Consider the following 57,671-nt stretch of genomic DNA (forward strand, 5'->3'; position numbering starts at 1 on the left):
CGGAACCGTGCTCGGCGCCGGGCGTCTGCAGCAGGGAGCACTGATCGTGCTGCCCGCCGCCCTGCCCGGCTACCTCGGCGGGCTCAAGCAGGGCTGGGCGTTCAGCTGGCGCTCCCTCATGGCGGCCGAGATCATCACGACCGGCGGCACCATGGGATTCGGGCTCGGCACGCTACTGGACCAGAGCAGGCAGCTCGCCGACATCTCGGGCGTCTTCGTGGCGATACTCTCGATCCTCGCGATCGGCATCGTCGTCGAGCTCCTCGTGTTCGCCCCGCTCGAGCGTCGGCTGGCGCGCTCCCGCGGTCTGACACGCGGCGGCGAGCGGTGAGCCATCACACCGAGCGCTACGAATCGGGTCTCGATACGCTCGCTGGCGCTCGCTACGGGACCGGCGGGAAGGGGGCCGGCGGCGCCGCACCGACCGGCGGGGAGGTCGGCAGTGTCGCCCTGATCGGCGGCGGACCGGGCGACGCCGGTCTCATCACCGTGCGCGGACTCGAACTGCTGCACGCCGCCGACGTGGTCGTCGCCGACCGGCTCGGCCCGCGATCGCTGCTGGACGAGCTCGCCGACGACGTTCTCGTGATCGACGTGGGAAAGCATCCCGGGCATCACCCGGTGCCGCAGCACGAGATCGACCGCATCATCGTCGAGCACGCACTCGCCGGCCGAGCCGTCGTCCGGCTGAAGGGCGGCGACCCGTTCGTGTTCGGCAGGGGCCCGGAGGAGGTCGCCGCGTGCCGTGCGGCAGGCGTGTCCGTCGAGGTCGTGCCAGGAGTTTCCAGCGCGATCGCGGTGCCGGCCGCCGTCGGCATCCCGGTGACCGCACGCGGCATCGCGAACGGCTTCACCGTGCTCGCCGGCCACGAGGACATCGCCGACATCCCGGGCGGATCGAACCACACCGTCGTGCTGCTGATGGGCGTCGGCGGGCTCGCCGCGAGCGCCGCCGCCCTGATGCGCGCGGGCCGATCGGCCGAGACCCCGGTCGCCGTGATCGAGGACGGCTTCGGGCCCAGGCAGCGCGTGACGACCGGCACGCTCGGCACCATCGCCGCGATCGCGGCCGTCGCAGACATCCGCCCGCCCGCCGTCACCGTGGTGGGCGACGTCGTGAACCTGTACGAGAGGAACCAACAATGATCCGCTCTCTTCGCGTTGCGATCGTCGGCGCCGGACCGGCCGGCATCTATGCCGGCGACATCCTGAGCCGCACCGGACTGGATGTGTCGATCGACCTGTTCGAGACGCTGCCCGCGCCGTACGGCCTGATCCGCTACGGCGTCGCACCCGATCACCCGCGCATCAAGGGCATCGTGAACTCGCTGCACGAGATGCTCGACGGCGGCAGCATCCGGCTGCTCGGCAACGTCACGTTCGGACGTGACCTCACGCTCGCCGACGCGCGGCGCCTGTACGACGCGGTCATCGTCGCGACCGGCGCGTCCCGCGACGCCGCGCTCGACATCCCGGGCATCGATCTTCCCGGTTCGTTCGGTGCAGCCGACGTCGTCAGCTGGTACGACGGGCACCCGGATGTCCCGCGCGACTGGCCGCTGAACGCGCGGGAGATCGCCGTGATCGGCAACGGCAATGTGGCGCTCGACGTGGCACGCGTGCTCGCGAAGCTGCCGCAGGACATGCTGCGCACCGACATCCCGGCGAACGTGCACGCCGGCCTCGCCGCCTCCCCGGTGACGGACGTGCACGTGTTCGGCCGACGTGGCCCCGCGCACGTGCGATTCACTCCGATAGAGTTGCGTGAGCTGGGTGAGGTCCCCGGTGTCGACACCATCGTGTACGAGGAGGACTTCGCCGACGCCTCAGGCATCGACGAGGTGGTCGCGGCCGCCGGCACCAACCAGGTCAAGGTGATGACGCGCACGATGCGCGGATGGCTGGATCGCCCGCGAACGGATGCCTCGCGCAGGCTGCACCTGCACTTCTGGCACCGCCCGGTGCAGGTGCTGGGCACGGATGCCGTCGAGGGCGTGCGATTCGAGCGCACCGCTCTGCGCGACGGCGCTGTCGTCGGAACCGGCGAGTTCCGCGACCACACCGCGCAGGCGCTCTACCGCGCCGTTGGATACGTCGGCTCGCCCGTTCCCGACGTGCCGTTCGACGACGAGCGCGGCGTCGTGCGCAACGAGGAGGGACGGGTGCTCGACGACCACGACTCCCCCATCCCCGGTCTCTACGCGACGGGCTGGATCAAGCGAGGACCGGTCGGCCTGATCGGTCACACCAAGGGCGATGCGATGGAGACGATCGAGCACCTGGTGAGCGATCTCGACGGTCTGCCGCGGGCGGCGGACCCCGATCCCGACGCTGTGCTCGCGCTGCTGCAGGAGCGCGGCATCCAGTACACGACCTGGCAGGGCTGGCTGGCCCTCGATGCCCACGAGCGTGCACTGGGCGCCGCCGACACATCACCGGTCGAGCGTGAGCGCGTCAAGGTCGTTCCGCGCGAGGAGCAGGTCGCCGTCTCGAACGCCGCAGTGTCGGTAGGGTGAGCCAGCGCTGCCCGGCCTTCCGGGCCATGCGGCCTCCCACGAGCATGGGTTACGGTGATCCCCGATGACAACGCAGGAGCAGACCGCGATCGGAACGCGCGGCAGGTGGCGTCCGCTCACGTGGATCATCCCTCTCGTCGTCGTGGGCGCCGTGGTCGTGGTGCTTCTTGCACGGTGGTTCATCGCCCTTCCGGCCGTCGCGGACTTCATCCGCACCTACCCCGGGCAGAGCGAGTTGCCGTCCTGGGCACCTGTCGGCTTTCCGCTCTGGCTGGCGATCCTGCACTTTCTGAGCGGCGCTTTCCTGCTCTTCATCGTCCTCTCCGGCTGGACCGTGCGCCGCACCCGGCGCTCGGGCGTGCGACCGCGCGAGTTCTGGATCCGCGACAACGACCGCCTGGTGCGCACACCGAACCCACCTGTGCGCATCACGCTGACGTCGTGGTGGCACCTCACCGTCGACTCGCTCTGGGTACTCACCGGCCTGCTTTTCGTCGTGCTGCTGTTCACCTCGGGCCAGTGGGTGCGCATCGTGCCGACCAGGTGGGATGTGGTCCCGAACGCGGTCTCGGCCGCCCTGCAGTACGTCTCGTTCAATTGGCCGCACACCGATGGCTGGGTGAACTACAACGCGCTGCAACTGCTGACGTACTTCGTCACCGTGTTCCTCGCAGCGCCGCTCGCCGTACTCACGGGCATCCGTCTCGCCCCGGGCCTCTCCGTTCGGTGGCGGCGATTCGACAAGCGATTCCCGCTACCGGTGGCCCGCGTCATCCACTTCGCGACGATGATCTGGTTCGTGGCGTTCACCGTGGTGCACGTCGCGCTCGTGCTGCTCACCGATCCGCTGCGCAACCTCAATCATCTATACGGTCTGAGGGATGACGAGACGTGGGTCGGCCTCGTCGTGTTCGTCGTCTCGCTCATCGTGATCGCCGTCGCGTGGGCGGTGCTGCGGCCGCCGCGGCTGGATGCCGTCGCCGAGCTCACCGGCAGCGTCAAGCGACGCTGAACGATCGACCGGGCCCGCCACTCAGCGCGCAGTCCACCCGCCGTCGATGGCGAGTGTCTGGCCCGTGATCAGCGAGGCGGCGGACGAGGCGAGGAACACCGCGGCACCCGACACCTCGCGGGGAGCACCGATGCGGTGCAGCGCGGCGATGCGTTCCACCGTGTCCGCACGGAACGCCGGGTCGGAGAGCGCCGCTTGAGTCCCGTCGGTCTCGATGAAGGTGGGGGCGAGCGCGTTCACCCGGATGCCGTATTCACCCCACTCGACCGCCTGGCATCTGGTGAGGTGCACGACGGCCGCCTTCGCGATGCAGTACGAGGACTCGCCGGGGAGCGCCACGAGCCCCGCCTGCGATGCGATGTTCACAATCGCGCCGCCGCCGGCATTCCGCATGTGCCGGGCCGCGTGCTGCGAAAGGAAGTAGGTCGACTTCGTGTTGAGCGCCCACACCCGGTCGAAGTCCTCCTCGGTCACGTCGATGGCCGGAGCAACGATGCCGCCACCTGCGTTGTTCACGAGCGTGTGAAGCGGGCCGAACTCCTCCACCGTGCGGTCGATGGCCGCGCGGGCAGCGTCGAGGTCGGTGACATCCATCCGCACCGGAAGGGCGCGGCGACCGAGAGCCTCGATCTCGGATGCCAGCCCGGCGTCGTCCGCCGTCTCGCGTAGTCCGATGGCGACGTCGGCGCCCGCCCTGGCGAACTCGACGGCGATGGCACGGCCGAGCCCACGCCGGGCACCGGTCACGAGAACTGTGGTGCCGGAGAGGTCGAATGGCGAGGTGTCGATCGAGGTGTCGGTCATGTCAGCAACGCTAGGCGCTCAGTACTCGCGCCGGGGCGCTGTCGAGGTAGGCCAGCACGTCCTCGACCGCATCACCGTAGAACGCCCGGTAGTTGTCGGTGGAGACGTAGCCGATGTGCGGAAGCAGCAGGGTGTTGGGCGCCGACCGCAGTGGGTGGTCGACCGGCAGCGGTTCCCTGTCGTACACGTCGAGCGCGGCGCCGGCGATGCCGCCGTTGCGCAGTGCATCCAGCAGCGCCGCCTCGTCGACGATGGGTCCACGTGACGTGTTGATCAGGTAGGCATCATCACGCATCATGGCGAGCTCGGCAGCGCCCACGAGGCCGCGCGTCTCCGGGGTGAGCGGCAGGTGAATGGTGAGGATGTCCGGCACGGCGAACAGCTCGTCCCGCCTCACCGCGGTCACGCCGTGTTCCGCGGCACGTTCGGCCGTGAGGGTGCGGCTCCACGCGATCACGTGCATGCCGATCGCCTGCGCGAGTCGCGCGACGGGGACGCCGAGTCGCCCGAGCCCGAGCACTCCCAGCGTGCGGCCGGCGAGTCCCGGACCGATGATGTGCTGCCAACCACCGGAGCGGACGGCGGCGTCCTCCTCTACGAAGTGCCGCGTCAGGGCGATCATCATGCCGATCGTGAGCTCAGCGACGCTGTTGCCCGCCGACCCGGTGCCGCAGACGACGACACCCGCTCGCGCCGCGGCATCCAGATCGATCGACGCGTTTCGCATGCCGGTCGTGACGAGCAGCCGCAACGATGGCAGGCGCTCGAGCACGTCCGCGGGGAACGGCGTGCGCTCCCGCATGGCGACGATCACCTCGCTGAAACGGATACGCTCGAGCAGTTCGGCGCCCTCGAGGTGCCGCTCCACCACGTCGATGTCGAACACGGCGGAGACCGGCGCCCAATCGGCGGACCGCAGCGCGACGCCCTGGTAGTCGTCGAGGATCGTCAGGACGCGTCGCGTGCCTTCCGACCGAACCTCATCGACCACGTGAAGCGTCTCGTTACTTCGAGCCGGACGACGAGCCCGAGCTCGATCCGGAGAGCGCCTGCTGTGCGGCGAGCGCGTCTGCCAGGTCCTTCTGCAGTCGGGCATCCTGAGCGCCGTACGTCGTCCAGTCGCCCGCCTTGAGCGCGGCCTCACGGTCGGTGAGCGCCTGCTTGGCGTCGGTCAGCGCGGCCTGCAGCTTCTGCTCCTCCGACGAGTTCTGGGCGGACGTGCCGCCGGAGCTGGGCGGACTCGTCGTGCTGCTGCCGCCGGAGCCGGTGTCGCTCGTGGATCCGGTGCCGGTATCGCCGGCCGTCGCACCGGAGTCTCCACCGAACAGCACGTCGAGGGCGCCGTCGAGGGTGTCCTCGAACGCGATCTTGTCACCGAACGAGACCAGCACCTTCTGCAGCAGCGGGTAGCTCGTCGAGCCGCTGGACTGCACGTACACCGGTTCCACGTACAGTAGGCCGCCGCCGACGGGCAACGTCAGCAGATTGCCGTTGATCACCTTCGTCGAGCCCTGTCTCAGCAGGTTCAGAGCGGTGGAGACGCCGGGATCGGAGTCGAAGTTGTTCTGCACCTGGCCGGGGCCGGGGATCGTGTCCTGCGATGGCAGACGCAGTAGTCGGAGGGTTCCGTAGTCGGATGCCTTCGTGCCCGCCTTGTTTCCGGCGTTGGAGTCGACCGCCAGGTATCCCTTGAGGATGCTGCGGTTCGATGCGCTCGTCGACTGCGGAATGTAGGTGGTGTAGAGCGAGAACTGCGGCGACTTCTGGCCGGGCATCTGCATCGTCAGGTAGTACGGCGGTTGCAGCGACGTGGCATCCGAGCTCGACGGATCGTCGGGAACCTGCCAGGCGTCGGTGCGCGAGAAGAACGAGCCAGGGTCTGTCACGTGGTACTGAGCGAGGATCTCGCGCTGCACCTTGAACAGGTCTGCCGGGTAGCGCACGTGGCTCATCAGCGCGCCGCTCATGTCGCTGATCGGCTTCACCGTGCCGGGGAAGACCTTCTCCCACGTCTTCAGCACGGGGTCGGAGGCATCCCACGCGTACAGCGTCACCTTGCCGGAGTACGCGTCGACGGTCGCCTTCACTGAGTTGCGGATGTAGTTGACGTTGTCCATGCCGAACCCGGTGGTCGACGAGTTCTGCGAGTCGGAGATGGCGTCGCCGTACGACACCTCCTGCGAGTACGGGTACTGGTCGCTGGTGGTGTAGCCGTCGATGATCCACACGATGCGGCCGTTCACCACCGAGGGGTACGGGTCGCTGTCCAGCGTGAGGTAAGGCGCCACCTGACGCACTCGCGAGAGCGGGTCACGGTTGTAGAGGATCTGCGAGTCGCTGTTCACAGCATCCGACAGCACGATCTGCTCGTCCTGGAACTTGATCGCATAGGCGAGGCGAGTGAAGAGGTTGTCGAGCTTCGGACCGCCGTTGCCGGAGTAGGTCGTGTAGGTCGCCTGCTGGCTGCCCGAGCCGGCCGGGTAGTCCAGCTCGACGGGCTTCGATCCCTTCGGCGCGCCCACGATCGAGTACCGGGGCGAGTCCTCGCCGAAGTACACCCGCGGCTGGTACTCGCCGAGCGCCCCGGAGGTCGGGATGCCCGACTCGAAGAAGTCCGGCTGCCCGTCGGCCTGGCGCTTGTTGCCGTACGCGGCGACGAGGCCGTAACCGTGCGTGTACACGAACGTCTCGTTGTACTTTCCGGAGTCGCCGAGGCCGGACTGGTGCAGCTCGCGCACCGCTACCACGCTGTCCTGCTCTTTGCCGTCGATCGTGTAGCGGTCGACGTCGAGGTCCTGGCCGAACCCGTAGTACTGCCGGAACTGCTGCAGCTGAGCGAACGCGCCGGAGACCACGGACGGATCGAGGATGCGGATGCTCGCGGTGGTGTCGGCATCCTTGCGTAGCGCGCCCTGCTTGGCATCCGTCTTCGCGTCGTATGTGCTCACCTTCACGTTGTCGACGCCGAACGCCTGCTGCGTGGACTCGATCGATCTGGCGATGTACGTCGACTCGATCGTCTTCTCGCTCGGGGCGACGATGAGCTTCTGCACACCCCAGGGGTAGATGACGCCGACGATGATGGCCGACACGATGAGAAGCGCCGTGCCGACCAGCGGGTAGCGCCACCTGCCGATGAACGCGGTGAGCACGAACAGCAGCGCCACCAGAACGGCGATGCCAGCGAGGATGGCGCGCCCCGGAATGGTGGCCGTCACGTCGGTGTACGCGGCACCGTTGACCCGGCCGTCGACGGAGGAGTCGGTGAGCGAGGCGTACCTGTCCAGCCAGATGCTCACGGCCTGCAGCAGCAGGTAGAAGGCGGCGATCACGGCGATCTGCACCCTGGCCGCGCGGGAGATGCGTACCTCGCGGCCGTTCACCCGCACCGAGCCGTACAGGTAGCAGGTGGCGATCGTGGCCAGCAGCGCGATGATCGTGACGGCCGACATGTACGCGAGCACGCTGCGGTAGAACGGCAGAGCGAACATGTAGAACGACACGTCGAGGTGGAACTGCGGGTCGGTCTTGCCTGCGGGCACGCCGTTCAGCCAGAGCGCGGCCGTCTGCCACCTGCTCGAGGCTGCTGCTCCGGCGAAGATGCCGAAGATGATCGGAATGCCGTACGTCGCCACGCGGCGGAGCGGCTCGACGACCTGCTGGTAGCGCCCCACACCCGAGTCGAGCTTCGCGTACACCGGACGCAGCCGGTAGGCGAGGAACATGCACAGCCAGAGCGGGATCGCCATGGCGAAGAAGCCGATGAGGAACATCGCCCACCCTGCGAACCACTGCGTGGTGAGCACCTCGAGGTAGCCGAGCTGCTGGAACCACAGCACGTCGGTGTAGAGGCTCGTGAAGATGAAGAACGCGATGACGAGCACGGCCACGATGCCGAGCGTGATCCAGATCGTTGCTCGGCGACGTCGACCGGGGCGGCCTACTGCTGCGGATGTCACGAATGATCCTCTTGGTGGGGGCGCGCGAACCACGCGGTTCGCTGTCGGGCGTCAGGATGCGCGTGCCGTGTCCCTGCCCGCACGCCCTGAAACACCCATCCTAGGGCGGGCATGCCGCCGACCGGTCGGATGCCGCCTGGGAACGCGCTGGGCGAGAAGTAGGAGTACGCCGACCGGTCGCAGGCGGCAGCGGCGCGCGCTACGACGCCTTGCAGGTGGGAAGCCCGGCGGTGCTCGAGCCGGTGCGCACGGCATCCAGCACGTTGAGCGAGTCCTTCAGCGTCTTGACCGCGTAGACGTGAAGGCCCGCCGGGATGTGCCCGGTCACCTCGTCGCAGTTGGACGCGGGAGCGAGGAACACGGTCGCCCCGGCGGAACGGGCTCCGAACATCTTCTGCCTGATGCCGCCGATCGGGCCGATGTTGCCCTCGTTGTCGATCGTGCCCGTCCCTGCGACGCGGGCGCCGCCGTTCAGCGAGCCGGGCGTGAGCTTGTCCATGATGCCGAGCGCGAACATCTGGCCGGCGCTCGGTCCGCCGACATTGTTGAGCTGAATCGTCACGTCGAACGGGAACGTGTAGTCCATGCTCGCCCCGATCCCGATGACGACGGAGCCGGCGGTCTTCTCCGGCGTCACGGTGACGTCCTGCTTCTTGCCGCCTCGCACGATCGAGATCGTCGCGGGTGCGCCCGCCCCGTTCTTCGCCAGTTGGTCGCGCAGCGACTGAACACCCCTCACGGTGACGCCGTCGACGGCGGTGATCACGTCGCCGACCTCGATGATGCCCTTCGCCGGACCGTTCGCCACCTGCTTCACGACGATGCGCTGCGCGAAGTGGTAGCCGAGCTCGTTCAGAGCCGCGGCGACGGCATCCTTCTGCGAATCCGTCATCAGCTGGGCGTTCTCGGCGTTCTGCTGCTGCACGTTCTGTCCGGGCGGGAACGCGATGCTGAGCGGAATCACCGCACGAGACGGTGAGAGCCACGCCTGGATGACCTCGCCCCAGTTGGGCAGCTGGCCTGGCGCTCCGATCTCGGAGACGGTGAGCAGGTCGAGCGACCCCTTCGTCGGATACGTCTTGTGCCCGTTCACCACGATGAGCGGCTTCTTCTCGTCCGCGTTCGACGGCGTCTGTCCGACCGGATGGTCGTAGCCGAGCGTGTTGAACACGGGGCCGGGCGCCTCGATCACGTACGGCGCGGGCGAGAGCGCCATTACGAGCAGCAGCACGAACGCCACGACCACCAGTGCTGCGCCGATGCGGCGGGAACGGGGAACGCGAGCGTCGTCGGATGCGTCGCCGGCATCCGCTCCGTCACTCGTGCTCTCCGTTTGCGCGTGCTGGGCCTGCGCGTCATCGGAGAAGAGCGACACGGAAGGCTCCTGTTCGCGACGGGCGGACGGCGGACCAGCCCAGCGTAGGCGATTTCCCACCTGCGGCTGCTGTGCAGCGGTCTAGCGTTGTTTCAGACAGTGATTCGCAACAAACGGCGACGGGAAGAGGCATCGCATGTCCGATGACGACCGGAACGACCCCGACGACGAGCTGCGCGACATGCTGCGGCAGTTCCTGTCGGGAAACGCGTCGTTCGATCCCAGCCAGCTCGCCGGCGCGGCGGGCCTGCCAGGCGATGCCGCGAGCATCCAGGCACTGATGAGCCAGCTGCAGGGCGCGCTGCGCTCGTCCTCGGACGGCATCGACTGGAACATCGCACTCGAGCAGGGCACGACGATCGCGTCGAAGGATGCCGTCGAGGCGACGCCTGCTGAGCGCGCGTCGCTCGACCAGGCGTTCACCGTCGCGGCTCTGTGGCTCGACGAGGTGACCAGCATCTCCGAGCTGATGACCACGCCCGTTCTGATGAGCCGTCGGCAGTGGGTGAAAGACACCATGCCGGTCTGGACGCAGCTCGCCGAGCCGGTGGCGACGAGCATCTCGGATGCCCTGACGAACGTCATGCAGGAGCAGGCGCCGGAAGAGATGCGCGGCATACTGCAGAACGCCGGCCACATCGTGCGGGCCGTCGGCGGCACGCTGTTCGCCGTGCAGCTCGGGCAGGTCGTCGGGCAGCTGTCGGCGGAGGTCGTGTCCGGTGGTGACGTCGGCATCCCGCTGCTGGGTGACGGAACGGCGGCGCTTCTGCCGCAGAACGTCGCCGCGTTCGGCAAGGGCCTCGACATTCCGGACGACCAGGTGGCGATCTACCTGGCGGTGCGCGAGCTGGCGCACGCGAGGCTCTTCCGGCACGCCAAGTGGCTGCGTCTGCGGCTGATCACGGCGATCACGGAGTTCGCGCGTGGCGTCACGATCGACGCCGACCGCATGCAGGAGCTCGCCGAAGGCTTCGACCCTTCGAATCCGGAGGAGTTGCGTGAGGCGATGGTGAGCGGCGCGCTGATCCCGCCGCGCACGGAGGCGCAGGAGGCCGCGCTCGCCCGGCTCGAGACATTGCTCGCCCTCATCGAGGGCTGGGTCGACGTGGTCACTGCGCGTGCGACGTCGCGCCTTCCGAAGTCGGACGCCGTCGCTGAGACGGTGCGGCGCCGGCGCGCCGCGGGCGGTCCGGCCGAGTCCGCGTTCGCGACGCTGGTCGGCCTCGAGTTGCGTCCGCGTCGGCTCCGCGAGGCTGCCGCAATGTGGGCGCAGGTGACGGAGGCTGCGGGCGACGACGAGCGGGACCGCCTGTGGTCGCACCCCGACCTGCTGCCGACCTCGGACGACATCGACGACCCGAGCACTCTCGTCGCCCGGCTGACGGCATCCGCATCGGGTGCCGAGCCGGAGTACGACGAGCTTGACGAGGCGATCGCGGCGCTGCTGAACGGCGTCGACCTGGGAGAAGCACCGGCCGGCGGCGAAGGAGACGCACCGCGAGACGATCGCGAGTCCGGCCACGACGACGGGGACGGCGGCCCGAAGCCGGTGTGACGCGGCTCGGTCTGCTTCAGCCGAGTAGATGCCGCAGATAGCGCCCGGGATCGTCGAGGTACGAACGCCAGTGTCGTACGAGTTCCAGATCGTCCCAGGCGGTCTCCCGCATCCCCCACGGGCCTAGTTCCAGGATCCGCGCCCCGGGAAGGGCCGCAAGCACAGGCGAGTGCGTGGCGCAGATGACCTGACCGCGTTGGTCGACGATGCGCTGCAACGTCGCGACGAGTGCAAGCGTCGAACCGAACGACAACGCGGCCTCCGGCTCGTCCAGGCAATAGAACCCCGGCGAATCGAACCGGGTCTCGAGTATGGCGAGGAACGACTCGCCGTGGCTCATCTCATGGAACACCGGCTCCGGGCCGTATCGGGAGCTCGACGGATGCCGTTCGAGGTAGGTGTAGAACGAGTGCATCGTTTCGGCACGCAGGAAGAATCCCCACCGTTCGGCCCCTACGCCGCGTTGAAGCTGCAACCAGTCCGACAGCGGTGATTCCGTCGCGCGCGTGCTGTGCTGTGCGTAGACCGAACCGCCCTCGGGAGAGAAGCCGAAGGCGAGAGCGATGCCCTCGACGATCGTCGACTTGCCCGAGCCGTTCTCGCCGACCAGGAACGTGACGCCCGGCGCCGGCCGCAGACCTTCGTCGAGCAATTGAGCGACCGCCGGAACGGTTCGCGGCCAGAGCCCGACGCGGTCTGCGGCGTCCGACCTACGCGTGACAGCGACCACCGGAGACTGCGAATACCGGTCGAACGCGCGCACAGTGACAGTCTGGCATCCACCTGCGACGGGCCCATGGCATGCCTCCGCGCAGCCTGTGGAGAATGCCCGCTGCTCGGCCTCGCCCGCGGGCATGATGGCGCACATGATCCTTCGGCTCGATCCCGCGGTGCCGCTCGTGTGGCGCGACCCGCACACGCTGCAGCTCGGCGTGGATCGCGTCGTGTGCATCTTCGCGAACGTCGCGCCGGAGACGGAGCGGATGCTCGCGGCACTGCGCACCGGCGCCCCGCGTTCGGCGCTCGAGGTGGAGGCCTCCAGCGGCCCTCGGGCAGATGCCGCCGCGCAGGTGGACGCGCTGCTCGCCTCCGTCGCCGGTGCGCTCGAGACGCCGGAGCCGCCGCCGTCGCCGACCATCGCCCTCGACGGCGCGGGGCCGACCGCCGAGCGGCTGCTGCGGCTGCTGCGGGAGGCCGGGCACCGGGTCACGCCCGCGGATCGATCCGGTGAAGTGCCGGACGGAGTGGCCGCCGCGATCATCGTCGGGTCGTACGTGATCCCGCCATGGCGGCACGGCCCATGGCTGCGGCGGGACGTCCCGCACCTGCCTGTCGTGTTCGGCGACGACGGCGCGCAGGTGGGTCCCTTCGTCGACTCGCTGTACGCATCTCCCCCGCTCGCGGATGATGACGCTGACCAGGGTCCATGTCTGCGTTGCCTCTCCCTGGAGCGTCGCGATCTCGACCCTGCTTGGCCCGCGATCGCTGTGCAGCTCGACGCTCACGCGCCGGCTCCCGAGCCGACACTTCTGTCAGCGCAGGTGGCCTCCCTCGCTGCACGGTGGGTGGATGCCCGGGTGCGCGCGGGCGACCGCTCTCACGCGGGCACGAGCATCCACGTGCGCGGTGACGGCAGCGTCAGTGAGCGGACCCACTCGGCGCACCCGCTGTGCGGCTGCCGAGCTCTGCCAGAAAACGTGACGGCTCTCGTGGCCCGGCAGCGTTCGCGGCCCAGCTCAGCGTCAGTCGGCGTCTCGCGCGCGTGATGCCCACGTAGAGCAGGCGACGCTCCTCGTCGATCGCCTCCTGGGTGCGGGCGTAGCCGATGGGCACCAGACCGTCGCCGAGGCCGACGAGATGCACGGCGTCCCACTCCAGTCCCTTCGCGGCGTGCAGCGTGCACAGGGTCACGGCGGCGATGGCCGGCTCGTGCTGCGCGGCCTGCCTGGCGAGCAGGTCGTCGGTGAACTGCCGGAATGTGGTGCCGGGCGGCGCGTCGTCGACGAGGCCCATCAGCGCGTTGAGCGATTCCCAGCGGTCGCGCACGCTGCCGGCGGCCGGCGGCGCTTCGAGCGTCCAGCCCAGGGAGCGCAGCACGTCGCTCACCGATTGGAAGAGCGGGTCGTCCGAGACCGTCAACGACGCGGCCCGCAGCGTCATCACGGCCTGCCGCACTTCGGGGAGGTCGAAGAACCGCGCGGAGCCGCGCATCTGGTACGCCACACCCGCGTCGTTCAGTGCCGCCTCGAGCGGGGCCGCTTGCGCGTTCACGCGGTACAGCACCGCCAGGTTCTGCGGCTTCGCGCCGTCACGGATGCTCGCGCTCAGCTCGGCAGCGACCGCCGCGGCTTCCTCGGCATCGGTCGCGTACCCGGCGATCGTCGGCGTTGGCGATTCTTCCCCGCCCATCGCGTGCAACGTCAGCGCCCCGGGCCGGCCCCGCATGAGTCGGTTCGCGGTCTCCACGATCGCGGAGCTCGACCGGTAGTTCTGCTCGAGCCGCACCACGGTGGCATCCGCGTACCGGCGGGAGAAGTCGAGCAGGAATGAGCTGGATGCCCCGGCGAACGAGTAGATGGTCTGGCTCGCATCGCCGACCACGCAGAGATCGGAGCGGTCGCCGAGCCACAGGTCGAGCAGACGCTGCTGGAGCGGCGAGACATCCTGGTACTCGTCCACCACGAAGAAGCGGTACTGCTCGCGCACGTGCATCGCCACGGACGGCTCGGTCTCGATCATGCCGGCGCACGCAAGCAGCACGTCTTCGAAGTCGAGCTGCCTGCGCTCATCCTTCAGCGCTTCGTACGCGCGCTGCAGGTCGACGGCCTGTTCCGCGCTGAGGGACCCAGGAGCAGGCCGGTTCGCTCGCGCGTAGTCGTCAATGCTCAGTTCGCTGACCTTGCGCCACTCGATCTCGGCAGCGACATCACGCAATGTAGCGGTGTCGACGCGCAGCCGGATCCGCTCGGCAGCCTGCCCGAGCAGTCTCGCCTTGCCGTCGAGCACGCGCGGCAACCCGCCGCCGACCATGATCGGCCAGAAGTAGTTCAGCTGGCTCAGCGCCGACGCGTGGAACGTGCGGGCGGCGACACCGGACGCGCCGAGCGCACGGAGCCTGGTGCGCAACTCGGATGCCGCCCTGCTCGTGAAGGTGAGCGCCATCACACGGTTCGGCGCGTACACGCCGGTCGCGACGCCATACGCGATGCGGTGCGTGATCGCCCGCGTCTTCCCGGTGCCGGCGCCGGCGAGCACGCACACCGGGCCGAGCAACGCCTCGGCCGCGACGCGCTGTGCGTCGTCGAGTCCGTCGAGGAGCGCCTGCGGTGAGTCCGGTTCGTGACGCGACGGGTCAGGCTGGGTGAAACCGGTCACGCAGCCTCCGCGGGCGGCTGGTCCAGCGGTCCTCCGTACCAGTCACGCACGATCGCGTGGGCGATCGACGAACCACCGGGCAGAAGGATGTCGTCCCGCTGCCGCCAGATATCGTCGCGGCTGAACCAGCGCAGCGCCAGGATCTCTTCGCCGTCCGGTCGCAGCTCGGTGTGTCCGGCCACCGCACGGGCCTCCATGCCGATCATCACGGATGCCGGGAACGGCCACGGCTGCGATCCGAGGTACTGCGGGTCGGTGACGAGCACACCCGACTCCTCCTCGACCTCGCGAACGACGGCGTCTTCGAACGACTCCCCCGCCTCGACGAACCCCGCTAGCAGCGACCAGCGGTTGTTCTCCCACAACGCGTTCGAACCGAGCAGAATGCGGTCGTCTTCGTCGAGAACCCGCATGATGACGGCAGGGTCGGTGCGCGGGAAGATCTCGTTGTTGTCCACGAAGCAGCGGCGCATCCACCCGCCGTGCTCCACGACGGTAGGGGTTCCGCAGCGCGGGCAGTGGGTGTGGGATGCGTGCCAGTTCGCCACTGCAACGGACTCCGTCACGAGCCCCGCGTCCCGGTCGCTGAGGCTTGTCGCGAGGTCGCGAAGACCGCGCCACGCGCTCTCGTCGGGCTGCAGCTCGCCGGCGGCGGCATCCGTCAGCACGGAGAGGATGACCGGAGTGCCGGCCGGCTCGTCAGGACCGTCTTCCAGGGTGCGGCCGAGGTAGACCCGCGTGAGCGCCGACGTCACCTCGTCGACCCGGAACAGCCTGAGACGGGGGCAGCCGGCGTCATCCGTCGTCAGCACTCGGCCGTTCCAGAGCGGAAGCATCCTCGTGGACTCGTCGGCGAGGAGTTCGTCGAACAGCGAGTCGCGGGTGCGGCTGACGCCGTCGCGGTCGACAGCGGATCGTGCCAGCGGCAGCGGACCGAGCGGGCGGGGCATGGGCGGGTCTCCTACGAGCGGCTTGGTCTGGGCTGCATGGCCTGTGCAGCGGTGCCTGGCGGCCGGGCCTGGCCCGCAACGCGTGGCGCACTGCCTCCGTGCGCAGGCGGGAGCCTAACCTTGACGGTATGGCCAGATCCCACCTCACTCTAGCCGCGCTGGCCACGTCGGCCGTGCCCGACCTGAACATCGCCGGCACCCGCAGCTACAGCTACGATCTGCACGGCGATTTCGAGTCAGCGCTGCTCACCAGCCGCGACGGAACCGAGCTGATCATCCGGGTGCCGGCCTCGCAGGACGCCGAGACGGAGCAGAGCGCCGACCTCGTCGCACTGCACTCGCTGACACCAGGGGTGCGGGCGCGCCTGCCGTTCGACGTGCCGGAGTATGTCGGCCAGACCCCGATCGGCGGTACCCGCGCGGTCGTCTACACGTTCCTGCCAGGCGACAAGGTGGCGCTCGAGAACGTGCAGCCGGGAGACGGCCTCGCCGCCTCGATCGGCCGGGCGATCGCCGCCATCCACACCCTGCCGACGTCGTTCGTGAGCGAGGCCGGCCTGCCTGCACTGAGCGCGACGGAATGCCTCGCCGCGACGAAGACCCTCATCTCGTCGGCGAGTGCCACCGGATTGGTTCCCGCAGCGCTGTCGAAGCGGTGGAAAGAGGCCGTCGACGACGAGGAGCTGTGGCGATTCCAGCCGACGGTGATCAACGGTGCGCTCACGATCGACTCGTTCATCGTGCGCGAGGAGTCCGTCGTCGGCCTGATCGGCTGGTCCGCGCTCCGCGTCGGCGACCCGGCGCGCGACCTGCACTGGGTGCTCGGCATGAATGCGGATGCCGCGGAGAGCGCCATCGAGGCGTACTCGCTGGCGCGGGGGGCGGCATCCGACCGCAACCTGCTCTTCCGTGCGACGCTCTACGCCGAGCTCGAACTGGCGCGCTGGCTGATGCACGGACGCGAGCTGCACGATCAGTTGATCGTGGACGACGCAGTGGCCATGCTCGACAGCCTCGTCGAACGTGTGCATGACGACGACGTCGACCCGCTAGCGCCGCACACCGGACCCATCATGGCCGTGACCGAGGTGGAGGCGCTGCTGGATGCGACGCCTCTCGACCGCGACGAAGGAGACGCATCGCGGGGTCTCCTGCCGGTCGCCGAGGACCGTCCGCCGTCGGAGGACGAGTTCGAACGCGACGACGACTGAGCCTCGAACCGTCGGCGATCTTCGCTATCGCGTTCCTCGTCCGGTTCCGCCTCACCGTCCACCGCTGCACCATGACACGCACCTTCAGTTGAGGCGCTGCAGTCCGTCGGCGAGAAAAGCGTCTCGCCGCTCGCGCAGTATGGATGTCGTCAGGTCGGCACGCTGCGTCATGCCGGTGATGGCCGGTCCGAACCACGAGATGTCGGGTGGTGTGCTCAGGGCGGCAACGACATCCCAGTACGCCACGGAGTCTGCGGGCCGTGCGGCCGCGGATTCCCATCCGTCGAGTACGTGGTCTGCAGCGGGAAGGCCGTAGCACATCGCCGCATCACAGCGAAGCGACCCCAGATCGACTCCCGCTGCGCCATGCCCGCAGCAGTCCCAATCGAGTACTGCCTCGAGCTCCTCGCCGCTCCAGAGTGTGTTGCCCGACCAGAGGTCGCCGTGCACGAAGCCGATCGGATCATCCACCGATACCTCGGCGAGTCGCCGCTCCGCCTCGATGAACAATTGTTGCGGTTCGGCCTCCGCGCGAAGCGCGCCGAAATCGACCGAGGGGATCGGATGCTCCACCGCGGGTAGAAGGGCTTCCGGAACCGAGTCCGGCGTGAGGCAGAAGATCGCAGCAGCGATCGCGCCGAGCGTGCGCAGTCGCGTCGGGTTCGGGGTCACCGGCTGCGCGCTGCTCCCTGGCAGGTAATCGATCAGCAGTGCGGCCTCGTCGGCGTCCACCTGCTCGCCGAGCACCTGGGGCACCGGGATGCCGCCTCGAGCCGCGACCGTCATGCCTGCCCTCTCGCGGGACGTGGGTGGACAACCCATGCCGAGTCTCGAATCTGCGATGCGCAGCACTGCACGAATCGCTCGGTCCTCGGATGCCCCTCGTGCTTCGATGAGCCACGGTGCGCCGCCATCTCGCAGCCCAACCACGCTCATGAGCGTGTCTGCTCCGAGCGTCGAGAGGACCCAGGCCAAGCGCTCAGTGTCAAGCTCGTTCATGCCCTCACGGTACGGCGGCCCACCGTCACGCGGCTGCGAAGCCGCTGCCCGTCGCTCCGGTGCTGGCTCGCCAGAGCCGGAGCAGCTCGTGCTCGTCGACCAGTTCCGCCGGGCGAATGATCCGGTCGTCGGCGACGTAGTAGAACGCGGCATCCACGAGACCCGGATCGATGCCGCGCCACCGCGAGAAGGCGAGCCGGTACAGCGCCAGCTGGAGCTGTTTGCTCGCGAGGTCGGCGTCATCCTTCGGCGGTTTGCCGGTCTTCCAGTCGACGATCTCGTAGCGGCCATCGTTCTCGTAGACGGCGTCGATCTTGCAGATCACGAGGTGGCCGTCGAACGGCAAGTGGATCTCGCGCTCGACCTCCACGGGCTGCCGGTCCGCCCATGGCGATGACTCGAACGTGCGCTGCAGCGCGGCCAGCCGTTCCCGTTCCGCTCGGTCGGCGGAGAGCTCGCCGTCCTCGTCTCCACTCGGCGTGACCGTTGCGTCGTCGAGCTCGGTGGCGAACGCATCGATCACCTCGGTACCGCCGGTGACGCCCGCACGGCGTTCCACCCAGGCGTGAAACAGGGTGCCCAGTCGGGTGGCACGGTACGGCCGGTCCGGCATCGGTCGGCGAAGCTCCTCCGCCACCTCGGCGGGCGCGTCGATGTAGTCCTTGAAGCGGGATGCCGGCACGCGCGTCGGCACAACCACGTCACCGGATGCCCGCAGCATCCGTTCGCGCTCTCTCAGCAGCAGCTCCACGTCGTGGGTCCACCGTCCCTGGCGCCTCGGATCCGCACTTCGCACCAGTTCGGCGGCACGTTCGACCGCGACCCTACGACCGCCCAGCGGATCGACCGGCCACCTGATCGGCTCGGCGCCCTCGCCTAGCGGGTTCTCGTCGTACGTCGACGCCTCCGGCAGCGCGGCGACGATACCGGCGTCGGCCAGCTCGGTCAGGTACCGGCTCGGGCGCCTCGGCTGCTTCTGGGTCGACCAGAACGAGCCGGTCAGCAGAAGGGAGTGCCTGGCGCGCGTCACGGCCACATAGGCGAGCCGCCGCTCCTCGCGTTCGTAGTGCTCTCCAACCTCCTCCTTGAATCGCTGCCGGGCATCCTTCACCTCCTTGCGGGTGGTCGCCTTACGCCAGGCGAAAGACGGCAGCTCGTCGGCATCACCGCGGAACTCCCACGGCAGCCGCCCGAATCCGAGCCACGCGTTGGTGCCCTCGTTCGGCTTCGACGGCAGCTCGTCCTCGACCATTCGCGGTACGACGACGTGGTCCCACTCCAGCCCCTTCGACCCGTGCACGGTGAGGATCTGCACACAACCAGGCTCGGGCTTCTCCGACCTCGGTGCGAGCGAGTCGCGTTGCTCGGCCTCGCGCAGCCAGCCGAGGAATCCGGGCAGCCCCGCCGTCTCGCTGACCGCCAGATAGTCGGCGAGAGCGTCGAAGAAGGCATCCATCGCGCCACGTCCACCGGTGCGGAACTCGTTGGCCGCCAGTTCGATGTCGAGGCCGAGCTCGTGCTCGACGAGGGTGACGAAGTCGAGCAGGTCGAGACCGCTGCGCGCGCGGAGCCGGGCGAACAGCCGGCCGGCGTCGCGCATCCTCGCGAGTCCCACCTCGGAGATGCCCCGCAGCATGCTGTGCCCGTCGGGTGCGTGAACGAGCGCGTCGAGCGCGTCGACGATGGATGCCTGCTCGCTGTCGATCACGCTGGCTCGCATCGCGGCCCGCACGTCAGCATCCAGCCACTGTTGCTTGTAGTCGTGCTCGGCGAGCCAGCGCGCAGCGTCGCGCAGTCCGCGGAGGTCGCGCACGCTGATACGCCACCGACCGCCGGCGAGCAGGCGTACCAGCTCGGATCCGGCGGTGGGATCGTCCACCACGCGCAGTGCGCTGACGAGGTCGGCGATCTCCGGTTCGGCGAGCAGACCGCCCACGCCAAGTACGTGGTACTTCACGCCGTGCTCGCGCAGGGCGGCCGTGAACGCCGCCTGCGTGCCGCGGGAGCGGAACAGCATCGCTGCGCTCGGCACCGTGCGACGTCCCTGTGCGTCGGAGACCGGGCGGCCGGTCGAATCGAGAACCGGCTCCGCGAGCCGCTCCTTCAGCCAAAGGGCGGCCGCATCCGCCTCGTCGGCCACGGTCTCGGCGAACACGGAATCGATCGCTTTGGTGCTCGCCGCGGGTGACGGTGTCAGCACGTCGACCGCAACGCTCGAGCGCGCTGTGAGCGGTTCGACCAGCCGGTTTGCGGCGTCGAGGATCCGGGTGCCGTTGCGCCAGCTCGTGCTGAGCCCGTAGCGCCGAACACGGTCGGTCGGCGACCAGTCGTAACGTCCGCCGTCGCCGCCCACCGGGCCGCCCTGCCTCGTATCCCGCGCGCCGAAGGCTTCCGCGAACTGGTCGAGGTTCGATGCGCTCGCACCGCGCCAGCCGTAGATCGACTGGTGCGGATCGCCGACGGCCATGACGGGACGGCCTGCGAACAGCGTGGACAGCAGCCGAGTCTGTACCACGGACGTGTCCTGGTACTCGTCGAGAAGCACCACACCATGTCGTTCGCGGATGCCCTGTGCAACCTCGTCCGACCGCTCGACGATCTGCAGCGCGAACGCCACCTGATCCGAGTACTCGACGAGTCCACGACGCAGCTTCTCCGCGTCGAATGCCCGCGCCAAATCGAGCAGGAGCGGCAGGTGTCCTACCGCGCGCGCGGGTTCGACGACCTCCTTCTCGTATCCACCCGATCCACCGTTCGGCAGTTCCTCGAGACGGGCGAACTCGCGTGCCATCGCTGCGACGGCGTCCGGGTCGACCGTGTTCTCCCCCACCGCGTGTGCCACCTGCAGCACGGCCCGGGTGACCTGGTCGACGGACTGGTCGAGTTCGTGCAGCCGTGCGTCGCCACTGGAGATCACGACGCTTCGCGCGAGCTGCCAGGCGGATGCCTCGCCCAGCACGGCTCCGTCGCCCTCGCGGCCCAGCAGCAGGGCGTTGTCACGGTAGATGGTGTTCGCGAACGAGTTGTAGGTCGAGACGACGGGCGGGTCGAACTCGTCGGGTTCCTCGATGAGCCCGGCAGCGGCGAGCCGGCCGATGCGGTCGCGGATGCGTTCGCGCAGCTCCCCCGCCGCCTTGCGCGTGAAGGTCAGGCCGAGCACGCGGCCGGGCTCCACGAGACGGTTGGCGAGCAGCCAGAGCACCCGGAACGCCATGGTCTCGGTCTTGCCGCTGCCCGCACCGGCCACGACCAGTGCGGGAGCGAGCGGGGACTCGATCACCGCCCGCTGCTGGTCCGTGGGCCGGTGAGTGCCCAGGGCGTCGGCGATCGCATCCGCCCGCACGAGCTCACTCATCACGCTGTGTTCACTCGCCACAGAGGGCCCCCACTCGGTGCAGGCGGCGCACCGCGAATCCTGGCCGATGCTCGTCGAGTTCGGCTTTGCCTTCGAACTCGGCCACCGCGATCGCCTGCGCCGCCTGGCGGATGCGCTCCCGGAACGCCTCGAGGCCCTCCTCGTCGAGCGCCGCCTGCGCACCCTCCCGATATGACTTGCCCCGCACGCCGTCGCGCACGAAGAGCAGCTTCGCGCCGGCGCCGCGGTGCGGTGCGAACGGCTCGCACAGCTCGTCGAGCTGGCCGGACGCGTAGGCGAGCTGGTAGACGCCGAGCTGCGGCATCTCGGCCAGCTTCGTCGCGTTGGTCTCCGGCTTGCCGGTCTTCAGGTCGACGATGGTGATCCCTCCGGACGGGTCGGCCTCGACCCGGTCGATCTTGCCGTGTACCTGGGCGCGACCGACATCGAGACGGAATCCGGTCTCGGCCGCCACGAGTCGCGCGCCAGAGCGCTCGGCATCCGCGAGATACTCGGCGACGCCCTGCACGAGCCGCCGGACCGCGCGCTTCTCTCGCGCCGCGATCCACGGGGCTTCGAACACGAGTTCGTTCCAGCGCGACTGAACGGCGGCGAACAATGCGTCGACCGCCGGGTCGTCCGCCGTCTCCATCGCCCAGTGGACGATCGTTCCGATGCCCATCGACGTACTCGTCGACGATCCGGCGATGTCATCGAGGAACCAGTCGAGCGGCGATTCCTCGATGGCCTCGATGCGGGACGGCGAGATCGGCACGACTTCGTCGTCGTCGAACAGCGGCGTGGTGCTCGACGGCTCGAGAACCCCTTGCCACTGCGAAGGGTCGGCGCCGGGAACACCGGCAGAAGCGAGCGCAGCCAGCGCGGATGCCGCTTCGCTCCGTGCTGCGCTCATCGCCTCGTCGCGCGTGAGCTCTCTGCGCAGCCGCCCGGTCAGCCCGCGCAGGGTGAGAGCCGGCGCCGAAACATCCACCACAGAGGTTCCTCTTGGCGCGAGGCCGAACAGCACGCTCGGCGATTCGTCATCGTCGGACGCCGCCGCGAGCACGACCTGCCTGCTGGCCCGCGAGACGGCGACGGCGAACATCCGCAACTCGTCGGCGGCGACCTGCTTCCGGGCGTCGAGCACGGCGTCCTGCTCCCCCGCGGCCGCCCTGAGCAGTGCGTCCGTGTTGAGCAGCGTGCCACGCACGCGCAGGTCGGGCCAGACGCCCTCCTGGAGGCCGGCGACGACGACCACGTCGAACTCCTGCCCGATCACGCCAGACGGCGTCGACACGAGCACCGACTCGGCGACGCGGGTCGGCGAGAGCGTGTCCTCCGGCACGTCCGCGTCCAGCACGCGCGAGAGGAACACGGAAGGCGGCGAGTCCGGCTCCCGCTCACTGAACCGCTTCGCGGCGGTGAACAGTGCGACCACGCCGTCGAGGTTGCGATTCGCCTCGGATGCCGCCACTCCCGTTCCCGAGGCCGCCTGCCGCCACTGCGCGCCGCGTCCGGTGCGTTCCCACACCGTCCACAACAGCTCCTCGATTCCCGCGCCGGCAACGGATGCCTCGCGAACGGCATCCAGGATGCGCGCGAGCCTGTCCGCGTCGCGGGCGATGCGATGGTCGATGGTGGCGAGGCGTCCAGGCGCTTCCATCGCCTCGACGAGGAGTTCGTCGGCGGCGCGCGAGCCGCCGGACGCCACCTCCTCGGTGCGGAGAGCTACCCGCAAACGCCGCACCGCCAGCCGGTCGAGACGCCCGAACGGGCCGAGCAGCATGGCGGTCACGCTCTCGACATCGAGAGGCGACCGGCCGATCCCGTGATCGACGATGTCGAGCAGTGCCCTGGCCGCAGGATCGTCGCGAAGGGCCGTCGCCGCACTCGTCGTGCGCACCGGCACTTCGGCCACGGCGAGGGCTCTCGCCACGCCGTCGATCAGCGCGCCGGAGCGCACCACAACGGCCAGCCTCGACCAGGGCACGTCGTTCATGAGGTGCCGCTCGCGGAGCACGCGCGCCACGGCCGCCCACTCTCGTGCCGGCGTCGGCGCCTCGATCGTGAGCAACGGGTCCAGCGAGTCGTCGGCAGCTCTGGCAGGCAGCGCGCCGCGATGCCCCACCACTCCCGCCGTGCCCACTCGCTCGGTGACCCTGCGTGTGAGGTCGCGCAGCACGGGCGGCTGCCGGTGTGCTACGCGCAGAAGGTGAGTGGGCATCCCTGCGGCGAACCGGCCCACCACGTCGGCCGAACCGCCGCGGAAGACGCTCGTGGAGGCGTCCGGATCGCCGAACGCCACCACCGTCACGCCCCGCGAACGGAGCGCGTCGATCAGCGCCACCCCCAGCTCCGTCGCCTCCTGCAGGTCATCGACCGCCACGAGCCGCAGTCGCGCTACGGCGTCACTGACCTCCCCGCGTTCCAGCGCCGCGATCGCGAAACGCGCCAGTTCGGCCGAGTCGAGTTGGTCAGGTCGTGCCTGCGCGATGGAAGCCAGATAGTCGTCGATGAAGTCGGCAGTCGCGATCCACTCCGGGTGGCCGCGCTCCCGGCCGAGCTCGCGCATCCGCTCCGGCGTCACGCCGTGCTCCGTCGCTCGTGCCATCAGCTCGCGCAACTCGGTGCGGAACGAGCGCAGCCCCCGCACCGCCTCGCCCAGGTGTTCCGGCCACTCGGGTCCGGCCGCCGCTCCGGCACCGGTCGAGTCCTCGATGTGACCGGCCAGCAAGGCGGCCACGTCGGCGTCCTGCTCCGCCCCGGTGAGCAGCGTCGGCGGCTCCGACCCTGCGCGGATTGCTGCCTGCGCCACGATGTCGAACGCGAGTGACGACACGGTCCGTGCGAGAGGACCGTTCACCGCCTCACCGATCCGCAGCCCGAGCCGGTCGCGCAGCCGCGTCGCACTCGCACGATCGAACGTGAGAGCGAGCACCGACTCGGGGGCGAAACCGCAGCGATGCACCCGATCGGCGAGCAGTTCGACGAGCGTCGTCGTCTTGCCGGTGCCGGGCGCTCCGATGACGACGGCGGATGCCCGAACATCCATTCCGAGCACCGCACGCTGCGAGGAGTCGAGGTCGGCAGCGCTCGCAACGATCGGGCTCTGGTGCATCACGCTTTTCACGTTAGGAGACGCCCCCGACATCGGATTGAAGCCCTGCCGTGGATGCTCGCATCCATGGCAGGGCCGATTGAGTGATGCGGTCCCGGGCCCCTTCGAGACCACCTGAGAGCGGAGTCCGACCGACTCGCGATCTCGACGATCACCGTCTCGGAACTCGCATACGGTGCCGAGAAATCGGCGGATGCGAACGCGAACAGGCGCGCCGTCGGGCATTTTCTCGCGCTCGCCAGAGTGCTGCCGTTCGACGCATCCGCCGCACAGCACGCTGGCGAGATCCGCGCGCGGCTCGCCGCCGAAACCCCCATCGGCGGCTACGACGTACTGATCGCCGGGCACGCACGCTCCGCCGGATTGACGGTCGTGACGAGCAATACCCGCGAGTTCGAGCGCGTCCCTGGCCTGGAGGTAGTCGACTGGACGCGCTGACGAGCAGCGCAATGGTCTCGACCCCGAGACGATCACCCAACACCGTTCTGCCGACAGTGAACTGCGCGGAACGCGTCGTGCGGCTGCCGTAGTGTGACTGACACCGCGAACACAAGTCGAAAGGCATCTGAGGTGGAAATTCGCATCGGCATCGTCAACGCACCCCGTGAGCTGAGCTTCGAGTCGACCCAGTCGGCGGCAGAGGTCGAGGCGGCGGTGAGCGCGGCGCTCGGCAGCGACGCGAGCACGCTCGAGCTGCGGGACGAGCACGGCAGCCTCTTCATCGTGCCGACCGCCGGAATCGCCTACGTGCAGATCGGCAGCGAGGAGTCCCGCCGGGTCGGCTTCGTCGCGTAGTCTCTACCCGCAATGGAGCTTCTGTTCATCACGCTGGGCGGCGCCATCATCGGCCTGATCGCCCGCTATGCCCTCCCCTACCGGCACGCACACGGCAGCGTGCTCGTGCCGGCGTTCGGCGCGGGCTTCGCCGCCGCTCTCTGGGTGGCACTCACCTGGGTGGGCCTCAAGTGGAATGGCGGCTGGATCTGGTGGATCACGCTCATCGCCACCGCGGTGCTCACGGTCGCCGTCGACCTGCTGCTGGGTGCGCTGCGCACCAAGGGCGACGAACGACGCCTGCACCGCCTGACCAGATCGGGCGTATCGTCAGCGGGAGCCTGACGTGAGCGAGGCACATCTGCCCCAAGACGAGAAGGATGCCACCGACTCGGTCCCCGGCGCCGAGTTGCGCACCGAAGGCATCCCGAACCTCCGGGACGTCGGCGGGTACCGCACCGAGGACGGCAGGATGGTTCGGCTCGGCCTGATCTTCCGATCGACCGCTCTGGACCGGGCAACGGCATCCGACCTCGAACTCCTGGAACACCTCGAGCTGCAGACGGTCTTCGACCTGCGGACCACAACGGAGCGCACGCAAGACCCTGATCGGGTTCCTTCCGGTGCCTCAGAGGTCGACCTCGACGTGCTCGCGGACTCACCGGGGTCTGCAGCGGCGCGCATCCCCGAAGTGTTCGCGCATCCCGACGAGGCGAGCCACCTTCTCGCGAAGACCGACATCCCCGCGATCTTCGAGGAGATCTACCGCGGCCTGGTCTCGCTGCCGAGCGCGCGGTCGTCGTACCGCACGCTGTTCCTCGAACTGTCGCGAGAGTCGAACCTGCCCGCGCTCTACCACTGCACGACCGGAAAGGATCGCACCGGCTGGGCCACCGCGGCGCTCCTGCTCCTGCTCGGCGTGCCGGAGGAGGCGGTCTTCCACGACTACCTGCTCAGCAACAAGTACCTGCGCCACGCCTTGAAGCCCTTGCTCGACTCGTTCTCCGAACGCGGCGGCAAACCCGATCTGCTGCGGCCCATCCTGCGTGTCGAATCGGAATACCTGCAGGCCGCGTTGGATGAGATGCACGAGAAGTACGGCACCATCCAGGGCTACTTCACCGATGGGCTCGGCCTCGGGCATGACGTGCAGCAGCGACTGCGCGACCGTCTGATGGTTTGAGGGCCGTCAGGCTGTGAGCCCCAGAGCGTCCATGCGGCGCGTGTGGGCGCCGATGATCTCGGTGAACACCGGATCGATGCGCTCCTCATCCGAGCGCTGATTGCCCGACAGCTTCAGCGCGGAGCGGGCGACGAGCAGCGTGTCGCCGACGAGCCTCCTGCCCCACATGGCCAGTCGGGAGCCCAGCGTGGCGTCCGCCTGGATCTCCAGTTCGAGGATGCCCGCCAGCTGCTCCGTGCTGCTCTGCGCGCCGAGCAGGCTCGCCGCGCGCGGTCCGACGTCGCCGGGAAGCCCCTGGGCCAGGCGCATGAAGAAGTCGCTGAGCAGACCGTCGGTCACGTACACGGCGAGCAGCGTCTCCTGCCAGTCGCGGCCGATCGTGATCGCCTGGAACCCGTCGATCGCGAGGGCGAACGGCGCCATCACGTCCGCCGGCTCGGCCTCGTGCCTGCGGATCTCGGCGACCACCGACTGATGCTTGCTGAGCGCAGCGCCGGCCGCCAGCGAGATGGTCTCCTTGCTCGTCAGCGACGGCACCTTCTGCACGACACCGGAGAGCGTCTCGAACGCCTGTAACTGCAGGTAGGCGACCTGGCCCAGGTATGGCAGCAGGTCGGGCGCGATCTCGTGCAGGTCCACTCGCATGCCCGCGACCTGTTCGCGTCGCGGCTTGAGCTTCGGCGCATCGACGGGCGCCGTCCTGCGCGCGAACCAGGGTGTCACGAAACCCAAGTGTAGGGGGCGAGGGTGCTCACATTCCTGCTCCATCGACCCCTCAGTCGCCGGTAGTCGCGCTTCGCGCTCGACCGGCTCCATCGCTTCGGCAGAGCGAGCGAGCTCGCTCTGCTCTCAGCTCAGTCGCCGGTAGACTGATCGGGCCGCCGGCGCAGGATCGACGGCCACCGTGCCCTTTGAAGACGTGACGACCCGTGCGGGCGCGGCCACGCGGATCGGCCTCGATCCGCCTCATCACCTTCGACAGGCAGACAACACATGACGTTTTCCGATCTGAACATCGATGCCGACATGGTGCAGGCACTCGCCGCACAGGGCATCACCGAACCGTTCCCCATTCAGCAGCAGACCATTCCGCTGGCGCTCTCCGGCCAGGACATCATCGGCCAGGCCAAGACCGGCACCGGTAAGACCTTCGGCTTCGGGCTCCCGCTCATCCAGCGACTCGGACCCGACCCCGCTCCCGGCGTGCAGGCGCTCATCGTGGCGCCGACTCGAGAGCTCGCCATCCAGGTGGCCGAAGACCTCGAGCTGGCAACGTCGGGGCGCTCGACAACGATCGCGTCGATCTACGGCGGCAAGGCATACGAAGGCCAGATCGAGCAGATCAAGGCTGGTGCGCAGATCGTGGTCGGTACGCCCGGCCGCCTGCTCGACCTCGCCGGGCAGCGCCTCCTCGACCTCTCGCGCGTTCGCGAGATGGTGCTCGACGAAGCGGACCGGATGCTCGACCTCGGCTTCCTGCCCGACGTCGAGAAGCTCTTCTCCCTCACTCCCGCCACCCGGCACACCATGCTGTTCTCGGCGACCATGCCGGCGCCGATCGTGGCGCTGGCGCGCCGGTTCATGACTCGTCCGATCCACATCAGGGCGTCCGACCCCGACGAGGGGCTGACGCAGGCGAACATCAAGCACGTCATCTACCGAGCGCACGCGCTCGACAAAGACGAGGTGATCGCGCGCATCCTGCAGGCAGAGGGTCGCGGCAAGACGGTGATCTTCACGCGCACGAAGCGTGCGGCGGCGAAGCTCGTCGAGGAGCTCAATGACCGTGGGTTCAACGCGGCCGCCGTGCACGGCGACCTCAGCCAGGAGCAGCGTGAGCGCGCCATGAACGCGTTCCGCGCGGGCAAGCGCGACGTGCTGATCGCGACGGATGTCGCCGCCCGGGGCATCGACGTCATCGACGTCACCCACGTGATCAATCACACGATCCCGGAGGACGAGAAGGCGTACCTGCACCGCGTCGGCCGCACCGGCCGCGCCGGCAAGGAGGGAACGGCCGTCACCTTCGTCGACTGGGATGACCTGCACAAGTGGGCGCTCATCAACCGCGCTCTCGAGTTCGGACAGCCGGAACCTACCGAGACGTACTCGTCGTCCCCGCACCTGTACAGCGATCTCGGAATCCCTGAGGGCGCCAAGGGCCGCCTCAAGCCCACGCCTGCGCTGAAGGGCGAGCGCGCTCGTGCACACGCCGAAGCGAGCGGCGAAGGTCAGGCATCCGGGTCAGGAGCCCGGTCCCGCAGTCGCCGCCGCACGAAGAGCGGATCAGGCGCCCAGACGGCTGTCGCGGCGGATGCCCCGGCGAGCGCCGAGAAGGTCGCCACCGGCACGCACGACGGCCAGGGTCACCAGCACCACGACGGGAACAGCGCTCAGCGCCGTCGTCGCCGTCGGCGTCGTCCGGCCGGCGGCGCCCCCGCCGCGTAGCGGGACGTGCGTTCGGCCGGCGGCGCCCCCGCCGCGTAGCGGGACGTGCGTTACCGACCGCCGAGACGGCGGTCGGCGCTGGCGTCGCGGCGGAGGCCAGAAATGGCCTCCGCTCCTAGCTCCAGCGCGCGCGCCAGGTACGCGGACTCGGCGAGGATGCGCTCCAGCGCCTCGGGCGAGGTCGTGTACTCCCCCAGGCGGTTGGGTTTGCCCGCACCGTGGTAGTCGCTCGAGCCGGTGAGCACGAGCCCGTAGCGGTCGGCGAGGTCGCGCAGCGCCACTTTGCCGTCGTCGGTGTTCTCCCGGTGGTCCAGTTCGAGGCCGGCGAGCCCGGCGTCGATGAGCCGCTGCAGGTAGAAGTCCTGAATGATGCCGTCGCGACCCCTGGTCGCGGGATGCGCAAGCACCGGAACGCCGCCTGCACCACGGATCAGCCGCACGCCGTCGAGCGGCGTCGGCGCGTAGATCGGCTCGTAGTAGCCGCCGCGCGGGTGAAGCAGGGTCGCGAAGGCTGCGGACCGGTCGGGCACGACACCCCTGGAGACGAGCGCATCCGCGATGTGCGGGCGACCGACTGTCGCACCCGGTGCGGTGTGGGCGACGACATCGTCCCAACTCAGGTCGTAGTCGAGGCCTAAACGCGCGACCATCGTCTCCGCGCGGCTCCGACGTCCCTCCCTGATCCGCTCCAGCTCCGCCGTCAGCGGCTCGTCGGCCGGGTCGAAGAGATACGCGAGCATGTGCACGCTCTTCCACCCGTATCTGGTGGAGAGCTCCATGCCGGGAATGAAGGTGATGCCGACATCGGATGCCGCCTCCGCGGCATCCGCCCATCCCGCGGTCGAGTCGTGGTCGGTGAGTGCCACGGTGCCAAGACCTGCGCCGGCCGCCGCCCGCACCAGCTCGTCGGGCGACTCGGTGCCGTCGGAGACGCTGGAGTGCGTGTGCAGATCGATCGGGGCCCGGAAATCCCGTGGGTCGTCGGCCATCCCACCATCGTATTGCGACGGCGCCGCTCACCCCGCAGGTGCGGGCATCCGTCATGTCGAGCGCCCGAATGCAGAGGGCCGAGCGCGCTCGGTCGCACGCGAGAGAATGGACGCATGTCCGACACCGCCACCTCCTCGACCGAAGCCGCTGCGACCACCGGAGCGCCGGCATCCTCAGCCACGGATGCCCCGAAGCCGCGCGCCACGCAGAATCGCTCGACCACGCCGGCGTCCTCGGCGTTCGCCGAGTACATCGGCTCTGGGTGGGCGGATCGTGACGAGACGGTTCCGGAGCCTCGGGATGCCGTGGCCTCCGCCGCCGCGCATCGGCAGGCGATCTCGGACAGGCATCCCGGGCAGCGGCTCATCGTTCCGGCCGGGCGCCTGAAGCAGCGCTCGAACGACACCGACTACCCGTTCCGTGCGCACTCCGCGTTCACACAGCTGACCGGCTGGGGTTCGGATGCCGAGCCCGGCAGCGTCCTCGTGCTCGAGCCGACGGGGAACGGGCACGAGGCGACGCTGTTCTTCCGGGAGCGCGCGGGACGCGACTCAGACGAGTTCTACGCCAACCCCGAGATCGGCGAGTTCTGGATCGGTCCGCGTCCGTCGCTCACGCAGGTCGCCGGCGATCTCGCACTGCCGACCCGGCACATCTCCGAGCTCCGCCAGGTGCTCGACACGCTCGACGAGTCGACGCTCGTCGTCCGCGAGGCGGATCCCGAGCTCACGGCCGAGATCGACAGCCTCCGCCTCGTGCAGCTGGACGACCACAACGCCGACGCGACGGCCGAAGACACGGACGCCGAGCTCGCGCGCGATCTTTCGGAGCTGCGGCTCACGAAGAACGACTGGGAGGTCGCCGAACTGCGCGCGGCCGTCGCGGCCACGGCCTCCGGTTTCGACGACATCGTGCGTGAACTCCCCCGCGTCGCCGAGCACGATCGCGGCGAGCGCATCATCGAGGGCGTGTTCAACGCGAGGGCGCGCCTGGACGGCAACGCGGTCGGCTACGACACGATCGCTGCATCAGGGCCCCACGCGTGCATCCTGCACTGGACGCGCAACAACGGGCCGGTGCGCCCGGGCGACCTGGTGCTCATCGACGCGGGCGTCGAGGTCGACAGCCTGTTCACGGCCGACATCACGCGCACCCTCCCGGTGAGCGGCATGTTCACGCCGACGCAGCGACTGGTGTACGAGGCGGTGCGCGAGGCAGCGGATGCCGCGTACGCGATCGTGCGCCCGGGCATCCGTTTCCGCGAGGTGCACGCCATCGCCATGGAGGTGATCGCCCGACGCGTCGCCGAGTGGGGCATGCTCCCCGTCTCCGCCGAGGAGGCGCTGCAGGCCGACCAGCAGCAGCACCGCCGCTACATGGTGCACGGCACGAGCCATCACCTCGGGCTGGACGTGCACGACTGCGCTCAGGCCCGCCGCGACTTCTACATCGACGGCGAGGTGCGCGCCGGCATGACGTTCACGATCGAACCGGGGCTGTACTTCCAGCCGGACGACCTCACCGTTCCCGAGGAGTTCCGCGGCATCGGCGTGCGCATCGAAGACGACATCCTGGTCACCGAGACCGGAGCCGAGAACCTCTCGATCGCCATCCCGCGCACGGCCGACGACGTCGAGGCCTGGATCGCGCGACTGCGCTAGGCCTTACCGTCAGCGCTGCTCGTCCCGCGGCGGCTCGCCCGCTCGCTCGCCGTACCGCGGCGGCTCTCCGGTGCGCTCGCCGTACCGCGGCGGCGCGCCGTCCTGCAACGAGTCGTCGCCCGAGTCTTCGCCGTGGTCCCGGCCGACGGGAGGCGCAGCGGGCGGCGGATCCGACGGATGCTCGCCAGGGGGCGCGAAGGCCGGCCCGGCACCGTGGCCGACCGGAGCGGATCCGCTGCCGACGCCTCCAGGACCGAGGAGGTTCCGTGCCCGATTCGCCAGCTCGGGATCGACGATGATCGAGTAGCTCGTGGCCAGCACCTGTGTCAGCGACGTGTAGTCGCGGCGACGACGCGTGATCGCGAAGGAGACGAGGCCGAAAAGGATGCCGAACCCGGCACCCAGCAGAAGCGCCGCCAGCAGCACGCCGAAGCTCGTGGCCGGGCTGAAGATGAGCAGCAGCAGACCGAGGAAGATCCCCAGCCACACACCGGACGCCGCACCCGCTGCGGCCACCCGACCCCAGGTGAGCTTGCCGGTGACCCGCTCGACCGTCTTGAGGTCGCTGCCCACGATGGACACCTGTGCGACCGGGAAATCCGACCTCGCCAGAACGTCCACCGCGCCCTGCGCCTCCGGGTACGTCTCGAACGTCGCGACCACCTCGCCTCGCGGCACCGTCGGCTGCACCCCACGCTGACGCCCGCCCAACGGGCCCTGGCTGCTCATGCGGCCATTGTTTCATGCTCCCCTTGCGGCGCTCAGTTGGCTCAGCGAGCTAGGCCTATCGCGGCTTCGCCACTCAAAGACTCAATCGGCTCGGAGCCGCGAGCGAGCTCGCGCCACCGACCCTCAATCGCCCGTAAGGTTTACATGTGAGTGCAGCACGCGTCTTCGTGGCCCGGTTGGCCGGGTGCACGGTCTTCGACCCAGCGGGTGACCGCGTGGGCAAGGTACGCGACGTGCTCGTGGTCTATCGCAAGAGCGATCCGCCGCGCGTCGTGGGACTCGTTGTCGAGATCCCCGGTAAACGTCGCGTGTTCGTCTCCATCGGCCGTGTGACCAGTATCGGCGCCGGCCAGATCATCACGACCGGGCTCATCAACGTGCGCCGTTTCGAGCAACGTGGCGGTGAGGTGCGGGTTATCGCGGAGATCCTCGGCCGCACCGTCGACTTCCGCGACGGCTCCGGACCGGCCACCATCGAGGACGTCGCGATTGAGCAGTCGGCGCCCGCGGAGTGGTCGATCTCGCAGCTCTTCGTCCGCCGCCCGAAGACGAGCGCGTCGCCGTTTGCGAAGGGTGCTACCGCTTTCGTCACCTGGGGCGACGTGCGTGAGCGTCCGGCCAAGGGCGAGCCGCAGTCCGCCGAGCAGCTGATCGCCACCTACTCCGAGCTGAAGCCCGCCGACCTGGCGAACACGCTCCTCGACCTCCCCGAGCAGCGCCGACTCGAGGTGGCTGGCGAACTGCCCGATGACCGTCTCGCCGACGTTCTCGAGGAGATGCCGGAGAGCGATCAGTTGGAGATCCTTTCCAGCCTCGACGACAACCGGGCCGCCGACGTGCTCGACCAGATGCAGCCGGACGACGCGGCCGACCTCGTCGGACTGCTGCCGAGTGAGCGCGGCGAGCACTTGCTCGGGCTGATGGAGCCAGAAGAGGCCGACGACGTTCGCATGCTGCTCAGCTACGAGCCGGACACCGCGGGCGGTCTCATGACGACCGAGCCGATCATCCTCTCCGCCGACGCCACCGTCGCCGAGGGGCTCGCGCTCATCCGCAAGCAGGAGCTCGCCCCCGCGCTCGGCGCCGCCGTCTGCATCACGCTGCCGCCGTATGAGCCGCCGACCGGCCGTTTCCTCGGCCTCGTGCACTTCCAGCGGATGCTCCGCTACCCGCCGCACGAGCGGCTCGGCACTATCATCGACCAGACCCTGGAACCGGTCACCGCGAACACCTCGGCGGCCGAGGTCTCGCGCATCCTGGCCAGTTACAACCTGGTCTCGGTGCCCGTCGTCGACGACAACTACCGACTCGTCGGGGTGGTGACCATTGACGACATCCTCGACTTCCTGTTGCCCGACGACTGGCGAAGTCACGACGAAGACGACGAGCTGCCCTCCGGGCAGCGTTCGGCGGCGAACGTCCGCCCACGTAACAGCACGGGAAAGAGGGTGAGCAATGGCACGCGCTGACAAGGCCGTAGCACGACTGGACGCCCCGAAGGGCCTGCGATCTCCCATGCTGCGCCTGGGCGGGGGCGGCGGGCGAGACACCTTCGGCCGATTCTCCGAAGCGTTCGCGCGGGCGATGGGCACCTCCGCCTTCCTGATCGGCATGACCATCTTCGTCACGGTGTGGCTGGTCTGGAACATCGCCATGCCACGGCCGTGGCAGTTCGATCCGGCGGCGACGAACTTCACGCTGCTGACCCTGATGCTCTCTCTGCAGGCGTCATACGCAGCGCCGCTCATCCTGTTGGCGCAGAACCGGCAGGATGACCGCGACCGGGTGCAGATCGAGCAGGACAGGCAGCGCGCGGAGCGCAACCTCGCGGACACGGAGTACCTGGCGCGTGAGGTGGTCGCCCTGCGGCTCGCGGTGAAGGACATGGCGTCGAAGGACTTCATCCGTGCCGAGCTGCGCGCCCTGCTGGAGGAGCTCGAACGCGACCGCGACGAGCGGGGCGAGCAGGCGGAGCCGGCGGGCGAGGCCGCCGGCGTTCCTGTGCCCCGTCGCGCGGCACGCGACGAGCCGGCACGTGGCTGACCCTGCCGACGGCGTGCGTTCCGCGCTCGCGCGCGTCATCGATCCGGAGATCCGGCGGCCGATCACCGAGCTGGGCATGGTCGACGCGGTGTCCGTGGATGCCGCGGGGCGGGCATCCGTCGGCATCAAGCTGACCATCGTCGGATGCCCCGCCGCCGACACGATCGAACGGGACGTCCGCGAGGCGGTCGCCGCGGCCCCGGGCGTGGCCTCGGTCGATCTGACGATCTCCGTCATGACTCCCGCCGAACGCGCGGCGCTCACCGAGCGGCTGCGCGGGGCACGCGGCCGCACCAACCCGTTCACGCCGGACTCGCTGACCCGGGTGTACGCGGTGACGAGCGGCAAGGGCGGCGTCGGCAAATCGACCGTCACGGCCAACCTCGCGGTCGCACTGGCTCAGCGCGGGCTTCGCGTGGGAGTCGTGGATGCCGACGTGTACGGATTCTCGATACCGGGCATCCTCGGACTCGTGCACGACGGAATCACGCAGCAGCCGACCCGGGTGGACGACATGATCCTGCCGCCCGTGGCGTTCGGCGTGAAGACCATCTCGATCGGCATGTTCCTTGACCCGGCGCGCGGGCAGGGCGCCTCGACCGCCGTGGCGTGGCGCGGACCGATGCTGCACCGCACGATCTCGCAGTTCCTCACCGACGTGTACTTCGGCGACCTCGACATGCTGCTGCTCGACCTGCCGCCGGGCACCGGCGACGTCGCGATCTCGGTCGGGCAGCTTCTGCCGGGCGCTGACGTGATCGTCGTGACGACACCGCAACCGGCCGCGGCCGATGTCGCCGTCCGCAGCGGCGTCGTGGCGAAGCAGACGGGCCAGAACGTGTTCGGCGTGATCGAGAACATGGCGGGACTCCCTCAACCCGACGGCACGGTGCTCGAACTGTTCGGCTCCGGGGGCGGGGCCGAGGCGGCCGCCCGGCTGTCCGAGGCGACCGAGCACGATGTGCCGCTGCTGGCATCCGTTCCGCTCAGCGTCGCGCTCCGACAGGGTGGCGACGCCGGGGAGCCGATCGTGGTCGCCGACCCCGCAGACCCCGCAGCCGTCGCGATCTCCTCCGTCGCGGATCGCATCGCGGCGCGTCCACGCGGCCTGGCCGGCCGTTCGCTGAACCCGCGCCCGCGCTGACGCGCGGGACCGCCATCGTCAGGTGGCTTCGCTGTCGTACGGAGGCAGCGCTCCGTCATCCAGTCGAGTGGATTTGGGCGGCCTGCTCAGCGTGGGCGCCGGCTCATCCTCGAGCAGGGCATCACGGATGATGCGGCGCGGGTCGTACTGCCTGGGATCGAGTTTTCGCCAGTCGACGTCGTCGAATTCCGGCCCCAGTTCCTCGCGCATCTTCTCGGTCGCGTTGGTGGCCATGTTTCTCAGATTGCGCGCCCACTGCCCGAGCATGGCGGCGTATTTCGGCAACCGGTTGGGCCCGATGAGAAACACGGCGATCACCGCGATGATCACCAGTTTCTCCATGGTCAAACCGAACACCCGTAAAGAGTAACCCGAGCGGCTGCACACCGGCTGCGTCATCAGCATCTCGTTATGCACCACGGGGCGAGCAGCGGGGCTCCTGGCCGCAGTGGCCGTAGTCTTGAGGCCGAGGAAGGAGCCTGCGTGTCTCATCACGATCAGAGCTGGAAGTTCGCGAACGACATCGTCGCCGAACCGGAGTCGATTCAGGCGGCGAGGGCGCAGTCCCTCGAACTCGGCATCGAACCCGTCGCACCGGCTATCGGTGCGCAGTCCGCCGTCATCGCCGCGGCGTCCAAGGCCACCAGCATCCTCGAGGTGGGCACCGGTGTCGGCGTCTCCGGCCTCTGGCTGCTGCGGGGCGGATCCTCGGCGACGCTCACCTCGATCGACGTCGAGCCCGATCACCTGCACAGCGCGAGGTCCAACTTCACCGAGGCGGGCATCCAACCAGCGCGCGTTCGGCTGATCACGGGTCGTGCCCGCGACGTGCTTCCGCGGATGAACGAGAACGCGTACGACATCGTTTTCGTCGACGCGGATCCCGCAGGCGCCATCGAGTACGTCGAGCACGCCCTGCGGCTGGCGCGTCCTGGTGGCACCGTTCTGGTGGCGCACGCCCTGTGGAAGGGCCGGGTCGCCGATCCCGCTCAGCGGGACGAGGTGACGACCGGGTTCCGTACCCTCGTCACCGAGATCGCCGCGTCACCCGCGGTCGTCAGCGCGCTGAGCACGGTAGGCGACGGCTTGTTGCAGCTCACCAAGCTCGGCGACTGAGCCGGCGCCGAACGCCGTAAGACGAACGAGAGCGGATGCCCTGCGGCATCCGCTCTCGTTCGTGTGGTGCTTTGTTACGCGTAGCGTCAGCTGCCCGAGATGACCGCGCCGAGCACGTCGTGAAGCTCCTGAGCCTCGGCGTCATTGACCGAGACGACGAGCCGGCCTCCACCTTCAAGGGGGACGCGCACGATGATGAGGCGCCCCTCCTTCACAGCCTCCATGGGTCCGTCTCCGGTTCTCGGCTTCATGGCCGCCATGTAGCTCCCCTTTCGTGGATGTCTCTCCATTATCCGACATCTGATGATCTGCTGGGAAATCGCGTCACGGCGGAGACCAGTCGAGACCGTCGACGCCCCAGCACACGAGCAGCCATCCCCACTGCAGTGCGAGGCAGAGAACGACGATCACGACGCGGTACGTTCTGCTCTTCGGCTGGGCGATCGCGCCGGCCAGCGGCGACATCGGCGCGAGGAGCCGGAACGTGCTGGACTGCGGAAAGAACACGGCGAGCAGGTACAGCGCGTACGCCACCGACCAGAAGCGGAGGTCGACGCCGAGCCTGCGCACCGAGGGGGCGAACATCCAGATGCCGAACAGGGCAAGGACGGTCACGAGCGTGATGTAGCCCAGCCACGGCGAGGTCTGCAGGAACAGGCCGAACCACCAGTCCGCCGCCTGAATCCACGGCGCGAACGGCACCAGGTGCACGTGCCCGATGTAGTCCGCGCGCCACGACAGCTCGGTCGCGGTGTAGGCATCCGGAACGCCGGTGACGAGGCCGGCAATGGCTGGCCACGCGATCCCCGACACCCCGGCGACGAGCATCACGACGATGGATGCCACCCGCTCGCGCACCGGGAATTCGTCGCGCCGCCGCACCACCCAGCGGTACACCACGTGGAGGCCCATCGCGAGAGCGAAGGCGAGCCCGCTCGGTCGGGTGAAGGCCATCACGAGCACGGGTGCGAGCATCCACCAGTACCTGCGCTTCAGCAGCAGGTACAGCGCGAGCATGAGGAAGAACAGGTACATCGACTCGGCGTACGCGAGCTGGAAGAGCGGCGAGGTGGGACCGGCGCAGAAGATCACGGTCGCGAACAGACTCGTCGATCCCGGCAGACGCAGGGCCATCAGCCGGTAGAACACGAGGGCCGCGCCGAGCCCGAAGCCGAACGAGACGAGCACCGCGGCGGGCGACCAGGGCAGGAAAGTGACGGTCATCACCGCGCGCACCAGGAACGGGTACGCGGGCAGGAACGCCCACGCGTTCTGCTGCACGGTGCCGTCCGCGCCGATCGGAAGAGACTTCGGGTACCCGGCCTCCGCGACGATGTCGTACCAGCGGCCGTCCCAGATGGACGCGTAGTCGAAGTACCCGGGATGCGCGCCCGTCCACGGGTTGGCGCCCTGCACGCTGGCCAGCACGACAAGCATCACGGTGCTCGCCAGCCGCGCCAGCAGGTACACCACGATGACCTTCACCCACCACGGGGTGAGGCGATAGCGCAGACGGAGGCTAGCAGGCAGCACGGTTCGTCTCGTCGCCCGGTAGCCGATGTCGGTGTCCGTCACCGCGTTGTCATCACTGCGCCGTGAGCCAGCGGCGCAGGCCTTGCTCGCAGGCGACGATCTCCGACAGCGCGACACGCTCGTCGTCCGCGTGCGCCTTCAACGGGTCGCCAGGGCCGTAGTTGACGGCCGGGATGCCCAGCGCGGCGAACCGTGCGACGTCCGTCCAGCCGTACTTCGGCCTGGCGGTCGCCCCCACCGCGGAGAGGAACTCCTGGGCGAACGGCGTATCGAGGCCAGGCCGGGCGCCCTCGGCGAGGTCGACGACCGTGACATGGTGCTCACCGAACAGGTCCCGCACGATCTGCACGGCCTCCTCGCCCGACCTGCTGGGCGCGAACCGGTAGTTCACGTGCACGACGCACTCGTCGGGAATGACATTCGTCGCCACTCCCCCGCTGATCAGCACGGCGTTCAGTGCCTCGCGGTACACCAGCCCGTCCACGCGGACCTCCCGCGGCGTGTAGCGGGCGAGGGTCTCCAGGATCGGCGCCGCCTTGTGGATCGCGTTGTCGCCGACCCAGGGTCTGGCCGCGTGCGCGCGCAGCCCTGTCGTGCGCACGTCGACGCGGAGCGTCCCGTTGCAGCCGCCCTCGACCTCACCGCCGCTGGGCTCGCCGAGGATCGCGAAGTCCGCCTCGAGCAGATCGGGACGCTCGGCCGAGAGCCGCCGGAGCCCGTTCAGGTCGGAGGAGACCTCCTCATTGTCGTACCAGAGCCAGGTGATGTCGTAGCGCGGGTCGACGAGCTGCGGCGCGAGCGACAGCTGCACGGCGACGCCCGCCTTCATGTCGACCGTGCCGCGCCCCCACAGGTAGTCCACGCCGACGAGCGTCTCGAACCGGGTGGGCAGGTTGTCGTTCACGGGAACCGTGTCGATGTGGCCGGCGATGGCGACGCGCTTCTCGCGGCCCAGGTGCGTGCGGGCGACCACATTGTTGCCGACGCGGGTCACCTCGAGGTGGCCGAGCGCCCGCACGGCGTGCTCGATGGCGTCCGCCAGTTGCTTCTCGTTCCCGGAGACGGATTCGATGTCGCAGATGGCGCGGGTGAGGTCGACCGGGCCGGCCGTGAGGTCCAGAGGCACCCCACTAATCTAGAGCCATGCCCGCCGCCTCCACCGAAGCCGCCATGCCCGCCGACGCCTCAGCTCCCGAGGCGACTCACGCCTGGGGATACGGCTTGGTCACGGTCGCCGGCGATGGCACCGTTCTGGACACCTGGTACCCGAAGCCGCAGCTCGGCCGCCTGCCTGCCGGCCGCGAGCCGTGGATCGTTCCGGCCGAGCTCGAGGCGGCGACGGGCGAGGATGCGCGCCGCAACGTGCGCGTGGACGCCCGCGCCGTCGAGATCGACTTGAACGCGCCGATCGGCAGCACACCGGATGCCTACCTCCGGCTTCACCTGCTTTCCCACCTCCTGGTCGCCCCCAACGCGATCGTGCTGGACGGCCTCTTCGCGCACCTGCCGATCGTGGCCTGGACGAACGCGGGCCCGATGCACCCGGACGACTACGCGCGTCTGCGTCCGTCGCTGCAACGGGCGGGCATCCAGGCGAGCGGCATCGACAAGTTCCCGAGGCTCCTCGATTACGTCGTGCCCGAGAGGGTGCGGATCGCGGATGCCTCGCGCGTGCGCCTTGGCGCGCACCTCTCCCCCGGCACCACCGTGATGCACGAGGGCTTCGTCAACTACAACGCGGGCACGCTCGGCACCTCGATGATCGAGGGACGCGTCTCGCAGGGCGTCGTCGTCGGTGACGGATCCGACATCGGGGGTGGCGCCTCGATCATGGGTACGCTCTCCGGGGGCGGAACCGAGCGCGTCTCCATCGGTGAGCGCTCGCTGCTCGGCGCCAACAGCGGCATCGGCATCTTGATCGGCGACGACTGCGTCGTCGAGGCCGGCCTCTACGTCACCGCGGGCACGAAGGTCGTGGTGGTGGGATCCGCTCCGGATGCGTCTGGCCGCCAGCAGACGGTCAAGGCCGTCGAGCTCTCCGGGGTGCCGAACCTGCTGTTCCGCCGCAACTCGCTGACAGGGGCTGTGGAGGTGCTGCAGCGTCGCGGTGAGGGCATCCGTCTCAACGCGACGCTGCACGCCTAGGGCTTACTCCGGCCCTCGCTCCCGCCCCCGATAGCATGGCCGCTGGAGCAACACGAAGGAGTGATGTGGGCACCGATGCGCCGCGCCTGACCCGAAGGCATCCGATCTGGCGGTTTCTGGGCATACTGCTCGCCATCGTCGTGACGCTGGCCGTCGTCGTCGGCGTGCTCGGTTTCTGGACCGTCACCCGCTCGTTCCCGCAGACCACCGGCAGCCTCTCGATCCCGGGCCTGAAGGCTCGGGTCGAGGTGCGACGCGACGATGCGGGCATCCCGCAGATCACGGCATCCAACACGCACGACCTGTTCCTTGCAGAGGGCTACGTGCACGCTCAGGACCGGTTCTGGGAGATGGACTTCCGCCGGCACGTCACAGCAGGGCGCCTCAGCGAACTCTTCGGCAAGAGCCAGATCGGCACGGACGAGTTCATCCGCACGCTCGGCTGGCGGCGCGTAGCGGAGCAGGAGGTGAAGAACCTCGATCCCACCTCGCTCTCCTACTACCAGGCGTATGCGGACGGCGTGAACGCCTATCTGAAGGACCACAAGGGCGCAGACATCTCGCTCGAGTACGCGGTGTTGGGACTGCAGACGCCCGGCTACACGCCGGAGAAGTGGACGCCGGTCGACTCCGTCTCATGGCTCAAGGCCATGGCGTGGGATCTGCGCTCCAACCTCGAAGACGAGCTCGACCGCGCGCTGCTGGCCACGAAGCTCTCCCCCGACCAGATCGCACAGCTGCATCCGGAGTATCCGTACTCGTCGCATCCGACCATCACGGATGCCGGTGGTGGGGATGCCACGCGCGTCGACCCGACGACCTCCGCGGCGTCGACGGCCGCGCTGCTGGGCTCCGGATCATCCGGGTCGGGCACGAGCGCCGACGCCGCGGCGCACGACATCGCGACACTCGCGTCGAGGGTGCAGGCATCCGCCGCCGACGTTCCAGCCCTGCTCGGGATCAACAGCGATGACATCGGATCCAACTCCTGGGTCGTGGCGGGAGCCCACACCGCGACCGGCAAACCGCTCCTCTCGAACGACCCGCACCTCGGCCCGGCCGCGCCGAGCATCTGGTACCAGGTCGGGCTGCACTGCACTCGCGTGAGCGAATCCTGCCCGTTCGACGTCGCGGGCTTCAGCTTCTCAGGGCTTCCGGGGGTCGTGATCGGACACAACGGCCACATCGCGTGGGGGTTCACCAATCTCGGCCCCGATGTCACCGACCTCTACCTGGAGAAGCTGAGCGGCAAGGGCTACGAGTACGACGGCCAGGTGCTGCCGTTCACCACGCGCAAGGAGACCATCAAGGTCGCAGGCGGCAAGCCGGTGACCATCACGGTGCGATCGACGGTCCACGGTCCGATCGTGTCGGGAGGCGACTACGACACGATCGTGAAGAGCCACGAGAAGCCGTCAGGCGACACTCCAGGCGGCAAGTACGCGCTGTCGCTGGAATGGACGGCGCTCACGCCGGGCACGACGGCCGAGTCGATCTTCACCCTCGACAGGGCCACCGACTGGCAGGGCTTCCGCGACGCCGCCCGGCAGTTCGACGTGCCGGCGCAGAACCTGCTCTACGCCGACACCGAGGGGAACATCGGCTACCAGGCGCCTGGGATGATCCCGATCCGCAAGCAGGGCGACGGCACGACCATCACGCCCGGCTGGTCGAGCGCGTACGGCTGGAGCGGCTACATCCCGTTCGAGCAGCTCCCCAGCGTGTACAACCCGCCCAAGGGGTTCATCGTCACGGCGAACAACGCCGCCGTCGGCCCCGACTTCCCGGTGAACCTCACGAAGGACTGGGACGCCGGCTACCGCGCCGACCGCATCACGGCCGACCTCGAGAAGCTGATCGGCTCAGGCAAGAAGATCACCACGGCCGACCTGTCCAAGATCGACGCGGACACCTACGACCCCAACGCGGCCGCGCTGGTGCCCATCCTGAAGCGCGTGCAGCTCGACGAGGGAACCCGACGCGCCGTCGACCTGCTCGACCACTGGAACTACCGCGACGACGAAGACAGCGCCGCAGCGGCCTACTTCAACATCTTCTGGCGCAACCTCCTGCACGACGCGTTCGCCCGCAAGCTGCCGGCCGCGGCAGCGCCGGTCGGCGGCGACCGCTGGTTCCAGGTCGTCGACACGCTCGCGACCGACAAGGACTCCTCGTGGTGGGCCGACGAGGGACTAGGGGTGAACGACCGCGACGAGATGTTCGCATACGCGGCCGATCAGGCGTACCACGAGGCGGTGAAGCTCATGGGGCCGGAGATGTCCGATTGGAAATGGGGCGACATCCACACGCTCGAAGTCACCAACCAGAGCTTCGGCGAGTCGGGCATCGCGCCCATCGAGTGGCTGTTCAACCGGGGGCCGTACAAGCTGGGCGGCGCGTCATCGGTGGTGGATGCCGTCGGCTGGGATGCCTCGCAGGGCTACCAGGTGAACTGGGTTCCCTCGATGCGCCAGGTGATCGACCTGAGCGACTTCGACCGCTCCACCTGGATCAACCTCACCGGGGATTCGGGCCACGCGTTCAACCCGCACTACGTGGACCAGACACCGCTGTGGCAGCACAACCAGACCCGCCGATGGGCGTTCAGCCCGGGCGCCGTCGCGAAGTCGACGCAGGACACCCTGACGCTGACCCCGGGCTCGTAGTCCATGCGCGCAGTTCAGGCCGCAGCAGCCCCACACGGCCGCCAGAGCGGCAGAAAACGTTTCCTGTCCTGAACTGGACACAAGGTTCTTGGGCACAAGAGCCTTGTGCAGAGAGCCTTGGGCACAAGAGCGCAAGATCCTGCGGATGCCCCAGTTGAGGGGTGGCGCCGAGGGCTCAGCGCTCGGAGGGGTAGTCCCGCTCCGGCTCGCCCACGTAGAGCTGCTGCGGGCGACCGATCTTCGTCGCGGGGTCCGCGTTCAGCTCGCGCCAGTGCGCGATCCATCCGGGAAGACGACCGATCGCGAACAGCACGGTGAACATCCGTGTCGGGAAGCCCATCGCCTTGTAGATCACCCCGGTGTAGAAGTCCACGTTCGGGTAGAGCTTGCGCTGGCTGAAGTACTCGTCGTCGAGGGCGATCTGCTCGAGCTCCTTGGCGATGTCGAGCAGCGGGTCGTGCACGCCGAGGTCTTGCAGCACGGCATCCGCGCTCTCCTTGACGAGCTTGGCGCGCGGGTCGTAGTTCTTGTACACCCGGTGGCCGAAGCCCATCAGGCGAACGCCGTCTTCCTTGTTCTTCACCCGCTCGACGTAGCGGTGCACGCTCTCGCCCGAGTCACGGATCTTCGCCAGCATGTCGAGCACCGCCTCGTTGGCGCCGCCGTGCAGCGGCCCGTAGAGCGCGTTGATGCCGGCCGAGATCGAGGCGAACAAGTTCGCCTGCGTCGACCCCACGAGACGCACCGTCGAGGTGGACGCGTTCTGCTCGTGATCCGCGTGCAGGATGAGCAGCCGCTCCAGCGCCTTCGACACCGTCGGGTTGACCTCGTACGGCTCCGCCAGAGTGCCGAAGTTCAGGCGCAGGAAGTTGTCGACGAAGCTCAGCGAGTTGTCCGGGTAGAGGAACGCCTGGCCGAGGCTCTTCTTGTGCGCGTACGCCGCGATGACGGGCAGCTTGGCGAGCAGCCGGATGGTGGAGAGCTCGACCGCCTCCGGGTCGCTGATGCTCAGCGAGTCCTGGTAGAACGTGCCGAGCGCTGAGACCGCACTGGAGAGCACGGACATCGGATGCGCGTCATGCGGCAGTGCTCCGAAGAAGCTGCGCAGATCTTCGTGCAGCAGGGTGTGACGGCGGATGCGCTCGTCGAAGTCGCCGAGTTCGTCCTCGGTCGGAAGCTCGCCGTGGATGAGCAGCCACGCCACCTCGAGGAAAGTGGAGTTCGCGGCGAGCTGCTCGATCGGATACCCGCGGTAGCGGAGGATGCCGGCGTCGCCGTCGATGAACGTGATCTCCGAGCGGGTGGCAGCCGTGTTCACGAAGCCGTAGTCGAGAGAGGTGAGGCCGGTCTGCTTCGTGAGCGTCGAGATGTCGATGCTCGAGGCGCCGTCCACACTGGGCAGGATGGGGAACTCGGCTGTACCGCCTGGGTACGTCAGAGTGGCTCGCGTATCGCCGTCCCCTCCGTCGTGACCACCTGCGTTCACTCGAGCCTCCTCACAAGCACCGCCAAAGTTCGTGCCAGTACAGCCTACGGGCAAAGGTGGTCCACTGTCGTACCCGCCAACGACGGCCCGCTTCGGTGCAGTGAAACCGCAAAATCGGCGATCGGATGCCTCGCTCGACAGGACTCAGAGCGCCGCGAGCCGCTCGGCGGCTGCGTCGATCCGCTCGTCGGTCGCGGTGAGCGAGAATCGCACGTGCTGCGGGAAGTGGTCGCCGTAGAAGACGCCGGGACCGGCCAGTACGCCCACGTCGGCGAGCCTGCCCATGGTGGTCCAGGCATCCTCTCCCGCCGTCGCCCAGAGGTAGAGCCCCGCCTCGCTGTGGTCGATGCGGAACCCGGATGCCTGCAGCGCCGGCTTGAGCACGTCGCGACGACGCCGATAGCGCTCGACCTGCTCGCGCACGGCCTCGTCGTCGCCGAGTGCCACGACCATGGCGCTCTGCAGCGGTGCCGGAAGCATCAGCCCTGCGTGCTTGCGCACCGTGAGAAGCTTGGCCATCAGTGCCGGGTCGCCCGCCACGAACGCCGCCCGGTATCCGGCCATGTTCGACTGCTTGCTCAGCGAGTACACCGACAGCACACCAGAGAGGTCGTCGGCCACCACGCGCGGATCCAGGATGCTCGGCACCGGCTCCGTTGCCCACCGGCCGTCCCAGCCGAGTTCGGCGTAGCACTCGTCGTTCGCGATCACCGCGCCCAGCTCCCGTGCCCGCGCTACGGCTGCGCTCAGGAATTCCTCGTCGAGCACGCGGCCATCGGGATTGCCCGGCGAGTTCAACCAGACCAGCCGCGTGCCCTCCGGCCACTCGGCGGGATCGTCGGATGCCACTGCCGTCGCCTGCACGATCGCCGCCCCGATCGCGTACGTCGGGTATGCAGCCCGCGGGTGCACGACGACGTCGCCAGGCCCCAGTCCGAGCAGCACGGGCAGGAGAGCGACGAGTTCCTTCGACCCGATCGTCGGCAGCACGTTGGCAGCGGTGAGACCCGGCACTCCCCTGCGCCGCAGGAACCACGAGACGATGGCGTCGCGCAGTTCGGGGGTACCGGCCGTCTGCGGGTAGGCGTGGGCATCCGTCGCCTCGGCGAGCGCCCGGCGAACGGGTTCGGGGGTCGGATCGACCGGCGAGCCGATCGAGAGGTCGACGATGCCGTCCGGATGCCTGCGGGCGCGCTGCGCGTACGGCGCCACCAGGTCCCAGGGATAGTCGGGCAGCTCGGGGCGGGTCACGTTCAGTGGTTCTGCGGCGGAAGCGCCGCCACCAGCGGGTGGTCCTTCGGGATCACGCCCACCTTGGCTGCACCGCCCGGCGACCCGATGTCGTCGAAGAACTCCACGTTCGCGCGGTAGTAGTCGCTCCACACCTCGGGCAGGTCGTCTTCGTAGTAGATCGCCTCGACCGGGCACACCGGCTCGCAGGCGCCGCAGTCGACGCACTCATCGGGGTGGATGTACAGAGTGCGCTCGCCCTCATAGATGCAGTCCACCGGGCATTCGTCGACGCAGGCTCTGTCCTTGACGTCCACGCACGGCAGTGCGATGACATAGGTCACTTCTCCACTGGCTCCTCTCGGGCTTCTTGAGCGCCATGCCAGTTTAGGCGGATCGACGCGACTCGCAGACCAGCCGACGACATGCAGGGAAACGCGGGCGGCTCAGGATGCCCGCAACCGCTTGGCACCGCCGGGCCAGGCTACAGCGAGCAGCGCGATGACCACCGCGCCGGCCATCCAGATCCAGCCCAGCACGCTGTTCATGATGAGCACGGAACCGCCGAAGCTGCGCTGCGACAACACCGCGATCGCGATGAGGCCGCCGAGCGCGGCGCAGGCGGTGTAGAGGCGTCCGTCGCTCAGGAGCCGGATGCCCGCCAGCAGGCACGCGAGCGCGAGCAGCGCGACCACGATGCCCCACGGCAGCTGCCGGGTGCCGATGGTGGCGCTGTGCACGACCGTGCCGAGCATGCCGAACACGAGTCCGACGATGCCGAGGATCACGGCGGTGAGCGTGCGCAACAGCATGGCGCAATATTACGGGGGCGCCCGCCCGCGGCGGGGAACGAGTGGACAGCCCGACCCGTTCGTGCTTACAGTCGATGCGGGTAAGGTTAGCCTTACCGAAGTCCCTCCCAACGAATCCGAAGGCTCCGCTGTGCTCGCAACCCTGGTCATCGGCCTTCGCGAAGGCCTCGAGGCCGCGCTCATCGTCGGCATCATCGCCGCATTCCTCAAGCGCAACGGGGCGTCGCTGAGACCGATGTGGTTCGGCGTATCGGCGGCTCTGGCCCTGAGCATCGCGGTCGGATTCATCCTGCAGGCGATCGAGGCGAGCCTCCCCCAGGCCGCTCAGGAGGGAATGGAGACGATCATCGGCGCCATCGCCGTGATCTTCGTCACCACGATGATCGTCTGGATGAAGAAGAACTCCCGCGGCATGAAGAAGGAGCTGGAGCGGGAGGCGGCAGCGGCGCTCGGCTCGGGAACGACGTGGGCGCTGGCAGGGATGGCCTTCCTCGCGGTGCTGAAGGAGGGATTCGAGACCTCCGTCTTTCTGCTGGCCACGTTCCAGGCATCCACCAGCGCCGGCGCTGCTGCCCTCGGAGCCGTCATCGGCATCGCGGCCGCGGTCGCGATCGGCATCGGCCTGTACACCGGCGGAGTGCGGCTCAACCTATCGCGGTTCTTCACCGTGACCGGCATCTTCCTGGTCTTCGTCGCTGCGGGGCTCATCGTCACCACGCTGCGCACCGCGCACGAGGCGGGATGGATCTCGTTCGGGCAGCAGCCCACCGTCGACCTCTCCTGGCTCGCCCCCGCCGGGTCGGTACAGGCGGCACTCATCACGGGCGTGCTCGGCATCCCGGCCGACCCGCGGGTCGTCGAGGTGCTCGGCTGGGTGCTCTACGTGGTCCCCGTTCTCGCCTACTCGCTGTGGCCGAAACGGCTGAAGCTCGCCGGCCGCTTCGCACAGAGGGCGATGTTCCTTGCAGCCGCCGTGCTCGGGGCCGCCGCGATCGTGCTCGCCGTCGCGGTACCGATGGGGTCACGACCGGATCTGCCGTCCATCGTTCCGCTCACGGGCGGCGGAACCGCGTCCTTCCAGCCGCAGGGCGACAGCGCCCGGCTCGTCGTCGCGAAGCACGATGCGGCGACCTTCCGCTTCACCGTACCCGAGCCGACGTCGCACGAGGGCGCCGACCGGTCCTGGACCTCCACCACGACCACGCATCCCACCGATCGCCCTGCCTCACTGGACCTCGACGCGCTCGTGCAGTTGAACGGCGGCCGGATTCCGGTGGGTATCGACCCGGTTCGCGCTCCCGGCCCCTACTCGGCCTCCTGGACGACCACCACGTCGGTCACGGCCTACACGCTCGGCGATGGACTCGTGGATGCCTCGAGCCGGGCGCGCACGGTCGTCACGATCTCCGGCGGTGGCCTCGCTGCACCCCGCTCGTTCGCCGTCGACGGCGGGCGCGGTGCGTGGACGGTGAAGCCGGCCGCCGTCGCGGCGTCCAGTGATGCGATCCGGGCGGCGCTGGCATCCGCTCGCGAGGCGGTGCTGTGGAAGCTCTGGCTCCCGCTCGTCTTCGCGATCGCCGCGATCGTGCTCGCACTACGCGGCATCCGCGCCCGGCGCTGGCTCTCGGCGAGGGCGGATGCGGCCCTTCACTCGGACTCCCCTGCTGCCGCGCCGAGCGTCCCTGCGGCCGCAGCGCAGCCCACGACCCCCACCGACGTCGCCCGATCGACGGCGTCCTGACCTCACCGGAGTACAACGAATGCAGCCCAGTAGCCGTCGTCGCATCAGCGTCGGCACGACCGTCGCCGCGGTGATGAGTGCCACTCTCCTGCTCGCGGGATGCGCATCAGATGACAGCGCGGCCAAGCCGTCTGCCTCCGGTGCCTCCCAGGTGAAGATCACGCTCGCGAACGACGGTTCGGCGGATGCCTGCAGCATGGACCACGCATCGGCACCGGCCGGTCCCATCACCTTCACGGTGCACAACGAGAGCGCTACGGGCATCACCGAGGTCGAGCTGCAGAGCGATCAGCGGATCATCGGGGAGAAGGAGAACCTCGCGCCGGGACTGAAGCCGGTGAGCTTCACGCTCACGCTCGGCGGAGGCACGTACACGCTGTACTGCCCCGGCGGCAAGAACGAGAACCTCACGTTCACGGTCACCGGCAAGGCCTCCACGCAGAAGACCGGAAGCGTGCAGACGCTTCTGAAGCAGGGCGCGACGGACTACGCAGGGTACGTCGACGACCAGCTCGCCGGTCTCGTGCAAGGCGTCGCCGGTCTGAAGTCGGCTGTGGACGCGGGCGACGTCAGCGCCGCGGAGCAGGCGTACGGAAAGGCGCGTCCGTTCTACGAGCGCATCGAGTCCGACGTGGACGGGTTCGTGCTGCCCGGCACGAAGGCCAATGACAACGCCGGCAACCTGGACTACCTGATCGACATGCGGGCATCCAACCTCGACGACTCCGTCGGATGGCACGGGTTCCACGCCATCGAACGCGACATGTGGCAGAACGGGGCGATCACCGACAGCACGAAGCAGCTCGCCGCTGAGCTGCAGAAGAACGTCACCACGCTGGCCGGGCTCGCGAAGTCGCTGGACTACAAGCCGGAAGACCTCGCGAACGGCGCAGCCGGCCTGCTCGAAGAGGTGCAGTCGTCGAAGATCAAGGGCGAGGAAGAGGCATACAGCCACACCGACCTGGTCGACTTCGCCGCGAACGTCGAGGGCTCGCAGCAGGCATTCGAGTACCTGAAGCCCGGGCTCACGAAGATCGACTCGGGCCTCACTTCGCAGATCGCGACGCAGTTCGACAAGGTCAACGCGATGCTCGACACCTACCGCGACCCCGCCGCCGTCGGCGGCTACAAGACCTACACGCCCGAGCTCCGCGCAAGCGACGCGAACACGCTCAGCCAGGCGGTGCAGGCCCTGCAGGACCCGCTCTCCCGCCTCGCCGAGAAGGTCGCGACCGCGCAATGACCGGCGTGCCAGAGCCGCGGGAGCAGACCGCACGCCAGAATCCCGACGAGACCTCGCACGTCAGCCGACGTGGTCTGTTCGCCATGGGCGCCGGCGGTCTCGCCGTCGGTGCGCTGGCCGGTGTGGGAGGAACGCTCGCCGCCCAGGCGCTGACGCCGAAGGAACAGGGCGACGCGGTCGACGCCGCCCTGAGCTACCCGTTCTACGGCGGTGGGCATCAGGCGGGCATCCGCACCGAGCCGCAACGGCACTGCGTCTACATGACCTTCGACGTGGATGCCGGCAGCACGGCGACGGATCTCCAGTCCCTGTTCGCGAGGTGGTCGGCCGGCATCGCACAGCTCATGCAGGGCAAGCCGGTCGGCCTCGTACAGCCCACCCGTCCCGGCGCCGTGCCGCAGGACACCGGCGAGGCGGCCGATCTCAGCCCCAACGCCCTCACCGTCACGCTCGGACTCGGGCCCGACCTCTTCGACGACCGTTTCGGGCTGGCCGCCAAGAAGCCGAAGCTGCTCGCCCACCTGCCCGAATTGCCCAGCGACAACCTGCAGAAGGCGCTGACCGGCGGAGACCTCAGCCTGCAGGCGTGCGCGGAGGACCCGCAGGTGGCGTACCACGCCATCCGCGACCTCGCACGCATGGGCCGCGGCACCGTGAGCACCCGATGGACGGTCATGGGGTTCGGGCGCGCCTCGGCCGGTCCGAATCAGACCACGCCGCGCAACCTGATGGGGTTCAAGGACGGCACCCGAAACATCCGCTCAGACGACGAGTACCGGGACTTCGTCTGGCTCGGCGACGACGCAGGATGGATGTCCGGCGGCAGCTACCAAGTCGCCCGCAAGATCCAGATGAACATCGAGATCTGGGATGCCGATCGCATCGGCGACCAACAGACCGTCTTCGGCCGCAGCAAATCCGAGGGCGCGCCGCTGACCGGGACCAAGGAGTTCGACACGCCGGACTTCGCCAAGACGGCGCACGGCGAGCACGTCATCGCGCAGAACTCGCACGTCGCGCTGGCCGCCCACGAGAACAACGGCGGCGTCAAGATCCTGCGCCGCTCCTACAACTACACCGACGGCATCAATCAGTTCGGGCAGCTGGACGCCGGCCTCATGTTCATCGCGTACATGAACGATCCGGCGCACTTCGTGAAGCTGCAGACGCGGCTGGGGTCGTACGACCGGCTCAACGAGTACATCTCCCACATCGGGTCGGCGGTGTTCGCCGTTCCGCCGGCGCCCGAACCAGGACACTTCCTGGCGGAGCAGCTCTTCGCTTAGCTACTTCTTCTCGGTCACCGTGTAGTTGGCGACCCACTTGTCGGACGAGTCCTTCGCTATGACCACGAGCACCGAGTACGGGTCCTTCGTGAACGACGACGTGCCGCCCTTGTCGGTCTTGTTGTTCAGATCCTGCTGAAAGCCGGCGTTAGTGAACTGCGTGTTCACCGCATCGATGGCATCCGGGCCGCTGACCTTGATGGTCACGTTCCAGATCTTGCCGTCGGATGACCCGACCGACGCACCGTAGACGACGTCACCCTGAGCCAGCGGCACGGCTTTCGGGAAGTCCGCGGGCACGGACTTGCCGCCGAGGTCGACGTGACCGTGCGTCACGTTCTTCACCAGGCCCTGCACGCTGCATCCCGACAGCGCGGCTGTCGACCCGAAGGCCAGCAGCACGGTGAGCGGAACGGCGACCAGAGCGCGACGGGTGCGGATCATCCTGACTCCAGTGCTCGACGCCGGCGTAGAGCCGACATCGGTAAGGTAGCGCGGCCCGCTGCGAGGGCATCCCTCATTCCAAGCATTCCTCAAGGTTGAACTGATGCCTGCCACAGGCGACGCCCGGCCCGGGGCGCCCCGGCTCAGCTAAAGCGATTCGCGCTTCAGACGGGCGGCTGCACGGCCGCGCGTCTGCTGGTCCAGCTCGACCTTGCGGATGCGCACCGCCTCCGGCGTCACCTCGACGCACTCGTCTTCGCGGGCGAACTCGAGCGACTCCTCGAGCGTGAGCTGGCGGGACGGCGTCATCGACTCGAACGTGTCGGCCGTCGAGGAACGCATGTTGGTGAGCTTCTTCTCCTTGACGATGTTCACGTCCATGTCGTCGGCGCGGGAGTTCTCCCCCACGACCATGCCCTCGTACACCTCGTCGGTCGGGTTCACGAAGAACGTCATGCGCTCCTGCAGCTGGATGATCGCGTAGGCCGTCACCGAGCCTGCCCGGTCGGCCACGATCGAGCCGTTGCTGCGCGTGACGATGGACCCTGCCCACTCGTCGTATCCGTGCGAGATGGCGTTCGCGATTCCCGTGCCACGCGTCAGCGTGAGGAACTCGGTGCGGAATCCGATCAGGCCGCGCGAGGGCACGATGAACTCCATGCGCACCCAGCCGGTGCCGTGGTTCGACATCGATTCCATGCGGCCCTTGCGTCCGGCCAGCAGCTGCGTGATGGCGCCGAGGTGCTCCTCCGGCGCGTCGATGGTGAGGTGCTCGTACGGCTCGAAGGTCTTGCCGTCCACCTTCTTCGTGACCACCTGGGGCTTACCGACCGTGAGCTCGTAGCCCTCGCGGCGCATCTGCTCGACCAGGATGGCCAGCGCGAGCTCTCCGCGCCCCTGCACCTCCCAGGCATCCGGGCGTCCGATGTCGAGCACGCGCAACGACACGTTGCCGACGAGCTCGCGGTCCAGGCGGTCCTTCACCATGCGTGCGGTGAGCTTGTGCCCCTTGACCTTGCCCACGAGCGGCGACGTGTTCGTGCCGATCGTCATCGAGATCGCCGGGTCGTCGACGTGGATCGCGGGCAGCGGGCGCACGTCGTCGGGGTCGGCGAGCGTGTCGCCGATCATGATGTCGGCGAAGCCGGCGACCGCGACGATGTCGCCGGGGCCGGCGCTCTCCGCCGGGTAGCGGTCCAGCGCCTTCGTCATCAGCAGCTCGGTGACCCGCACGCTGTGCACGTCGCCGTCGTGACGAACCCAGGCGACCGTCTGGCCCTTCTTGATCGTGCCGTTGAAAACGCGCAGCAGGGCGAGGCGGCCGAGGAACGGCGAGGCGTCCAGGTTCGTGACGTGCGCCTGCAGCGGGGCTTCGTCGTCGTAGGTCGGCGCCGGAATGTGCGTGAGGATCGCGTCGAACAGCGGCTCGAGGTCGGGGCTGTCCGGCAGCTCGCCGTTCGCGGGTTCGGCGGCGGATGCCCGCCCCGCCTTGCCCGACGCATACACGACGGGCACGTCGAGGATCGCGTCCAGGTCGAGGTCCGGCACATCGTCGGAAAGGTCGGAGGCGAGGCCGAGCAGCAGGTCCTGGCTCTCGTGCACGACCTCGGCGATGCGGGCATCCGGCCGGTCCGTCTTGTTCACCGCGAGGATGACCGGCAGCTTCGCCTCCAGCGCCTTGCGCAGCACGAAACGGGTCTGCGGCAGCGGTCCCTCACTGGCATCCACCAGCAGCACGACGCCATCGACCATGGAGAGACCGCGCTCCACCTCGCCGCCGAAGTCGGCGTGGCCGGGGGTGTCGATCACGTTGATCGTGACCGGGGTGCCGTTCGCGTGCTTGCCGTTGTACGAGATCGCCGTGTTCTTGGCGAGGATCGTGATCCCCTTCTCGCGCTCCAGCTCGTTCGAGTCCATCGCACGCTCTTCGACGTGCGCGTGCTCGGCGAAGGAGTGGGTCTGGTTCAGCATGGCGTCGACGAGCGTCGTCTTGCCGTGGTCGACGTGGGCGACGATCGCGACGTTGCGCAGATCGTCACGGGAGCGGATGGCCATGGCTGTAGTCCTCGCGTGCAGAGATGAAGTGGATGCCTTCCCGCGCCTGAGCGGTCAAGCCGAAGTCGGATGCGTCGCCTCACGCACCAGGTGCGGGCGGGCACGACGAAAGGGGCGGGAGAACCCCGCCCCTCACGAGTCTACCGCGACCCGCTCAGTCGGTCGGCCGCTTCTCGTCCGGTTCCGGCTCCTCGCCGCCTCCGCCGTAGCCGGCCGCCGCCGGATACTGCTGGGGCTCCGCGTATTCGCCCGCCTCCGGGTGCAGCGCCTTGTTGTCGTACTCGTCGCTGCCCGCCGCCAGGATGCGCGCACGCAGTTCGCGCCGCTCCCTCTGCACCTCAGGGTCGGGAAGCGGCACGGCAGCGATGAGGCGCTGCGTGTACGGATCCTGCGGGTTGCGCAGGATCTCGTCGCGCGTTCCCACCTCGGCGAGACGCCCGAGGTGCATGACCGCGATGCGGTCGGCGAGCACGTCGATGACGGCGAGGTCGTGCGTGACGAAGAGGCAGGCGAACTGGAACTCGGCCTGCAGGTTCTTGATCAACTCGAGCACCGTCGCCTGGACGGAGACGTCGAGCGCCGACGTCGGCTCGTCGGCGATCAGCAGCTCGGGGTGCAGCGAGATGGCACGCGCGATGCCGACGCGCTGTTTCTGGCCGCCGGAGAGCTCGTGCGGGTAGCGGGACCGGTAGGCGGTGGGCAGTTCGACGCTGTCGAGCAGGCCCTGCACCTCCCTCTCGAGCGCTCGGCCCTTGAGACCCTTCGCCAGCAGCAACGGCTCACCGATCGACTGGCCGATCGTCATGCGCGGGTTCAGCGACGACGCGGGGTCCTGGAACACGATGCCGGCGTTCTTGTGCACCTGCCGAACGCGCTTGCGATTCCACGTCGAGAGGTTCACGCCCGTCACGTTGAGCTCACCCGCCGTCACCGGCAGGAGCCCGATGGCGGCACGGCCGAGCGTTGTCTTGCCGGATCCGGACTCGCCGACCAGACCCATCACCTCACCCTTGTGCACGGTGAGGTCGACCCCGTCGATCGCCCGGAACGCCTTCACGCGGCCGTGGCCTGGGTACTCGATGACGATGTTCTTGAACTCGAGGACCTTCTCGCGGGTGTCGAGTTCGGCCGCGACCTCGCGAGCCTCCTCGAGCGCACGCTCGTTCACCTCGATCTGCTCCAGCAGACCCGTCGGGGTGTCGTCCTCAGCCAGGGCGGCCGCGGCCAGCGCCACGGTGACGTCGATCTCCTGACCCTCGGCGCCCTGGCCGAGGTGCGGGACGGCATCCAGCAGGGCGATGGTGTAAGGATGCTTCGGCTCGCGGAAGATCTGCAGCGTGGGTCCGGCCTCGACCACCTCGCCGCGCCGCATGACCGCGACGTGATCGGCGAGGTCGGCGACGACGCCCATGTCGTGCGTGATCAGCAGCACGGCGGAGTCGAGCTTGTCGCTCAGGTTGCGGATCAGGTCGAGGATCTCGGCCTGCACCGTCACATCCAGTGCCGTCGTCGGCTCATCGGCGATCAGCAGACCGGGGTCGCACGCGATCGACTGGGCGATCATGGCGCGCTGCCGCTGTCCGCCGGAGAGCTGGTGCGGGTACGAGTTGAACGCCTTCACCGGATCGGGCAGCTCGACGAGCCCGAGCAGCTCGATCGCGCGCTCCCTCGCCTCGTGCGGTGAGATGCCGTAGTGGATGCGCAGGGTCTCCACGATCTGGAACCCGACGGTGAGCACGGGGTTCAGGGCCGTCATCGGCTCCTGGAAGATGACCGCGATGTCCTTGCCTCGGATGCCGCGCATCTGCGACGCGGGCAGACCGCGCAGCTCGCGTCCGTTCAGCTTGATCGAGCCGCTGACTCGGCTGTTCGGCGGCAGCAGATCGAGTACCGACATCGAGCTGACGCTCTTGCCGGAGCCGGACTCGCCGACGAGCGCCATGACCTCGCCGCGCTTGATCGAGTAGTTGAGCTTCTTGACCGCGGGAACCCAGACGTTGTCCACGGCGAAGTCGACACTGAGGTCGGAGACCTGCAGAACGGGGGTGTTGTTCTCCGGTGCCATCAGACGGCGGCCCCTTCTCGGCCGGTGGGCCGTATTCCAAGTCGTCCACGGCCAGTGAGCCGCGTCACGAGTCCTCGTGCGGTCCGGGTCGCGGGCGGCACGTGCACGGAAGCGTAAGCGGATGCTGCCACCATGGATCCATGCATTCTTCCGCGGCCGTCGACCGTGATGTTTTCGTTTCGAGATTCAACCGCGTGCTCGCGGTCATCGTGTGGGCCCTGGACGCCTTCGTCCTGGTGGGCTACGTGTGGATCCACGGCGGCCTGCGCGATCCCTTCGCGATCGTTCCGGTCGCCCTGGTCGCTCTGCTGGCGTGGGTGGCGCTGTGGCGTCCGAGCATCCGGATCGACGACGACGGCATCCGTGTGGTCAACGTCTTCCGCACCATCACGGTGCCGTGGCCGGCGCTCATCCACATCGACACCAAGTTCGCGCTGACCCTCTTCACGCCCGGGCACCGCTACAGCGTCTGGGCGGCGCCGGCTCCCGGTCGCACCGGAGCGGCCATGGCCGCCCGCAAGCAGGAACGCGGACGCGTCGAGATGGCGCCGGTGAACGAGGACGGAAGCATCCGCCCCGGAGACCTGATCGCGAGCGAGTCGGGCCAGGCGGCCTACCTCATCCGCGAGCGATGGGCGCGCCTGCGTGACGCCGGACGGATCGACGCCGGCATCGCTGACGCGACGCCCGTCGATGTCGACGTGCACTGGTGGCTGAACGGCATCATGGGCGCCCTGCTGGTCGCCACCGTGCTCGTTTTCGTGCTCTGAGTCGATCCGGGTCGACAGAACGGTCATCGGGCACCGGTCCCGCTGCCCGGCGATCCGTCCCCGGAACCCGTCGATGCTCCTCCGCTCACCGGTGGCTCGGCGGCAGCTACCGCTGCCTGCGCCTGCGCCGCCTCTTCCTCCGTCGGCTCCGGCTCACGCGTGCGCTTCAGGCTGAAGCGCTGCTGACGCGGGTCGAAGGCCTCGCGAAGACCGTCTCCCACGAAGTTCACGCAGAGCGCGAGAAGCACGATGAAGAACGCCGGCCACCAGAACAGCCACGGCCGCGTGGTGAACGCGCTCTGGTTCTGACTGATCAGAAGACCGAGCGACGAGTCCGGCGGCTTGATGCCGAAGCCGAGGTAGCTGATCGCGGTCTCGAGAAGGATGGCCGCGGCGATCAACAGCGTCGACGCGACGATGACGACGCCGATCGCGTTCGGCAGGATGTGCCGGAAGATGATGCGCGCATCCGAGGCGCCTGCAACCCGTGCGGCTTCCACGAACTCCCGCTCACGAAGCGCGAGGAACTCGCTTCGAACGAGGCGGGCGATCACCATCCAGGAGACGAAGGCGAGGAGCACCGCCAGGCCCAGAGCGCCGAGGCCGCCCGCCGTGCGTCCGACGATCGCGCCGATGACGAGAGCGGGAATCACGATGAAGATGTCGGTGATGCGCATCAGCACCGCGTCGACCCAGCCCCTGAAGTAGCCGGCGATGGCGCCGACGATGACACCGATGACGGTGGCGACGACACCGAGCACGACCATCACGAGAACCGAGTTCTGGATGCCGCGCATGGTCAGCGCGAAGTAGTCCTTGCCGATGCGGTCTTGTCCGAACGGATGCTCGCCGAGGTTGAACGGCCACAGCTGCAACGTAGGCGCTCCCTGGTTGACCTGCGGATTGAGCTGCGTGTAGCTGTAGTGCCACCATCCGTGGATCGGTCCGAGACCGATGGCCGAGATGGAGAACACCAGAACCGCCACATAGACGATCAGCGCAGCGACCGCGACCTTGTTCTTCAGGAAGCGGCGGAAGATGATCCGGCCTTGGCTCTGGCCCTTCTCGGCCTTCTCCGTCTCGGCGAGTTCGAAGCCGTCGCTCACGCCGGGCTCGGGCAGATTTCCCTGAATAGTGCTCATGCGGCCACCTCCGCGGCCAGAAGTCTCGTGAGCTTCCGCTGAATGCTCGCCCGGGTCATCGCACACGCACCCGAGGATCGAGCGCCGAGTAGGTCAGGTCGGCGAGGAAGTTGAACGTGATGGCGGTGATGGCGACGACGATGAAGTAGCCCATGATCGGATTCACGTCTGTTCGGAACAGGCCGGCGATGAACAGCTGCCCCATGCCGCTGATGCTGAAGATGTACTCCGTGATCACGGCACCACCCAGCAGCGCTCCCATGTCGGTGGCGACGAGCGTCGTGATGGGGATCAGCATGTTGCGGAACGCGTGACGCACGATCACCGTCCGTTCCGGCAGACCCTTCGCCCGCGCGGTTCGCACATAGTCCTGGTTCAGCACCTCCAGCATCCCGGACCGCGAGTAACGCGTGTAGCCGGCGAAGCTGATCAGGAGCAGGCTCATGGTCGGCAGCAGGAAGTGCGTGAACGTGTCGAGACCGGTGATCCAGACGTCGCCGTTCAGGCCAGGTGTGCCAGCGCCCACGGTGGCCAGTGGGCGGTCGTTCGTGAGATCCATGTACGCGGGCCACGACCGCATCAGACGGTCGAGCACGACGACGCCCGAGGTGAGGAACGCGGTCAGTGCGCCGATGCGCATCATCAGGCCACGGTCGTAGCCGCCGACGAAGAAGCCGACGAGCAGCCCGACTCCGATCGCCACGACAGCGAGGATGATCAGGGTCCCGAAGCTCGA

The 57,671-nt window shown here is 68.7% G+C and carries 47 protein-coding genes and 1 pseudogene (2 of these 48 cut by a window edge); 22 read left to right on the forward strand and 26 right to left on the reverse strand.

Annotated features, from left to right (window positions below; translation table 11 throughout):
• The 4 genes and pseudogenes from ACTHNC_RS10970 to ACTHNC_RS10985 form a co-directional block, all read left to right on the forward strand.
• Positions 1–331, forward strand: the final stretch of a protein-coding gene (locus ACTHNC_RS10970; protein WP_440294632.1) for an ABC transporter permease. The gene continues 674 nt to the left of window position 1, outside the view; the window shows 331 of its 1,005 coding nt (coding positions 675–1,005); the start codon falls outside the window, past its left edge; its stop codon occupies positions 329–331.
• A gap of 107 nt (positions 332–438) precedes the next feature.
• A pseudogene (gene cobA, locus ACTHNC_RS10975) lies at positions 439–1,146 on the forward strand (uroporphyrinogen-III C-methyltransferase); the annotation flags it as partial.
• On the forward strand, positions 1,143–2,516 hold the full coding sequence (locus ACTHNC_RS10980) for an FAD-dependent oxidoreductase (protein WP_440294633.1): 1,374 nt from the start codon (positions 1,143–1,145) through the stop codon (positions 2,514–2,516). The pseudogene cobA and the gene ACTHNC_RS10980, both read left to right, overlap by 4 nt.
• A gap of 64 nt (positions 2,517–2,580) precedes the next feature.
• Positions 2,581–3,528, forward strand: a complete 948-nt coding sequence (locus ACTHNC_RS10985; RefSeq protein ID WP_440294634.1) for a cytochrome b/b6 domain-containing protein — start codon at positions 2,581–2,583, stop codon at positions 3,526–3,528.
• A gap of 21 nt (positions 3,529–3,549) precedes the next feature.
• Here ACTHNC_RS10985 and ACTHNC_RS10990 read toward each other — a convergent pair whose 3' ends face one another.
• From ACTHNC_RS10990 to ACTHNC_RS11005, 4 genes are all read right to left on the reverse strand, one after another.
• Entirely contained in the window at positions 3,550–4,332 is a 783-nt protein-coding gene (locus ACTHNC_RS10990) for an SDR family NAD(P)-dependent oxidoreductase (protein WP_440294635.1), read from the reverse strand.
• 10 nt (positions 4,333–4,342) lie between these two features.
• Complete coding sequence (locus ACTHNC_RS10995; RefSeq protein ID WP_440294636.1) at positions 4,343–5,323, reverse strand: D-2-hydroxyacid dehydrogenase family protein; 981 nt, start codon at positions 5,321–5,323, stop codon at positions 4,343–4,345.
• Between the two features lie 13 nt (positions 5,324–5,336).
• Complete coding sequence (locus tag ACTHNC_RS11000; RefSeq protein WP_440294637.1) at positions 5,337–8,291, reverse strand: UPF0182 family membrane protein; 2,955 nt, start codon at positions 8,289–8,291, stop codon at positions 5,337–5,339.
• A gap of 199 nt (positions 8,292–8,490) precedes the next feature.
• The gene (locus tag ACTHNC_RS11005; RefSeq protein ID WP_440294713.1) at positions 8,491–9,552 is read right to left on the reverse strand and encodes a YlbL family protein; all 1,062 of its coding nucleotides are present in this window, start codon (positions 9,550–9,552) and stop codon (positions 8,491–8,493) included.
• Between the two features lie 250 nt (positions 9,553–9,802).
• Between ACTHNC_RS11005 and ACTHNC_RS11010 the strand changes: the two genes are divergently transcribed.
• On the forward strand, positions 9,803–11,221 hold the full coding sequence (locus tag ACTHNC_RS11010) for a zinc-dependent metalloprotease (RefSeq protein WP_440294638.1): 1,419 nt from the start codon (positions 9,803–9,805) through the stop codon (positions 11,219–11,221).
• A gap of 16 nt (positions 11,222–11,237) precedes the next feature.
• Here the strand turns inward: ACTHNC_RS11010 and ACTHNC_RS11015 are convergent, their stop codons facing one another.
• From ACTHNC_RS11015 to nudC, 3 genes are all read right to left on the reverse strand, one after another.
• The gene (locus ACTHNC_RS11015) at positions 11,238–11,984 is read right to left on the reverse strand and encodes an AAA family ATPase (protein ID WP_440294639.1); all 747 of its coding nucleotides are present in this window, start codon (positions 11,982–11,984) and stop codon (positions 11,238–11,240) included.
• An 875-nt stretch (positions 11,985–12,859) separates the two neighbouring features.
• Positions 12,860–14,596 (reverse strand): ATP-dependent helicase, encoded by a 1,737-nt coding sequence (locus ACTHNC_RS11020; protein WP_440294640.1) that lies wholly within the window; start codon positions 14,594–14,596, stop codon positions 12,860–12,862.
• Positions 14,593–15,546, reverse strand: a complete 954-nt coding sequence (nudC, locus tag ACTHNC_RS11025; protein WP_440294641.1) for an NAD(+) diphosphatase — start codon at positions 15,544–15,546, stop codon at positions 14,593–14,595. The genes ACTHNC_RS11020 and nudC overlap by 4 nt, the downstream gene beginning before the upstream one ends.
• Before the next feature lie 128 nt (positions 15,547–15,674).
• On the opposite strand from nudC, the gene ACTHNC_RS11030 reads away from it, so the two are divergent.
• Positions 15,675–16,757, forward strand: a complete 1,083-nt coding sequence (locus tag ACTHNC_RS11030; RefSeq protein ID WP_440294642.1) for a phosphotransferase — start codon at positions 15,675–15,677, stop codon at positions 16,755–16,757.
• 84 nt (positions 16,758–16,841) lie between these two features.
• Here the strand turns inward: ACTHNC_RS11030 and ACTHNC_RS11035 are convergent, their stop codons facing one another.
• Genes ACTHNC_RS11035 through ACTHNC_RS11045 form a run of 3 tightly spaced genes read right to left on the reverse strand, consistent with a single transcriptional unit; the run spans position 16,842 to position 24,229 of the window.
• Positions 16,842–17,756: a phosphotransferase enzyme family protein gene (locus tag ACTHNC_RS11035; RefSeq protein WP_440294643.1), complete on the reverse strand. Its 915-nt coding sequence runs from the start codon at positions 17,754–17,756 to the stop codon at positions 16,842–16,844.
• A gap of 25 nt (positions 17,757–17,781) precedes the next feature.
• Positions 17,782–21,111 carry an ATP-dependent helicase gene (locus ACTHNC_RS11040; RefSeq protein ID WP_440294644.1) on the reverse strand — a complete coding sequence of 1,110 codons (3,330 nt, stop codon included), beginning with the start codon at positions 21,109–21,111 and terminating at the stop codon, positions 17,782–17,784.
• Positions 21,112–21,121: 10 nt separating this feature from the next.
• On the reverse strand, positions 21,122–24,229 hold the full coding sequence (locus ACTHNC_RS11045; protein ID WP_440294714.1) for an ATP-dependent helicase: 3,108 nt from the start codon (positions 24,227–24,229) through the stop codon (positions 21,122–21,124).
• 114 nt (positions 24,230–24,343) lie between these two features.
• Between ACTHNC_RS11045 and ACTHNC_RS11050 the strand changes: the two genes are divergently transcribed.
• The 4 genes from ACTHNC_RS11050 to ACTHNC_RS11065 all read left to right on the forward strand — a co-directional run bounded on the left by ACTHNC_RS11050 (position 24,344) and on the right by ACTHNC_RS11065 (position 26,186).
• Positions 24,344–24,667, forward strand: a complete 324-nt coding sequence (locus ACTHNC_RS11050; protein ID WP_440294715.1) for a PIN domain-containing protein — start codon at positions 24,344–24,346, stop codon at positions 24,665–24,667.
• Positions 24,668–24,799: 132 nt separating this feature from the next.
• Entirely contained in the window at positions 24,800–25,024 is a 225-nt protein-coding gene (locus ACTHNC_RS11055) for a DUF3107 domain-containing protein (RefSeq protein ID WP_440294645.1), read from the forward strand.
• Between the two features lie 12 nt (positions 25,025–25,036).
• On the forward strand, positions 25,037–25,348 hold the full coding sequence (locus ACTHNC_RS11060; RefSeq protein ID WP_440294646.1) for a hypothetical protein: 312 nt from the start codon (positions 25,037–25,039) through the stop codon (positions 25,346–25,348).
• Between the two features lies 1 nt (position 25,349).
• Positions 25,350–26,186 carry a tyrosine-protein phosphatase gene (locus tag ACTHNC_RS11065; protein ID WP_440294647.1) on the forward strand — a complete coding sequence of 279 codons (837 nt, stop codon included), beginning with the start codon at positions 25,350–25,352 and terminating at the stop codon, positions 26,184–26,186.
• 6 nt (positions 26,187–26,192) lie between these two features.
• Here the strand turns inward: ACTHNC_RS11065 and ACTHNC_RS11070 are convergent, their stop codons facing one another.
• Entirely contained in the window at positions 26,193–26,909 is a 717-nt protein-coding gene (locus tag ACTHNC_RS11070) for a ferritin-like fold-containing protein (protein ID WP_440294648.1), read from the reverse strand.
• 270 nt (positions 26,910–27,179) lie between these two features.
• On the opposite strand from ACTHNC_RS11070, the gene ACTHNC_RS11075 reads away from it, so the two are divergent.
• Positions 27,180–28,634, forward strand: a complete 1,455-nt coding sequence (locus tag ACTHNC_RS11075; RefSeq protein WP_440294649.1) for a DEAD/DEAH box helicase — start codon at positions 27,180–27,182, stop codon at positions 28,632–28,634.
• Positions 28,635–28,684: 50 nt separating this feature from the next.
• Here ACTHNC_RS11075 and ACTHNC_RS11080 read toward each other — a convergent pair whose 3' ends face one another.
• Positions 28,685–29,623 carry a PHP domain-containing protein gene (locus ACTHNC_RS11080; RefSeq protein ID WP_440294650.1) on the reverse strand — a complete coding sequence of 313 codons (939 nt, stop codon included), beginning with the start codon at positions 29,621–29,623 and terminating at the stop codon, positions 28,685–28,687.
• A 114-nt stretch (positions 29,624–29,737) separates the two neighbouring features.
• On the opposite strand from ACTHNC_RS11080, the gene ACTHNC_RS11085 reads away from it, so the two are divergent.
• Positions 29,738–31,285, forward strand: a complete 1,548-nt coding sequence (locus ACTHNC_RS11085; RefSeq protein WP_440294651.1) for an aminopeptidase P family protein — start codon at positions 29,738–29,740, stop codon at positions 31,283–31,285.
• A gap of 9 nt (positions 31,286–31,294) precedes the next feature.
• On the opposite strand, the gene ACTHNC_RS11090 is transcribed toward ACTHNC_RS11085, so the two are convergent.
• On the reverse strand, positions 31,295–32,014 hold the full coding sequence (locus ACTHNC_RS11090; protein WP_440294652.1) for a general stress protein: 720 nt from the start codon (positions 32,012–32,014) through the stop codon (positions 31,295–31,297).
• A gap of 146 nt (positions 32,015–32,160) precedes the next feature.
• Here ACTHNC_RS11090 and ACTHNC_RS11095 point away from each other — a divergent pair, with 146 nt between their 5' ends.
• Genes ACTHNC_RS11095 through ACTHNC_RS11105 form a run of 3 tightly spaced genes read left to right on the forward strand, consistent with a single transcriptional unit; the run spans position 32,161 to position 35,201 of the window.
• Positions 32,161–33,483 carry a magnesium transporter MgtE N-terminal domain-containing protein gene (locus tag ACTHNC_RS11095; RefSeq protein WP_440294653.1) on the forward strand — a complete coding sequence of 441 codons (1,323 nt, stop codon included), beginning with the start codon at positions 32,161–32,163 and terminating at the stop codon, positions 33,481–33,483.
• Complete coding sequence (locus ACTHNC_RS11100; RefSeq protein WP_440294654.1) at positions 33,470–34,057, forward strand: DUF1003 domain-containing protein; 588 nt, start codon at positions 33,470–33,472, stop codon at positions 34,055–34,057. The genes ACTHNC_RS11095 and ACTHNC_RS11100 overlap by 14 nt, the downstream gene beginning before the upstream one ends.
• Positions 34,050–35,201, forward strand: a complete 1,152-nt coding sequence (locus tag ACTHNC_RS11105; protein WP_440294655.1) for a P-loop NTPase — start codon at positions 34,050–34,052, stop codon at positions 35,199–35,201. Before ACTHNC_RS11100 ends, ACTHNC_RS11105 begins: the two co-directional genes overlap by 8 nt.
• An 18-nt stretch (positions 35,202–35,219) precedes the next feature.
• Here the strand turns inward: ACTHNC_RS11105 and ACTHNC_RS11110 are convergent, their stop codons facing one another.
• Entirely contained in the window at positions 35,220–35,600 is a 381-nt protein-coding gene (locus ACTHNC_RS11110; RefSeq protein ID WP_440294656.1) for a twin-arginine translocase TatA/TatE family subunit, read from the reverse strand.
• Positions 35,601–35,684: 84 nt separating this feature from the next.
• Here ACTHNC_RS11110 and ACTHNC_RS11115 point away from each other — a divergent pair, with 84 nt between their 5' ends.
• A complete protein-coding gene (locus ACTHNC_RS11115; protein ID WP_440294657.1) occupies positions 35,685–36,317 on the forward strand; it encodes an O-methyltransferase in 633 nt (210 codons plus the stop codon).
• A gap of 86 nt (positions 36,318–36,403) precedes the next feature.
• Here ACTHNC_RS11115 and ACTHNC_RS11120 read toward each other — a convergent pair whose 3' ends face one another.
• From ACTHNC_RS11120 to dapE, 3 genes are all read right to left on the reverse strand, one after another.
• Complete coding sequence (locus ACTHNC_RS11120) at positions 36,404–36,577, reverse strand: DUF3117 domain-containing protein (RefSeq protein WP_440294658.1); 174 nt, start codon at positions 36,575–36,577, stop codon at positions 36,404–36,406.
• Between the two features lie 64 nt (positions 36,578–36,641).
• The gene (locus tag ACTHNC_RS11125) at positions 36,642–37,892 is read right to left on the reverse strand and encodes a hypothetical protein (RefSeq protein ID WP_440294659.1); all 1,251 of its coding nucleotides are present in this window, start codon (positions 37,890–37,892) and stop codon (positions 36,642–36,644) included.
• Between the two features lie 10 nt (positions 37,893–37,902).
• Complete coding sequence (gene dapE, locus ACTHNC_RS11130; protein WP_440294660.1) at positions 37,903–38,976, reverse strand: succinyl-diaminopimelate desuccinylase; 1,074 nt, start codon at positions 38,974–38,976, stop codon at positions 37,903–37,905.
• 17 nt (positions 38,977–38,993) lie between these two features.
• Between dapE and dapD the strand changes: the two genes are divergently transcribed.
• Positions 38,994–39,995, forward strand: coding sequence for a 2,3,4,5-tetrahydropyridine-2,6-dicarboxylate N-succinyltransferase (dapD, locus tag ACTHNC_RS11135; RefSeq protein ID WP_440294661.1), 1,002 nt, complete (start codon positions 38,994–38,996; stop codon positions 39,993–39,995).
• Between the two features lie 65 nt (positions 39,996–40,060).
• On the forward strand, positions 40,061–42,661 hold the full coding sequence (locus tag ACTHNC_RS11140) for a penicillin acylase family protein (protein ID WP_440294662.1): 2,601 nt from the start codon (positions 40,061–40,063) through the stop codon (positions 42,659–42,661).
• A gap of 175 nt (positions 42,662–42,836) precedes the next feature.
• Here ACTHNC_RS11140 and ACTHNC_RS11145 read toward each other — a convergent pair whose 3' ends face one another.
• The 4 genes from ACTHNC_RS11145 to ACTHNC_RS11160 form a co-directional block, all read right to left on the reverse strand.
• Positions 42,837–44,147, reverse strand: a complete 1,311-nt coding sequence (locus tag ACTHNC_RS11145) for a citrate synthase (protein WP_440294663.1) — start codon at positions 44,145–44,147, stop codon at positions 42,837–42,839.
• A 144-nt stretch (positions 44,148–44,291) separates the two neighbouring features.
• Positions 44,292–45,398 (reverse strand): succinyldiaminopimelate transaminase, encoded by a 1,107-nt coding sequence (gene dapC / locus ACTHNC_RS11150; RefSeq protein ID WP_440294664.1) that lies wholly within the window; start codon positions 45,396–45,398, stop codon positions 44,292–44,294.
• A 2-nt stretch (positions 45,399–45,400) separates the two neighbouring features.
• Entirely contained in the window at positions 45,401–45,721 is a 321-nt protein-coding gene (fdxA, locus tag ACTHNC_RS11155; RefSeq protein WP_325454634.1) for a ferredoxin, read from the reverse strand.
• Positions 45,722–45,823: 102 nt separating this feature from the next.
• Positions 45,824–46,189 (reverse strand): hypothetical protein, encoded by a 366-nt coding sequence (locus ACTHNC_RS11160; RefSeq protein ID WP_440294665.1) that lies wholly within the window; start codon positions 46,187–46,189, stop codon positions 45,824–45,826.
• Positions 46,190–46,319: 130 nt separating this feature from the next.
• On the opposite strand from ACTHNC_RS11160, the gene efeU reads away from it, so the two are divergent.
• Genes efeU through efeB form a run of 3 tightly spaced genes read left to right on the forward strand, consistent with a single transcriptional unit; the run spans position 46,320 to position 50,459 of the window.
• Positions 46,320–47,930: an iron uptake transporter permease EfeU gene (gene efeU / locus ACTHNC_RS11165; RefSeq protein ID WP_440294666.1), complete on the forward strand. Its 1,611-nt coding sequence runs from the start codon at positions 46,320–46,322 to the stop codon at positions 47,928–47,930.
• A gap of 19 nt (positions 47,931–47,949) precedes the next feature.
• Positions 47,950–49,173 carry an iron uptake system protein EfeO gene (efeO, locus tag ACTHNC_RS11170; RefSeq protein WP_440294667.1) on the forward strand — a complete coding sequence of 408 codons (1,224 nt, stop codon included), beginning with the start codon at positions 47,950–47,952 and terminating at the stop codon, positions 49,171–49,173.
• On the forward strand, positions 49,170–50,459 hold the full coding sequence (gene efeB, locus ACTHNC_RS11175) for an iron uptake transporter deferrochelatase/peroxidase subunit (RefSeq protein ID WP_440294668.1): 1,290 nt from the start codon (positions 49,170–49,172) through the stop codon (positions 50,457–50,459). The genes efeO and efeB overlap by 4 nt, the downstream gene beginning before the upstream one ends.
• On the opposite strand, the gene ACTHNC_RS11180 is transcribed toward efeB, so the two are convergent.
• The 3 genes from ACTHNC_RS11180 to ACTHNC_RS11190 all read right to left on the reverse strand — a co-directional run bounded on the left by ACTHNC_RS11180 (position 50,460) and on the right by ACTHNC_RS11190 (position 55,023).
• Positions 50,460–50,903, reverse strand: a complete 444-nt coding sequence (locus ACTHNC_RS11180) for a hypothetical protein (RefSeq protein WP_440294669.1) — start codon at positions 50,901–50,903, stop codon at positions 50,460–50,462.
• Positions 50,904–51,050: 147 nt separating this feature from the next.
• Entirely contained in the window at positions 51,051–52,958 is a 1,908-nt protein-coding gene (gene typA, locus ACTHNC_RS11185) for a translational GTPase TypA (RefSeq protein WP_440294670.1), read from the reverse strand.
• Between the two features lie 154 nt (positions 52,959–53,112).
• Positions 53,113–55,023 carry an ABC transporter ATP-binding protein gene (locus ACTHNC_RS11190; RefSeq protein ID WP_440294671.1) on the reverse strand — a complete coding sequence of 637 codons (1,911 nt, stop codon included), beginning with the start codon at positions 55,021–55,023 and terminating at the stop codon, positions 53,113–53,115.
• A gap of 140 nt (positions 55,024–55,163) precedes the next feature.
• Here ACTHNC_RS11190 and ACTHNC_RS11195 point away from each other — a divergent pair, with 140 nt between their 5' ends.
• Positions 55,164–55,793 carry a PH domain-containing protein gene (locus ACTHNC_RS11195; RefSeq protein ID WP_440294672.1) on the forward strand — a complete coding sequence of 210 codons (630 nt, stop codon included), beginning with the start codon at positions 55,164–55,166 and terminating at the stop codon, positions 55,791–55,793.
• A gap of 23 nt (positions 55,794–55,816) precedes the next feature.
• Here ACTHNC_RS11195 and ACTHNC_RS11200 read toward each other — a convergent pair whose 3' ends face one another.
• Positions 55,817–56,935 (reverse strand): ABC transporter permease, encoded by a 1,119-nt coding sequence (locus tag ACTHNC_RS11200; RefSeq protein ID WP_440294673.1) that lies wholly within the window; start codon positions 56,933–56,935, stop codon positions 55,817–55,819.
• A 55-nt stretch (positions 56,936–56,990) separates the two neighbouring features.
• On the reverse strand, positions 56,991–57,671 hold the 3' portion of the coding sequence (locus tag ACTHNC_RS11205) for an ABC transporter permease subunit (RefSeq protein WP_440294674.1). 852 nt of this gene lie beyond the right edge of the window; 681 of the gene's 1,533 nt are visible here — the last part of the coding sequence; its start codon lies off the right edge, out of view; its stop codon occupies positions 56,991–56,993.

This window comes from Humibacter sp., assembly GCF_051954055.1.
Classification (GTDB): domain Bacteria; phylum Actinomycetota; class Actinomycetes; order Actinomycetales; family Microbacteriaceae; genus Humibacter.

Excerpts from the sequence above, each read along its gene's own strand:
- typA (WP_440294670.1), bottom strand. The coding sequence starts at position 52,958 with ATGGCCATCCGCTCCCGTGACGATCTGCGCAACGTCGCGATCGTCGCC.
- ACTHNC_RS11120 (WP_440294658.1), bottom strand. The coding sequence starts at position 36,577 with ATGGCGGCCATGAAGCCGAGAACCGGAGACGGACCCATGGAGGCTGTG.
- nudC (WP_440294641.1), bottom strand. The coding sequence starts at position 15,546 with ATGCCCCGCCCGCTCGGTCCGCTGCCGCTGGCACGATCCGCTGTCGAC.
- ACTHNC_RS10985 (WP_440294634.1), top strand. The coding sequence starts at position 2,581 with ATGACAACGCAGGAGCAGACCGCGATCGGAACGCGCGGCAGGTGGCGT.
- ACTHNC_RS11080 (WP_440294650.1), bottom strand. The coding sequence starts at position 29,623 with ATGGCCGACGACCCACGGGATTTCCGGGCCCCGATCGATCTGCACACG.
- efeB (WP_440294668.1), top strand. The coding sequence starts at position 49,170 with ATGACCGGCGTGCCAGAGCCGCGGGAGCAGACCGCACGCCAGAATCCC.
- ACTHNC_RS11100 (WP_440294654.1), top strand. The coding sequence starts at position 33,470 with ATGGCACGCGCTGACAAGGCCGTAGCACGACTGGACGCCCCGAAGGGC.
- ACTHNC_RS11010 (WP_440294638.1), top strand. The coding sequence starts at position 9,803 with ATGTCCGATGACGACCGGAACGACCCCGACGACGAGCTGCGCGACATG.
- dapD (WP_440294661.1), top strand. The coding sequence starts at position 38,994 with ATGCCCGCCGCCTCCACCGAAGCCGCCATGCCCGCCGACGCCTCAGCT.
- ACTHNC_RS11035 (WP_440294643.1), bottom strand. The coding sequence starts at position 17,756 with ATGAACGAGCTTGACACTGAGCGCTTGGCCTGGGTCCTCTCGACGCTC.
- ACTHNC_RS10990 (WP_440294635.1), bottom strand. The coding sequence starts at position 4,332 with ATGACCGACACCTCGATCGACACCTCGCCATTCGACCTCTCCGGCACC.
- ACTHNC_RS11110 (WP_440294656.1), bottom strand. The coding sequence starts at position 35,600 with ATGACGCAGCCGGTGTGCAGCCGCTCGGGTTACTCTTTACGGGTGTTC.
- efeO (WP_440294667.1), top strand. The coding sequence starts at position 47,950 with ATGCAGCCCAGTAGCCGTCGTCGCATCAGCGTCGGCACGACCGTCGCC.
- ACTHNC_RS11030 (WP_440294642.1), top strand. The coding sequence starts at position 15,675 with ATGGCCAGATCCCACCTCACTCTAGCCGCGCTGGCCACGTCGGCCGTG.
- ACTHNC_RS11075 (WP_440294649.1), top strand. The coding sequence starts at position 27,180 with ATGACGTTTTCCGATCTGAACATCGATGCCGACATGGTGCAGGCACTC.
- ACTHNC_RS11090 (WP_440294652.1), bottom strand. The coding sequence starts at position 32,014 with ATGAGCAGCCAGGGCCCGTTGGGCGGGCGTCAGCGTGGGGTGCAGCCG.
- ACTHNC_RS11195 (WP_440294672.1), top strand. The coding sequence starts at position 55,164 with ATGCATTCTTCCGCGGCCGTCGACCGTGATGTTTTCGTTTCGAGATTC.
- ACTHNC_RS11060 (WP_440294646.1), top strand. The coding sequence starts at position 25,037 with ATGGAGCTTCTGTTCATCACGCTGGGCGGCGCCATCATCGGCCTGATC.
- ACTHNC_RS11200 (WP_440294673.1), bottom strand. The coding sequence starts at position 56,935 with ATGAGCACTATTCAGGGAAATCTGCCCGAGCCCGGCGTGAGCGACGGC.
- ACTHNC_RS10980 (WP_440294633.1), top strand. The coding sequence starts at position 1,143 with ATGATCCGCTCTCTTCGCGTTGCGATCGTCGGCGCCGGACCGGCCGGC.
- ACTHNC_RS11040 (WP_440294644.1), bottom strand. The coding sequence starts at position 21,111 with ATGAGTGAGCTCGTGCGGGCGGATGCGATCGCCGACGCCCTGGGCACT.
- ACTHNC_RS11085 (WP_440294651.1), top strand. The coding sequence starts at position 29,738 with ATGTCCGACACCGCCACCTCCTCGACCGAAGCCGCTGCGACCACCGGA.
- ACTHNC_RS11180 (WP_440294669.1), bottom strand. The coding sequence starts at position 50,903 with ATGATCCGCACCCGTCGCGCTCTGGTCGCCGTTCCGCTCACCGTGCTG.
- ACTHNC_RS11160 (WP_440294665.1), bottom strand. The coding sequence starts at position 46,189 with ATGCTGTTGCGCACGCTCACCGCCGTGATCCTCGGCATCGTCGGACTC.
- ACTHNC_RS11190 (WP_440294671.1), bottom strand. The coding sequence starts at position 55,023 with ATGGCACCGGAGAACAACACCCCCGTTCTGCAGGTCTCCGACCTCAGT.
- ACTHNC_RS11045 (WP_440294714.1), bottom strand. The coding sequence starts at position 24,229 with ATGCACCAGAGCCCGATCGTTGCGAGCGCTGCCGACCTCGACTCCTCG.